This is a genomic window from Heyndrickxia shackletonii, from assembly GCF_001420715.1.
Taxonomy (GTDB): domain Bacteria; phylum Bacillota; class Bacilli; order Bacillales; family Bacillaceae_C; genus Margalitia; species Margalitia shackletonii.
This window is the reverse complement of record NZ_LJJC01000004.1, coordinates 1,266,268-1,323,938: the sequence shown is the minus strand read 5'-3', so window position 1 is coordinate 1,323,938 and position 57,671 is coordinate 1,266,268. Positions and strand designations below refer to the sequence as shown.

At 35.5% G+C, this 57,671-nt stretch carries 57 protein-coding genes, 1 tRNA gene, 1 other RNA gene, 3 pseudogenes and 1 riboswitch; of the genes and pseudogenes, 9 read left to right on the top strand and 53 right to left on the bottom strand.

The window, feature by feature from the left end; translation table 11 throughout:
- Positions 1-284: 284 nt before the first annotated feature.
- The 11 genes from AN964_RS06185 to AN964_RS06135 all read right to left on the bottom strand — a co-directional run bounded on the left by AN964_RS06185 (position 285) and on the right by AN964_RS06135 (position 11,456).
- Positions 285-1,451 (bottom strand): ABC transporter permease, encoded by a 1,167-nt coding sequence (locus tag AN964_RS06185; RefSeq protein WP_083489240.1) that lies wholly within the window; start codon positions 1,449-1,451, stop codon positions 285-287.
- The gene (locus AN964_RS06180; RefSeq protein WP_055738862.1) at positions 1,429-2,139 is read right to left on the bottom strand and encodes an ABC transporter ATP-binding protein; all 711 of its coding nucleotides are present in this window, start codon (positions 2,137-2,139) and stop codon (positions 1,429-1,431) included. Before AN964_RS06180 ends, AN964_RS06185 begins: the two co-directional genes overlap by 23 nt.
- A gap of 2 nt (positions 2,140-2,141) precedes the next feature.
- On the bottom strand, positions 2,142-3,113 hold the full coding sequence (locus AN964_RS06175) for an efflux RND transporter periplasmic adaptor subunit (RefSeq protein WP_055738861.1): 972 nt from the start codon (positions 3,111-3,113) through the stop codon (positions 2,142-2,144).
- Positions 3,114-3,365: 252 nt separating this feature from the next.
- On the bottom strand, positions 3,366-4,052 hold the full coding sequence (locus tag AN964_RS06170) for an ECF transporter S component (RefSeq protein ID WP_055738860.1): 687 nt from the start codon (positions 4,050-4,052) through the stop codon (positions 3,366-3,368).
- Positions 4,028-5,683 carry an ABC transporter ATP-binding protein gene (locus AN964_RS06165; RefSeq protein WP_055738859.1) on the bottom strand — a complete coding sequence of 552 codons (1,656 nt, stop codon included), beginning with the start codon at positions 5,681-5,683 and terminating at the stop codon, positions 4,028-4,030. Before AN964_RS06165 ends, AN964_RS06170 begins: the two co-directional genes overlap by 25 nt.
- Entirely contained in the window at positions 5,656-6,543 is an 888-nt protein-coding gene (locus AN964_RS06160) for an energy-coupling factor transporter transmembrane component T (protein WP_055738858.1), read from the bottom strand. Before AN964_RS06160 ends, AN964_RS06165 begins: the two co-directional genes overlap by 28 nt.
- The gene (locus AN964_RS06155) at positions 6,544-7,317 is read right to left on the bottom strand and encodes a DUF4430 domain-containing protein (RefSeq protein WP_055738857.1); all 774 of its coding nucleotides are present in this window, start codon (positions 7,315-7,317) and stop codon (positions 6,544-6,546) included.
- A 12-nt stretch (positions 7,318-7,329) separates the two neighbouring features.
- On the bottom strand, positions 7,330-7,905 hold the full coding sequence (srtD, locus tag AN964_RS06150; RefSeq protein WP_055738856.1) for a class D sortase, LPxTATN-specific: 576 nt from the start codon (positions 7,903-7,905) through the stop codon (positions 7,330-7,332).
- A 2-nt stretch (positions 7,906-7,907) separates the two neighbouring features.
- Positions 7,908-9,755 (bottom strand): DUF4430 domain-containing protein, encoded by a 1,848-nt coding sequence (locus AN964_RS06145; protein WP_055738855.1) that lies wholly within the window; start codon positions 9,753-9,755, stop codon positions 7,908-7,910.
- 116 nt (positions 9,756-9,871) lie between these two features.
- Positions 9,872-10,061, bottom strand: a riboswitch (cobalamin riboswitch).
- A 337-nt stretch (positions 10,062-10,398) separates the two neighbouring features.
- Positions 10,399-11,031: an NUDIX hydrolase gene (locus tag AN964_RS06140; RefSeq protein WP_055738854.1), complete on the bottom strand. Its 633-nt coding sequence runs from the start codon at positions 11,029-11,031 to the stop codon at positions 10,399-10,401.
- 38 nt (positions 11,032-11,069) lie between these two features.
- A complete protein-coding gene (locus tag AN964_RS06135) occupies positions 11,070-11,456 on the bottom strand; it encodes a VOC family protein (RefSeq protein ID WP_055738853.1) in 387 nt (128 codons plus the stop codon).
- 180 nt (positions 11,457-11,636) lie between these two features.
- On the opposite strand from AN964_RS06135, the gene AN964_RS06130 reads away from it, so the two are divergent.
- Positions 11,637-12,911 (top strand): DHH family phosphoesterase, encoded by a 1,275-nt coding sequence (locus AN964_RS06130; RefSeq protein WP_055738852.1) that lies wholly within the window; start codon positions 11,637-11,639, stop codon positions 12,909-12,911.
- On the opposite strand, the gene AN964_RS27470 is transcribed toward AN964_RS06130, so the two are convergent.
- From AN964_RS27470 to AN964_RS27460, 3 genes are all read right to left on the bottom strand, one after another.
- The gene (locus tag AN964_RS27470; RefSeq protein WP_340830573.1) at positions 12,836-13,039 is read right to left on the bottom strand and encodes a DUF3231 family protein; all 204 of its coding nucleotides are present in this window, start codon (positions 13,037-13,039) and stop codon (positions 12,836-12,838) included. The genes AN964_RS06130 and AN964_RS27470 overlap by 76 nt on opposite strands.
- Before the next feature lie 65 nt (positions 13,040-13,104).
- On the bottom strand, positions 13,105-13,266 hold the full coding sequence (locus tag AN964_RS27465; RefSeq protein ID WP_340833149.1) for a DUF3231 family protein: 162 nt from the start codon (positions 13,264-13,266) through the stop codon (positions 13,105-13,107).
- A 58-nt stretch (positions 13,267-13,324) separates the two neighbouring features.
- On the bottom strand, positions 13,325-13,828 hold the full coding sequence (locus AN964_RS27460; RefSeq protein WP_340830571.1) for a DUF3231 family protein: 504 nt from the start codon (positions 13,826-13,828) through the stop codon (positions 13,325-13,327).
- Positions 13,829-14,044: 216 nt separating this feature from the next.
- Between AN964_RS27460 and AN964_RS27035 the strand changes: the two genes are divergently transcribed.
- Complete coding sequence (locus AN964_RS27035) at positions 14,045-14,266, top strand: LAGLIDADG family homing endonuclease (protein ID WP_235950480.1); 222 nt, start codon at positions 14,045-14,047, stop codon at positions 14,264-14,266.
- 362 nt (positions 14,267-14,628) lie between these two features.
- On the opposite strand, the gene AN964_RS06115 is transcribed toward AN964_RS27035, so the two are convergent.
- A protein-coding gene (locus AN964_RS06115) for an IS3 family transposase (RefSeq protein WP_268888313.1) occupies positions 14,629-15,788 on the bottom strand; the annotation gives its coding sequence in 2 pieces (ribosomal slippage) (positions 14,629-15,527 and positions 15,527-15,788; 1,161 coding nt in all).
- Positions 15,789-16,066: 278 nt separating this feature from the next.
- On the opposite strand from AN964_RS06115, the pseudogene AN964_RS06105 reads away from it, so the two are divergent.
- From AN964_RS06105 to AN964_RS06090, 3 genes and pseudogenes are all read left to right on the top strand, one after another.
- Positions 16,067-16,588 (top strand): annotated as a pseudogene (locus AN964_RS06105) (GNAT family N-acetyltransferase).
- Between the two features lie 198 nt (positions 16,589-16,786).
- Complete coding sequence (locus tag AN964_RS06100) at positions 16,787-17,089, top strand: hypothetical protein (protein ID WP_055738849.1); 303 nt, start codon at positions 16,787-16,789, stop codon at positions 17,087-17,089.
- A gap of 860 nt (positions 17,090-17,949) precedes the next feature.
- Complete coding sequence (locus AN964_RS06090) at positions 17,950-18,399, top strand: hypothetical protein (RefSeq protein WP_055738847.1); 450 nt, start codon at positions 17,950-17,952, stop codon at positions 18,397-18,399.
- 146 nt (positions 18,400-18,545) lie between these two features.
- Here the strand turns inward: AN964_RS06090 and AN964_RS06085 are convergent, their stop codons facing one another.
- Together AN964_RS06085 and AN964_RS25350 are read right to left on the bottom strand one after the other, a co-directional pair.
- Positions 18,546-20,051 (bottom strand): phospholipase D-like domain-containing protein, encoded by a 1,506-nt coding sequence (locus tag AN964_RS06085; RefSeq protein WP_055738846.1) that lies wholly within the window; start codon positions 20,049-20,051, stop codon positions 18,546-18,548.
- A 180-nt stretch (positions 20,052-20,231) separates the two neighbouring features.
- Positions 20,232-20,389, bottom strand: a pseudogene (locus AN964_RS25350) (DUF1657 domain-containing protein).
- A gap of 1,133 nt (positions 20,390-21,522) precedes the next feature.
- On the opposite strand from AN964_RS25350, the gene AN964_RS06080 reads away from it, so the two are divergent.
- On the top strand, positions 21,523-21,867 hold the full coding sequence (locus tag AN964_RS06080) for an EAL domain-containing protein (RefSeq protein WP_083489238.1): 345 nt from the start codon (positions 21,523-21,525) through the stop codon (positions 21,865-21,867).
- Positions 21,868-23,234: 1,367 nt separating this feature from the next.
- Here AN964_RS06080 and ssrA read toward each other — a convergent pair.
- From ssrA to rpoN, 13 genes are all read right to left on the bottom strand, one after another.
- Positions 23,235-23,573: a transfer-messenger RNA gene (gene ssrA, locus AN964_RS25345) on the bottom strand.
- Positions 23,574-23,715: 142 nt separating this feature from the next.
- Positions 23,716-24,186, bottom strand: coding sequence for an SsrA-binding protein SmpB (smpB, locus tag AN964_RS06075; RefSeq protein WP_055738844.1), 471 nt, complete (start codon positions 24,184-24,186; stop codon positions 23,716-23,718).
- A gap of 66 nt (positions 24,187-24,252) precedes the next feature.
- Entirely contained in the window at positions 24,253-26,544 is a 2,292-nt protein-coding gene (rnr, locus tag AN964_RS06070; RefSeq protein WP_437177109.1) for a ribonuclease R, read from the bottom strand.
- Positions 26,545-26,628: 84 nt separating this feature from the next.
- On the bottom strand, positions 26,629-27,378 hold the full coding sequence (locus tag AN964_RS06065) for an alpha/beta hydrolase (RefSeq protein WP_280513078.1): 750 nt from the start codon (positions 27,376-27,378) through the stop codon (positions 26,629-26,631).
- 223 nt (positions 27,379-27,601) lie between these two features.
- Positions 27,602-27,835 carry a preprotein translocase subunit SecG gene (gene secG / locus AN964_RS06060; RefSeq protein WP_055738841.1) on the bottom strand — a complete coding sequence of 78 codons (234 nt, stop codon included), beginning with the start codon at positions 27,833-27,835 and terminating at the stop codon, positions 27,602-27,604.
- Between the two features lie 350 nt (positions 27,836-28,185).
- Positions 28,186-29,478 (bottom strand): phosphopyruvate hydratase, encoded by a 1,293-nt coding sequence (gene eno, locus AN964_RS06055; RefSeq protein WP_055738840.1) that lies wholly within the window; start codon positions 29,476-29,478, stop codon positions 28,186-28,188.
- Between the two features lie 27 nt (positions 29,479-29,505).
- Positions 29,506-31,041, bottom strand: coding sequence for a 2,3-bisphosphoglycerate-independent phosphoglycerate mutase (gene gpmI / locus AN964_RS06050; protein WP_055738839.1), 1,536 nt, complete (start codon positions 31,039-31,041; stop codon positions 29,506-29,508).
- On the bottom strand, positions 31,034-31,795 hold the full coding sequence (tpiA, locus tag AN964_RS06045) for a triose-phosphate isomerase (protein ID WP_055738838.1): 762 nt from the start codon (positions 31,793-31,795) through the stop codon (positions 31,034-31,036). Before tpiA ends, gpmI begins: the two co-directional genes overlap by 8 nt.
- Positions 31,796-31,822: 27 nt before the next feature.
- Positions 31,823-33,007: a phosphoglycerate kinase gene (locus AN964_RS06040; protein WP_055738837.1), complete on the bottom strand. Its 1,185-nt coding sequence runs from the start codon at positions 33,005-33,007 to the stop codon at positions 31,823-31,825.
- A gap of 214 nt (positions 33,008-33,221) precedes the next feature.
- Positions 33,222-34,229, bottom strand: a complete 1,008-nt coding sequence (gap, locus tag AN964_RS06035; RefSeq protein WP_055738836.1) for a type I glyceraldehyde-3-phosphate dehydrogenase — start codon at positions 34,227-34,229, stop codon at positions 33,222-33,224.
- Between the two features lie 65 nt (positions 34,230-34,294).
- Positions 34,295-35,317, bottom strand: a complete 1,023-nt coding sequence (locus AN964_RS06030; RefSeq protein ID WP_055738835.1) for a sugar-binding transcriptional regulator — start codon at positions 35,315-35,317, stop codon at positions 34,295-34,297.
- 139 nt (positions 35,318-35,456) lie between these two features.
- A complete protein-coding gene (locus AN964_RS06025; RefSeq protein WP_055738834.1) occupies positions 35,457-35,699 on the bottom strand; it encodes a glutaredoxin family protein in 243 nt (80 codons plus the stop codon).
- Between the two features lie 116 nt (positions 35,700-35,815).
- Positions 35,816-37,147, bottom strand: coding sequence for an RNA polymerase factor sigma-54 (rpoN, locus tag AN964_RS06020; RefSeq protein ID WP_055738833.1), 1,332 nt, complete (start codon positions 37,145-37,147; stop codon positions 35,816-35,818).
- 261 nt (positions 37,148-37,408) lie between these two features.
- Here rpoN and AN964_RS06015 point away from each other — a divergent pair, with 261 nt between their 5' ends.
- Together AN964_RS06015 and AN964_RS25340 are read left to right on the top strand one after the other, a co-directional pair.
- The gene (locus AN964_RS06015) at positions 37,409-38,446 is read left to right on the top strand and encodes a phosphodiester glycosidase family protein (RefSeq protein WP_055738832.1); all 1,038 of its coding nucleotides are present in this window, start codon (positions 37,409-37,411) and stop codon (positions 38,444-38,446) included.
- Between the two features lie 324 nt (positions 38,447-38,770).
- On the top strand, positions 38,771-38,866 hold the full coding sequence (locus tag AN964_RS25340; RefSeq protein WP_083489237.1) for a YjcZ family sporulation protein: 96 nt from the start codon (positions 38,771-38,773) through the stop codon (positions 38,864-38,866).
- Positions 38,867-39,208: 342 nt separating this feature from the next.
- On the opposite strand, the gene AN964_RS06010 is transcribed toward AN964_RS25340, so the two are convergent.
- From AN964_RS06010 to AN964_RS05910, 22 genes are all read right to left on the bottom strand, one after another.
- On the bottom strand, positions 39,209-39,580 hold the full coding sequence (locus tag AN964_RS06010; protein ID WP_055738831.1) for a hypothetical protein: 372 nt from the start codon (positions 39,578-39,580) through the stop codon (positions 39,209-39,211).
- Between the two features lie 924 nt (positions 39,581-40,504).
- A complete protein-coding gene (locus AN964_RS06000; protein WP_055738830.1) occupies positions 40,505-41,071 on the bottom strand; it encodes a hypothetical protein in 567 nt (188 codons plus the stop codon).
- Between the two features lie 132 nt (positions 41,072-41,203).
- The gene (locus tag AN964_RS05995; protein WP_055738829.1) at positions 41,204-41,548 is read right to left on the bottom strand and encodes a hypothetical protein; all 345 of its coding nucleotides are present in this window, start codon (positions 41,546-41,548) and stop codon (positions 41,204-41,206) included.
- Between the two features lie 61 nt (positions 41,549-41,609).
- Positions 41,610-42,425 (bottom strand): putative periplasmic lipoprotein, encoded by an 816-nt coding sequence (locus tag AN964_RS05990; RefSeq protein WP_055738828.1) that lies wholly within the window; start codon positions 42,423-42,425, stop codon positions 41,610-41,612.
- A gap of 476 nt (positions 42,426-42,901) precedes the next feature.
- Positions 42,902-44,239, bottom strand: a complete 1,338-nt coding sequence (locus AN964_RS05985; protein WP_055738827.1) for a phage portal protein — start codon at positions 44,237-44,239, stop codon at positions 42,902-42,904.
- 54 nt (positions 44,240-44,293) lie between these two features.
- The gene (locus tag AN964_RS05980) at positions 44,294-45,904 is read right to left on the bottom strand and encodes a terminase large subunit (protein WP_055738826.1); all 1,611 of its coding nucleotides are present in this window, start codon (positions 45,902-45,904) and stop codon (positions 44,294-44,296) included.
- A gap of 45 nt (positions 45,905-45,949) precedes the next feature.
- Positions 45,950-46,348 (bottom strand): hypothetical protein, encoded by a 399-nt coding sequence (locus tag AN964_RS05975; RefSeq protein WP_055738825.1) that lies wholly within the window; start codon positions 46,346-46,348, stop codon positions 45,950-45,952.
- A complete protein-coding gene (locus AN964_RS05970) occupies positions 46,348-46,539 on the bottom strand; it encodes a hypothetical protein (protein WP_055738824.1) in 192 nt (63 codons plus the stop codon). The genes AN964_RS05975 and AN964_RS05970 overlap by 1 nt, the downstream gene beginning before the upstream one ends.
- A 296-nt stretch (positions 46,540-46,835) precedes the next feature.
- Positions 46,836-47,798 carry a hypothetical protein gene (locus AN964_RS05965; protein ID WP_055738823.1) on the bottom strand — a complete coding sequence of 321 codons (963 nt, stop codon included), beginning with the start codon at positions 47,796-47,798 and terminating at the stop codon, positions 46,836-46,838.
- Between the two features lie 48 nt (positions 47,799-47,846).
- Positions 47,847-48,011 (bottom strand): hypothetical protein, encoded by a 165-nt coding sequence (locus AN964_RS26640; protein ID WP_163258622.1) that lies wholly within the window; start codon positions 48,009-48,011, stop codon positions 47,847-47,849.
- A gap of 146 nt (positions 48,012-48,157) precedes the next feature.
- Entirely contained in the window at positions 48,158-49,045 is an 888-nt protein-coding gene (locus tag AN964_RS05960; protein ID WP_055738822.1) for a hypothetical protein, read from the bottom strand.
- Between the two features lie 260 nt (positions 49,046-49,305).
- Entirely contained in the window at positions 49,306-49,485 is a 180-nt protein-coding gene (locus AN964_RS05955; RefSeq protein ID WP_055738821.1) for a helix-turn-helix domain-containing protein, read from the bottom strand.
- Positions 49,486-49,563: 78 nt separating this feature from the next.
- Positions 49,564-50,433 (bottom strand): SU10 major capsid protein, encoded by an 870-nt coding sequence (locus AN964_RS05950; protein WP_205603480.1) that lies wholly within the window; start codon positions 50,431-50,433, stop codon positions 49,564-49,566.
- Between the two features lie 74 nt (positions 50,434-50,507).
- Entirely contained in the window at positions 50,508-50,930 is a 423-nt protein-coding gene (locus AN964_RS05945; protein WP_055738820.1) for a hypothetical protein, read from the bottom strand.
- 11 nt (positions 50,931-50,941) lie between these two features.
- A complete protein-coding gene (locus tag AN964_RS05940) occupies positions 50,942-51,220 on the bottom strand; it encodes a hypothetical protein (protein WP_055738819.1) in 279 nt (92 codons plus the stop codon).
- On the bottom strand, positions 51,221-51,598 hold the full coding sequence (locus tag AN964_RS05935) for a hypothetical protein (protein WP_055738818.1): 378 nt from the start codon (positions 51,596-51,598) through the stop codon (positions 51,221-51,223).
- A gap of 9 nt (positions 51,599-51,607) precedes the next feature.
- Entirely contained in the window at positions 51,608-52,018 is a 411-nt protein-coding gene (locus tag AN964_RS05930) for a hypothetical protein (RefSeq protein WP_055738817.1), read from the bottom strand.
- Positions 52,018-52,275, bottom strand: coding sequence for a BhlA/UviB family holin-like peptide (locus AN964_RS05925; protein ID WP_055738816.1), 258 nt, complete (start codon positions 52,273-52,275; stop codon positions 52,018-52,020). Before AN964_RS05925 ends, AN964_RS05930 begins: the two co-directional genes overlap by 1 nt.
- 2,712 nt (positions 52,276-54,987) lie before the next feature.
- On the bottom strand, positions 54,988-55,236 hold the full coding sequence (locus AN964_RS05920; RefSeq protein WP_055738815.1) for a hypothetical protein: 249 nt from the start codon (positions 55,234-55,236) through the stop codon (positions 54,988-54,990).
- Complete coding sequence (locus AN964_RS25335) at positions 55,226-55,348, bottom strand: anti-repressor SinI family protein (RefSeq protein ID WP_083489236.1); 123 nt, start codon at positions 55,346-55,348, stop codon at positions 55,226-55,228. Before AN964_RS25335 ends, AN964_RS05920 begins: the two co-directional genes overlap by 11 nt.
- Before the next feature lie 20 nt (positions 55,349-55,368).
- Positions 55,369-56,382: a tyrosine-type recombinase/integrase gene (locus AN964_RS05915; protein ID WP_055738814.1), complete on the bottom strand. Its 1,014-nt coding sequence runs from the start codon at positions 56,380-56,382 to the stop codon at positions 55,369-55,371.
- A gap of 118 nt (positions 56,383-56,500) precedes the next feature.
- Positions 56,501-56,572 (bottom strand) — tRNA-Arg (locus tag AN964_RS05910).
- Between the two features lie 245 nt (positions 56,573-56,817).
- On the opposite strand from AN964_RS05910, the gene clpP reads away from it, so the two are divergent.
- Positions 56,818-57,417, top strand: coding sequence for an ATP-dependent Clp endopeptidase proteolytic subunit ClpP (clpP, locus tag AN964_RS05905; protein WP_055738813.1), 600 nt, complete (start codon positions 56,818-56,820; stop codon positions 57,415-57,417).
- A gap of 111 nt (positions 57,418-57,528) precedes the next feature.
- Here clpP and AN964_RS27030 read toward each other — a convergent pair.
- A pseudogene (locus AN964_RS27030) lies at positions 57,529-57,671 on the bottom strand (group II intron reverse transcriptase/maturase); the annotation flags it as partial.

The window sequence follows — 57,671 nt, the reverse complement described above, 5'->3', positions numbered from 1 at the left end:
GGATAAACGACCTCCATTTTTATTTATTCTACCAGATGCGACCATCTTCTAAAACTTTGATATATTTTTGACTGTTTGCTTTAAAATTTCAAAAGTGGAGCTGTTTGAATCAAGGATGAAATGTGCCAAAACGGAAAAAAACAGCCTGTTTTGTCACACATAACGGATCTGGTGTCCGCTTGTGGGTTTCTTAAAGAAATTAGTCATTCCATTTACAAATTAGCGGAGTTTAACAAAAACACCTACATTAAAAACGATTGCGCGAACTACGCAATCGTTTTTTGTTATTCGAACCTTAAGGCATGGATTGGATGTAGTTTGGATGCTTTGTTTGCTGGAAAAACACCAAAAATGACACCCACTAATAAAGAGAAGATAAAAGCGATTGCCGTTACCGGTAAAGAAAAGGCGATGGTCGAATTCGTAATAGAACCATAGACATTGGTTGCTATAAATCCAAGAACAATTCCTAAAATGCCTCCCATGGCACTGAGAACAATGGATTCTATTAAAAATTGTGTTAAAATGTCTTTTCGTTTCGCGCCAATTGCTTTTCGAATGCCGGTTTCCTTCGTCCGTTCTGTTACAGATACAAACATAATATTCATGATTCCGATTCCTCCAACTAATAAGGAGATACTTGCAATTCCTCCGAGCATCATGGTCATCGTTTTCGAAACAGAGCTCATTGTATCCATCAAGTCTTGTTGACTCACGACGCTGTAACTATCCTGACTATGGAAAATAGATAACAAGGAACGCTCCAGCATATTTTGTACAAAGGTTAATTGATTTTCATTTTGTGCTTGAACATATACCGTTTGAACATTTAGGGAAGCCAGCACACGTTCAGCTGTACTCAACGGTGTAATAATGACGCTGTCACCGCTTTCTCCAATAGAACTGCCTTTTGATGCTAATACCCCGACAATTTTAAAAGATGTTCCATTGATTTGAACGTATTTTCCGACTGGGTTTTCCGCTCCAAAAAGAGTCTGTGCCGTATCTGATCCTAATACCGCTACCTTCATGCGAAACTCATTATCAATATCGGCTAAGAATCGTCCATTTGAAACAGGCGTATTTCGAATAGTTTTATAGGAAGATGTTGTCCCAATCATGCTTACCTGTGTGGATGTTCGGCCATTCTTAGCGGTAATTCTGCCTTGAACAGCGGGTGCAACATCTTTTACTCCGGTGATTTTCTTTAAGCCTTCTGCATCTGCTTCTTTAAAATCACTTGAACTCGAATCTAAAACATTCACCGTTAATAGATTTGTCCCAAGATTATTAATTTGATCCGTAACGGTTTTCGTTGAGGATTGCCCTATTGAAACGAGTACAATAACCGAGGATACCCCGATGATGATGCCTAACATGGTTAAAAATGCTCGTAATTTACTACTCTTAATATTGCGTAATGCCATTTTAATAGACGGAAGAAGCTTCAAGAAGATCCCCTCCCTTTTCAAACAATTTCCCATCTTTCATTTGAACAATTCTCCTTGCCTGTTCTGCTACTTCTAAATCATGTGTAATCAAAATGACGGTATGACCGATTTTATTTAATTCCTTCATGACATCCATGATTTCCTTACTTGTTTTACTATCCAGTGCACCTGTTGGTTCATCGGCAAGTAAAATAGAAGGATTGCATACTAAGGCTCGAGCGATAGCGACACGCTGCTGCTGACCACCAGAAAGTTGTGTTGGAAGATGGGCAGCACGATCTAAAAGCCCCACTTTTTTCAAACACTCAAGTGCCATTTCTTTTCGTTCCTGAGTCGGAATGCCTTTATATAAAAGCGGAAGTTCCACATTCTCTAAAGCGGTTAATTTGGATAGAAGATTAAAGTTTTGAAAAATAAACCCGATTTTTTGATTTCTTATTGTAGCCAATTGATTATCACTCAAGCTACCAACCTTTTTATCCCCAAGGATATATTCACCAGAGTCAGGCTTATCAAGACATCCAATCATATTCATCAGCGTTGACTTTCCAGAACCAGAAGGACCAATGATCGCTAAAAACTCACCTTCATTAATCTCCAGAGATATCCGGTGGAGAGCGGTTACCGTTTCCCCACCGATTTTATAAGATTTCACCATGTTCTGTATGGAAATAAGAGGTTTAGTCATGATTAATTACCTCCTCCGCTTTTCATACCGCCACCATTATTGCCCCAATTTCCACGTTCCACTCGGTTAAATCCACCATTCATACCGCCGCCCATTCCTCCCATGCCGCCAAATCCGCGCATGTTGCTTGAGCTATTGGTAGTGCTCTTCGAAATTGCAGGAAGCTGCACTTGTTGTCCCTCTTGTAGGCCGCTTGTAATTTCTACATAACTATCATTATTAATGCCTGTTTTCACTTCTTGACTTGTAATTTGTCCGTCTGAGCTTTTCACCATAACAAATTTCTGTTTTCCATTCGTATGTACGGCTTCAACAGGTACATAGAGGACATTATCCTTGCTTGCGGTTAAAATCTTCGCTTCCGTAGTCATCCCTACTTTAAAATTTTTAGGACTTGTCAGATGGACAGTTACATTGAAAGTAGATACTCCATTCGATACATCGCCTTCTTCCGCAATATCCGTAACTTTGCCTGCAAACGTTGTATCTGGAAAAGCATTCGCCGTTACTTCAGCAGTTTGGCCTTTTTTAATTTTGGAAATATCTAACTCATCAATTTTAACCGTTGTTTGAAGATCTTTATAGTTTGTGATGTGTGCCACGACGGTACCGCTATTCAATCGGTCCCCGCTTTCTATAGACAATGAAGTAACCGTACCTTTGATAGGCGCTGTAATAGGGTCACTGCCATCCGTAAATGTCACCAGCTCTTGTCCTTTGGAGACTGTTTCATTTGCAGATACTAAGACTTCATCAACCACTCCATTAGCGCTTGCTTTTACATCTTCAGAGCTTGCAGACTCAACAGAACCTGATCCACTTATTTGAACCTGTAATTTTCCTTTTTGAACAGTTGCCACCGGATTGGACACTGCCATCACCTGGTTCTGATTTTGCTTTTTGCTGAAATAAAACCATGAACCACCGCCAATTACAAGAACAAGAACAACAATAGTAATAATCCACTTTTTCAATGTCTTTACTCCTTTCACATTGGAACACCGATTATCATTTGGAAATGTTTCTCTTTGTATGAGATAAGCCTATTATGGAGAGGATTTCTTAATTTTTGCTTAATCAGATTATGTAAAATGAAGCCTTTTCCTTACAATATTTTTCTAAGGAACATTTTCCTAGCTATTCTTTCATGGTTATCTTTAGCAAATTAAAAATATAATAAAAAGCACACAAGAATTCCTAATGAATCCCGTGTGCATTCATGTTTATTATAAATCCAATAATCCATACTTCTTCCGAAACCTTATCAGGATTTTCACCCAACTATTCGAAAAAATAGCTAAGAAAAAGACATTGGATAGGGCGTGGGCTAAATCAAAGTAAAAGCCTATTGCGTAATATGCAATAAATTGGGCAAGGGTGATGTTTTGAAATATGGTTACTACATAAGATAAATTCATCAGCCAATCAAATAAAAATCCTGCAATAAAGCCAAACAAACATCTAGAAATGGTTGTTCTCATGAACCATGTATTTCGCAAAAATCCGGCAATCATTCCAATCATTCCCCATGCGTACATTTGCCAGGGTGTCCAAGGTCCTTGACCGAGAAAAAGATTCGAAACTAAAGCTGCAAGTGCCCCAACCACAAATCCACTTTCGGCACCAAGCGCTGCTCCCGTTACAATGATGACAAATGTAGTAGGCTGCACATTAGGAATCGAAGAAAAAGGGATTCTGCTGACGGCTGCGATTGCTGCAAGAACTGCCAACATAACAAGTTCTCTGCCGGAAACTTTGCGCCGCTCAAAGCGGATGATAAAAGGGAGAAATGTACAAACCATGAACAATATACTTACTAAAATATAATGGTGCTGTGCGATTAATGTAAAGGCTACTAATAGTAACAGCAGAAGGATTACCAGAAATCCTAGGACATTCCGAGAACGTGCCATACTTTCCGTGCCTCCTCTACCGTTAAAACGTCCGGAACATGACTGCCTCTTGTAATCCGATTAATCACAGTTGTGTAAAATGCATTCCCCCGAAAAAACTTATCAGGAGATGCGGTTACCGTTATATTTCCTTGAAACATCATCCCACAGCGGGTTGCATATTGAGCAGCAAACTCGATGTCATGCGTGACCATTACAATCGTCAAGCCATTTTTTTGCAATGCCTTCAATAAGTTTCCCAGCCTCCTCTTCGTTTCCGGATCGAGTCCCTTTGTCGGTTCATCTATTAATAAAATGGAAGGGTTCGAAAGCATCACCCCCGCAAGTGCAGCCTTTTGTACTTCACCGCCACTAATATCATATGGATGGCGATTCTTTAATTCAGTTAGATTAAAGGTTTCAAGTAAATGATTGATTTTTGCTTCTCGATCCGCTAGATTTTGCTTCTTGGCAATCTCTGTTAATTCATCGAGGATTGTTTCCTGCAAAAAGAAGAGCTTTGGATTTTGCGGTAAATACCCCATCTCGATTGGTAACGGTCCTTTTACTTTTTTACCTTTATACACTATTTCCCCACGTTGTGGTTTTTGAAGGCCGTCCATTATTCTAAGCAAGGTAGATTTCCCAGTTCCGTTAGCTCCCACAATCGAAAACCATTCTCCTTCGTATATCTCCATTGATAGATTATCGAGAATTTTTTTTTGATTCCTTTCATATTGAAAATCAATTCCCTTCATTGTTACCAATGGCTTCGGAAACGAAGGGGTTTCTACATCCTGTTGTATAGTTTCTATCTTTAATTTTCCGACCCAACGCTTGCCTTCCTTAATGGTTAATGGTATCTCTTCTTCTTTAATCGCATGTGCTTGCTCCAAATATAGCAAGGCACTGCTTGGAAGATAGGAATACATATTATTAGATGGATTCATGCCTATTTCCCGAATAATTTTACGCGGCGACCCATCATGCTTTTTCTTTCCCTGTTCCAATACTAGCACCCGATCTGCAAGCGCAAACAATTCTTCCAATCGATGCTCTGCAATGATAACGGTAATCCCAAATTCTTCATTCATCCGATGGAGCATTCCGATAAAATCTTTTGCTGCAATTGGATCTAATTGTGCAGTTGGTTCATCCAGAAGCAGTACTTGCGGTTCCATTAATAAAACAGATGCCAAATTCAACAATTGCTTTTGACCGCCAGATAATTCATGTGTTCTTTTATGCAATAAATTTTCTAATCCGAAAAAATGAATCATCTCCGCTACTTTTTTACGCATCTCATCAGTAGGAGTTCCGATATTTTCCAATCCGAATACAAGCTCCTCCATTACTTGATCCATCACGATCTGATTTTCCGGATCCTGAAACACCATCCCAATACTCTGAGCCAATTGTTCACTTGAAAAATGAGAAATAGCCTGATTCTGAAAAAATAAATCTCCTGTCCATTTCCCATGTGGAGCAATCTCTCTTTTTAGAAGCCTCAGAAGAGTTGATTTCCCGCTTCCAGATGGGCCGCAAAGAACGATAAATTCACCTTGCTCTATTTGGAAGGAGATATTATCTATTGCTTTTCTTGGTTGATCTGGGTAATGAAATGTTATATTTTTCGCTTCCAATAGTGCCATTGCAATGCCTCTCTTTCTTCTATACCAAGCGGAAAACCTATAAATAGAATAAAAATAACGAGATAAAACCATTCTCTTCCTTCTAGATAAATCGGTTCTAAAACAGGGCTAATCGATAAAACACCATCACCAAGCCACCATCCGAAAATACTTACGCTTCCAATAGCCAGCATATAAATAAGCGCAAACCAATCCTTCCTTTTCATTTGAAAAGGGATGTAGCGACTTCTTTTTCGTAATCCATATCCTCTTGCCGCCATCGAATCGGCTGTTTGTAATGCCTCTTCTAGCGACCAGGTAAGTAATATTTGCACAAGTTGAATTCCGTTTTTGGATCGTTGTTTTATCGTTCCAGTCTTTATGGAATGACCTTTACTCCGCTGGACCGTTTCAATTTCCGCCAATCTTCTTCTAAGTAAAGGGACAAATCGCAGCGAAATCATCGTTAGTAATGCCCACTGCGGCAGCCATTTTGAAAATAAGTACAAAAATTTATCGGCGGTAATGACAAGATTATAGGATGTAAATAAAACCATTAAACAAAAAAGCGATAAAGCCAAAATAATCCCTTGAATGATTGCTTCAAGCGTAACAGGATTTTCTCTAAGATAGAACAATATATGTGACCCTCGATGATTAGTAAGTGGGGTTAATATAAGAAAAAAAACGGATAGAATCCATACCATCTTCCACCACTTTTTCAATGTCATACCGCGGTCGAGAGCAATATTATAAAAAATAAGAATCATAGTACCCATAAATAAAAACACCGGATGCTTATTAAGCATAACCAGTGCTGCCGCTCCTACGTAATATAGGAAACAAACGATAGGGTGAAATGAACGAAAGCCTCTATTCATTTATTTCGTGTCCTTTGTATAATCTGTCGTATAAATCCAGCGAACCTGGTCACCGCTTTTGACCGCTTTAACTCCGGCACTGCGGTCAAGTTTCACACCGTTCTTTTCGGCAATCCAGCCGCTTAAAGGCCCATGGTCAAATTCATATAAATCGCCAATCCCTTCTACATATGCCGATGCACCGCTGCCTCGTACACTAATCGGAATTCCTTTTTGTTTAAGGATTGTTCTTGTAGCAGAAAGAAATGTATCACCATTTTGAATGGTTACTTGCGTCGGAGAAAGAATGGTTTTATTCAAATCTTTACTTACAATCGAAATGGTTACGGTTAGCTTGGGCTTGGGTGCTGTTGGTGTCGTTTTTGGTTTTGATTTATTTGTATTGTTATTCTGATTTGTATTTGGTTTTGAAGTTGCCGTTGAAGTTGAGTTTGTGTTAGGTTTAGTTGCTGTCTTTGTTTTTGCACTTGTTGGCGCTTGTTTTTTTACAGAAGTTGATGTTGATTGGGTACTATTCGATCTCTCGCCTTTACCAGCCGATTTTTGCGAAGCTGTTTCAGACTTATTTTCAGAAGTTGATGTTTTCGTATTATTAGTTTCGGTTTTAGATTGTTGTTTTGAAGTATTTTCTTTTACATTTTGGTTAGCGGAAGCAGATTCGGTATATGTTCCTTCCTGCTGTTTTGGACTTACAGAGTCTTTTTGACAGCCGGAAACCATGAAAATAACAAGTAGTGCAATTAGCATTATGAAAGGTGTTTTAAATATTTTCATATTTCCTGCCTCCTAAGTTGTTTTTGGATATGCATAGATGATATAGCGTTTTGGTGCGTTACCGACATAATGAAATGGATAACATGTTGTTAATACAAGCTCTTCCCTTGGTTTTGTGGAATGAATAATGCTTCGATCATCCGCGTCAACGATTTTCATATGATCAATCACATATTGATAGGAGCCGCTTTTTAATTTTACCGTCACCGTATCACCCTTTTTTAACTCACCAAAACGTAGAAAAACAGTATCGCGATGACCTGATAAAACAATTTGATCCTTGCCCCCTGGTAATGAAGAGGTTTTATAATGGCCAACCCCTTTTGCCAAATCATCAAGCGTTGTTCCTTCAACGATTGGCAGCTCTTTTTCCAATTTAGGAATTTCCAGCAATCCAATGATATTTTTATTTGTTTTGTTTAGGACCTGTTTTTCTTGTACTTTCAATGGACTGTCTATTTCTTTTGTCATGGCTTTAGCTTGATGAAGAGCCGACACTTGGAGCTGTCGGCCCTTCATCAATTCTGTACCACTATAGATTAAACAGATGAGACCAGCTGTCATGATCACAAATGCAATTTTCTTCATGTTTAAGCCGCTTTCTGTTTACGATTATAGAAGTAAATAGCTGCACCAATGATGAAAAGGATTACACCTAATAATAATACGTTATAATAATTGGTTGCTGTATTTGGCAATGGCTGACCGTTATCAGAAGGATGCTTTTCTGTGTTTGTTGCATCATTACCTGGCTGAACAGTCACATCATTTCCTGTAAATTGATAAATGGAGCCCTCTCCATTTAGATATTGCTGATACGCAGTTAATCCTAATAAGCCTTGCGTTGTTGCAATTAAATTTGATTCATGATCTGCTGCGATGTGAGCAAATCCGCCATCCTTTTGATGGAATGACATTAAATGTTGCACAAGGTTTCCGCCTGTTTTTGTAAATGCTTTATCAGTTGGGTCAACACCGATAGACGATAAACCAATGATTACTTGAGCAGTCGTTTCACTTGCATCTCCGCCATTAATATCGCTGCTAAATCCGCCATTTTTATCCTGAACGGATGAAAGCCAGTTTACTGCATTATCGATAGCATTTTTTACATTTTCTTTGCTCTTATATGGAGCAAGTGCAGCTAATGCCATGGAAGTGATGTCAACACTCGCATTATCGCCAACAAGTGCCCATCCACCAGACTTAAGCTGATTATCCAATAAGTAGTTTACAAGTTTTTCTCTAGACCATTTTGCATTAGCAGGAACTTTATATTTCTTGCTATCTAATGCAAGCAATGCATATATAACCCCATTTGTTCCTTGATTTGTCATGCGGTCATTGGAGTAAATTTTTTCAATCAAATTATAACCATCAATATTAGCAGCATTTCCTCCAGCTGCAGTAACACCGATTGCTAATCTTTCATAATCGGTAACATTGCGGAATGTACCATCATTTTCTTTCAATGTCTTTTTAATATTATTTAAATAAACGGCAGGAATCTTTTGACCGGATCTTTGCAGTCCGATGATTTCAAACTCATCATTACCACCATTTTTCAATACATAAGAAGCAGAAGATTTCATTGCAGCTGCAACCTGTTGCTTCGTTACATTTGGTTGTTTTGTTCCATCTGGAGTTCCTGAATTATTGCCCCCGTTTCCATTATCACCATTGGAATCCGGCGGTGTTATATAATTATCAATGGTTAATTCAACACTATCTCCATTTTTTAAAATGTTTGTTGACAGGGATGATTGTAGAGGATTTCCATTCAAAGCGGTCTTCCAATAATCCCCTTCATTCAGTTTCGCATTTCCGATATTTTGAACAAATTCAAAGTAACTTGAATCTACCGAAACCTTTAGTGCAAGATTTTTCTGTGAAGCAGCTTGTATTAATGCATCGTACGCATTGGCACCTTCCACGACCTTTACATCTGTTTCTGGTATCAGTGCATTACCTTTTACATCTTTTGCAGAAACTTTTGCGGAAATAGTTTTCTCCGGGTAACTTACTACCTTAAATAGCAAATCATCCCCATTTTTCACTTTGTATCCGGATACTCCTACTTGAGCCATGCTGCCGTTAATAATAAAGCCCCAATATGTACTGTCCTTTGCATAGTCAGGCTTTGCATCCCCAATTTGTACAATATTTGCGCCATACTTAGGATCAGTAGTATAGTCAAATGCAATATTTTTCTTTGTAGTTGCTTCCTTTAATACATCGAAAGCTGTTTCTCCATCCTTTATTTCCAACACAGAATGTGGAAGGACGGTTTTACCATTTTCATCGACAACCGAAATCATTGCTGCATTTTTTAAAGCAGCAGCAGATACCGGATTTGTAAAAAATCCCGTTAGTTGAAGCATCACAAGTAGGATAGCCGTCAACACGACAGAACTTCTTTTGAAAAGCATTCCTTTCATTTCTCTTCCCCCTTGAAAAAAATAAAAAAACATCTCCTAATGTGAAGATGTTGTGCGTCGCAGGAGGTGAAAATGTTCGATTTTCCTCGAGCTCAGCACCACCTATCCACGTAGGTTTATGGTGCAAAAAATAGGCAGGTCTCCTGGCTCATGATCAACACTCTTTAACTCCTTCCCATCTTGTAAGACAGTGGATAATCTTTGTAAAGAGCTCCCATTTACAGTGGCGGGACCGCGTCGGTTTTTCACCGAACTTCCCTTTTAATGATTGAAATAATTCAATCAACCTAGTTTTCCCACTATTAAATTAATACCGATATTATCATAGTTTAATAAGTAAGAATATGTCAAGTTGTGGTTATTACCGATATTTGACCTGATAGTGAAATTTATTTTATTCCATTAATTTTATTTTAAATCTTCCCTCCTATAATCAAAATCAACCGAGTCAGATATTATTTCATATGGAGTGAGGATAATGGCGAAAAATAAAGGATTAAAATGGATTGTCGGTTTATCAAGCGTGGCGGTTTTTACCGGGTTTGTCGGATTATCACAAAAATATTCCTATTTTCCGGATGATCATTCAGGTTGAATTCTCCAAATCAAACAACTGTAAATTAAAAAAAGGGTACTATCAGTTTCATGTTGATAGTACCTTATTTATTTTAGAAAGCTTATCAAAAATCACCTTATAATAATTCGAAGGATGAGGTACAAAATCTTTTAGCTCTACATCTGTGCGAAGGCTAGTTAATTGGTTATTTTTATATTCAAAACCAGAGATGTTAATAGATTTAAGTGAACCATTATATAAACCTTCCATTTGGTGAAAAGGAATTCGATAAATTCCAGCAACTTCTACAGGGTCAGGTATTATTTTTTCCATATGCTCTTTATAATGGTAAAAGTAAGTGTAGCAGAATTCATTATCGATAAATGTATCACCAGTATAGCTTGCCGAGATAACCCCAATCGATTCCAGTTCATCCATTTGTACTTGTATTCCGAGCTCCTCTTCTACCTCTCTTATGCCCTCGTGAGGACGTTCTCCTGCAGTCAAATGTCCTGCTGCAGTTATATCGAGTAAATTAGGATGGGTATCCTTGTCATGCTGTCTTTTTTGAAAAAGAACATTCAGCACCCCATTTTCGATTTGATAGAACCAGCAATGAAATGCCTTATGCCAATATCCCTTTTGGTGAACTTCATTTCGTTCCGCAACACCCATGTGATTCATATCTGCATCAAAAATATCAAAGAATTCTTTTGTCATTTGTCATACTCCTATCTAGTTGCCTTTTGTGCAAAAACTTATTCTTTATTTCCTGTCCCTACCGCCAAAACATACCCATCCGGATCCTCAATCGCAAATTCCCTCCATGCTCCCCAATCAAACTCTGTTACTACGGGTTCTTGAACAATTTTCGCCCCTTTTTGTTTCCACTCATTATGTAATTGATCTAAGGCTGCAAAATCATACGCGTAAGCATAGGCATCCCATATAACCTCATTATTGCTGCTATTAGGGGATATTATTTGATTTTCTTTTGCTTGTAAAAGTTTAAACCCGAGTTTCAATGAATCATTCCGAAGAGCCCACCAATCGTTCACTTCACATCCTAAAACATCTTGATAGAAAGCCATTGATTTTTCTATGTCTGAAACTAGTAAAACGGTTAAGGATTGTATTCTATCCATTTTCATTCTCCTTTTAAAAAATTATATACATAAAGATTTTACCCGAAAAGACAGCTATTTGTTTAGAATTTTTGAAATATTTTTGACGTTTTACAAATATTTTTTAGGTGCGAGTATAAGATATGCACCTCGGTTAAAATAATCCTTATGGTAGAAAAAAATGAAGGAGACCTGCATTCGATGAAGCTTTTTACAGATATTGATTTAGACGGATTAGGCTGCGGAATTGTCGCCAAGCTAGCATTTGGTGAAGATGCAAATGTTTCTTATTGTTCCTATCGAAATTTAAATCAACGTGTGGAGCATTTTATCGATAACCCCGATCATAATAACACCGAAACATATATTACGGACCTGGCAGTCAATGAACATGTGGAAAAAAAGCTTGAAAAGCGGTTTTCTAATGGACATCCGATTCAAATGATTGACCACCATGTAACGGCCATGCATTTTAATGAATACAAATGGGCAATGGTCGATCCCGAATATAAGACTGGTAAGAAAACCTGTGCGACATCACTGTTTTATGATTTTCTCGTGGAGCATCAAAAAATTCAAAAGACCCCTGCATTGGACGAATTTGTTGATCTAGTTCGTCAATATGATACTTGGGAATGGGATGAAAATAATAATGTCGCTGCTAAACGTTTAAATGACTTATTTTATATGATGGATAGGGAGCATTTTGAGGAAGATCTGCTCAAAAGATTAAAGGACCATCCTAATTCCTTCACCTTAACAGATACGGAAAACCTACTATTGGACGTAGAAGACAAAAAGATCCATAGGTATATTCATTCCAAAAACAGACAACTTGTCCAAACCTTCGTGGAGGAATATTGTGTGGGAATCGTCCATGCGGAGCAGTATTTATCTGAACTCGGCAATGCATTGCATAAGCTGAATCCGCATCTGGATATGATTATTTTAATAAATGCCGGAAATAAAAAGGTGGGTTTTCGCACGATATACGATCATATTGATGTATCAGAATTCGCCTCCCGCTTCGGTGGCGGTGGCCATCCAAAAGCTTCAGGATGTGATTTGTCACAGGAAACATTTGAAAAATTTGTAGTGGATGTGTTCCCTATATCTCCACACAAACCGGATCCTGAGCGAAACGAAATCAATGTCAAATGTGCCCATTATGGTACATGTTACGAAAACCGAAAAGGAGACATCTCCTTTATTCGTCCCTTAAACGAACATGATTTTGAAGTCATACATAACGGGAAAAGAATAGATGAATCGTTTGATGCCTATGAGAGCGCTGAGTATTTTATTAAACGGAACTATAACTCCTGGCTTCGTTTTGACAACGACTATCTTCGTCATTTAACTACTGCTTTGCCAGTTACGACGGAAGAGATTAGAGCAAATTATGAAATGATAATTTCCACTTGCGGAGGTTCTTCCATCCAGCCATTCTTAATCATAATCTTTCCACCGTCTTGAGAGAAAGTAAAAATATCTTTTGCAAGAATAGCCATTTTAACCGGTATATCATTTCTTAGACTAAATGCCCCACCCAATGCATTACTGCCTAGGCTAAATGAAGTTAACAGATTGGTATTGAACATCATCAATTTATCAGAAAATGGTGCAATCTTTGAATCAGTTGCTTTTCCAGCATGGGTTGCGGGTGGCTCTAAAAACTTTCGCGTAAAAATCCACCTAAATCAATTTCGATTTTTTTGGACAATTCCATGCCCTCAACAAAGTATTTTTGCACCTCTTTATTTTGTGCAACCTGGGCAAAGCCAATAATTAATTGCAGTCCAACTAGGTTCATTTCAATGGCATGATGGATAAGCGAAACTTCAATCGTATTTAGCGACCTTTTATCACTAAACAGATTAAAACCACTTCTATAATGCAGTATTTTCTATAAAATGTACCTCTTTTGGCATGGAAACAAAAGGTGGACGTGATAAAACCCCTTTTTCTAAAAGGAATTGGGTGCATTGCTTATTTATTTCTTGTGACTGTGCTGTTAACTCTATAAATAATTCTAAAATATCTTTTCGATAAGACATACCAGCAAACAGTGAATAGAGACTCATTTCCACTTTCGTCATCATATGCAGATACATGATGTTAAACATATAATCATATAACTTGGAAACTCCTTTATGTATATCACTTTCTGTAAAACCGATTGGAATGACTGCACCTTCTTGTTGAAAAATACTTTTAATCACTTCTACTGTTTTAGCCGCACTATTATAATGCATTAGCAAAAGTTGCTTTTCTTCCTCATCGGCATGCTCTATAAAATGCTCTAACATTCTCATCATCATGGACTTCTCTTGATAAGAGTTCCATATGTTAGCTAATTCTGATGATGTAATTGGAATATGAGTAGAAGTCATAATCGTATCCTCTCTTAGTTGCATTTTTTTTAATTTAACCAAAAGAAATTATGATTATAACTATTTTGAGGGGTGTAACTATTTTAAAGTTTAAATTGAAATGCAGTGGGTTTTAAATTTCTAATGTTTCTGAAAGTATAAGTAATTTTAGATTTGAAAATTTCCCTAAACTCTGATAACTTATAATCGGAACGTATGTTTCATAGGAGGGAGACTATGGAAAATTGGGAGGCAGCCTACGTTGCGGGAATCATAGATGTAGAAGGAACCATTACCTTAACACGAATGCATGAAAATGAACATCGACGTCCTTGTATAACCATCTCTTCTACAGATAAAGAACTATTAGTTTATTTACAAACATTGACCGGAGGAACAATTAATAATAAAAAAATTACAAACCTGAAATACATAAAAATTCTTTTACTTTATCTATAAAAAAGAAAAAAGATGTTTTTGACACCTTAAAACAAACAGCACCGTATTTAAGGGTTAATCAAAAAAGAAAACGTGCTTTTTGGATACTAGAAAAATATGATCAAGTTACAAGTAGAAACGGTAAATATTCTTCCAATTTATTAAAAAAGAAAAATATGTTTGAGACCCAATTTTTTCAAATCGAATAAAAATTTTATGCTTCGCTTTTGATTATGCATCAACTATAATATTGTGATTAAACTCCTGAAGAATGTTACTACGTCAAGAAAATAGACACAGATTTTTCTACCGCGCTTTCGCTTGGTGGCCTTCATCAAAAAGTTTAAATAAAGTACGATTTAAACTTTTTGATGAAGGTAAAATCAAGCTGCAGAATTACTATACATTCGCTCAAATTCATTTGGTGTACAGTAGCCCAATGTTGAATGAATCCGCTTAGAATTGTAGAAGAACTCGATGTATTCAAATAATGATTTCTTCGCTTCTTCTCTTGTTCTATACTTGGTTTGATAAACTAACTCACGTTTAAGAATCCCGTGAAACGATTCAATGCAAGCATTGTCATAACAGTTTCCTTTACGGCTCATACTACCAATCATATGATACTTTTTTAATAGTTTCTGATACTCAGAGGAAGCATATTGAACACCTCTGTCTGAGTGATGAATGACGCCTTTTCCCGGCTTTTGACGCTTGTAAGCCATTTTTAATGCAGAGATAACCAATTCCTTTGTCATAGTTTTGCCCATAGCCCAACCTACTATTTTACGAGAATATAAGTCCATTACGGTCGCCAAATACAACCAGCCCTCATTGGTCGGTATATAAGTGATATCCGTTACCCAAAATTGGTTTGGTTTGCTTGCTTTAAACTGTCGATCTAGGACGTTTTCACTTACTGGATGTTTATGTTTTGAATTGGTCGTAGCCTTGTATTTCTTGACTGTACAAGACTTCCATTGGTTCTTCGTCATAATACGGGAAACCGTACGCTCACTTACCTTCATGCCACGTTTATTAAGGGTTTTAGTAATTTTCACGCTGCCGTAACGTTGTTTAAATTCTAAATGGGTCTTCAGAATTTTTTGTGCTAATTTCTCGTGCTTTTTCTGCCGGTTACTTTTTGGTCGGTTTAACCATTTGAAGTAACCACTCTTGGATACTCCCAGGACTTTGCACATCTTCTCCACTCGGAATTGGGAGCGATTCTTATGAATAAATTCATATTTTACCGAGGGCTTTTCGCGAAGTAGTGCATCGCCTTTTTTAAGATTTCATTTTCCTCCTTTAAATCGCGCATTTCTTTCTGAAGAGCTTTTAAAGCAGCACCTTCCGAGGAGAAAGATTGTACAGCCTTGATTTCCGGTTGTTGACCATACTTTTTCATCCAACCATGTAATGTATTTTCGTTTACACCAACTTCTCTCGCCACTTGAGCTACAGATTTATGGTTTTCGCTAATATACTTTACAGTTTCAATTTTAAAAGACTCTTCGTATCGTTTACCATTACCTTTTGCCATACGGACACACCTCATTATAATTGATATATTTATTATAACAATCTGTGTCCACTTTTTAGTCTAGCATCANTTTGCCATACGGACACACCTCATTATAATTGATATATTTATTATAACAATCTGTGTCCACTTTTTAGTCTAGCATCATCCAGCTGCCAATTTGGTGGCTTTTTCTTATTCGACTAAAGGGGCAGTTTTGTTGAACAAGTTTTTAAAGGAATTTATGCTTTGAAATTACCTTATTAAGGAAGCGTTAAATTGCATATTGGGGTGTGGAAATGAAAATTAGAAGAGCAAAATTAGATGATGCACAAGGTATTGCAAAAGTTCACGTTAATAGTTGGCGAACGACTTATAAGGACATTATCCCAAATGACTTTTTAGATAATTTATCTGTTGAACAACGAACAGAATTGTGAAAGAAAAACTTGGAAAGAGAAGATAATTACGTTGCTATTGCAGAGAATAATGAAGGTCAAATTATAGGTTTTGCAGATGCCTGGAAAAGAGAAACTAATGTAGTGGAAAATTCAGGTGATTTGACCTCGATTTACTTGCTTGAAGAGTATCAAGGAAAAGGAATCGGAAAAAAACTGCTTAAAGAACTATTTTGGCATTTTAATTAATTGGGTTATGAAAAAGTATTTGTGGAAGTCCTTGAGGATAATAAAACTCGTTATTTTTATGAATATTATGGTGCAAAATTAGTTAATAAAGTTCAAATTAAAATAGGAGGAAAAGTATTAAATGAACTAATATATGAATGGAATAATGTTGACAAAGTTATTGAAAAAATATGATTCCACCTTTCAAATCAATTAGAAGAGGTAAATTCCAATTAGCGAAGACGTTCTGTTACAAATGAGGGCTTTCCTAAAATATAGTATGATCTTTTCTTATGTAACAAAAGCAGCAGGTTAGTAAAAAAGGATTTTGTAGATACAAAGTCGAATTATATAAATAGTATATTAGCACTAAATTATAAGGAGAGGTTTAGCGTGAAATTTTTATTCAACAGTAAGGGACATCATATTGCTAATTTTGTAAATGGTCACCTTCATTCGCCTACAGGGGAGAATATAGGTCATTATCGTGAACAGGAAAATATATTTATCGATATGAGAGGACATTATCTGGGTGAAATTATTCATGAAAATCGATTAATGTATAATAATTATTCTCCTTACAAAAATGTTAATTTCGGTATTTATGGTAACTATGGAAATGTAGGGAATTATGGCAACCCAGGAAATTATGGTTCTATCGGGTTAGTTTCGGGTTTTAAAGATATTGTTTTTTAAAAAGACTTATTTGAACTAACAGATGTGTTGTTCAAAGATTAACCGCCTTTTTGAAGTTATCCTACTAAAGGAGATAATAACAATGAGATTAACGAAAGATGTCGTACAAAAACTCTTAGATAAGAATGAAGGATTTGCGAAAACAACAAGCTGGAGCAAATTTCAAGGAAACGAATCACTATTTAATTAAGGGTAGAAAATTACTCATACGTTCTGTGGGCAAGACATCATGGTCTGATAGCCACTTTGATAACACCAATATTGCGGAACTAGTTCAAACTAGGAGATTTTTGAAAAAAGTCATTGATGTGCTAAAAACTGAAGGAATTAAGTAGGCAAATTCCATTTAACGTTAGTTGATTCGTAGTTTTCTTATATTATGATATAGTATCTCATTTAACTTCAAAAACTAGTTTGTGAAACAATGCACTTAAACTCCCTCAATAAGAAAAGGAGATGCAGACACAACTCTTTGTTCCACTAAAGCCCCCTCTACTTTCCTAGCTGCCGTTGCATTTTATTGCTGATCAGTCTGTCCTTGAACCATTTCTCATTAGTAAATTTCCAATTTCTAATGGTAAATAGTCTTGCTAATACTTCATCGTTCTTTACAATTAACTATTCATAAAATACCACTGCATTTTCGTTATTCCTTAGACGAATAGATCTATCTTCAAACTTCTTTTTAGCACCTAGAAAATGCTTAACAGACTGAATCATGCCAGTTATAGCGTCTTCTTTGTTAAAAATAATTGCTTTTTCATCTATACCCAATTTGATATTCGATGCATATGATTGTAAATGAACATAAAAATAATTTGTGAATTTCTCATTTAATCGCATTAAGGGAGAGAGTATCTTTGAATACAGGACAGGAAATTCCGTTAAGTATCCCATTCCCATCAAGGTGGGGTATCCATGCTGCTATTGGTGGTAGACCAATCATTTGGGGGATACTTATCATTAACTCTATTACTAATAACAGGGTAAGTGGAACAATTAATTTTCGTGGAACCGCTATTCCAATTAGGGGGTATTGGAATGAAAATACCAATCAAATAAGATTTGATTCACCCTATGCCACATTTACTGGTCATTTATATATATTTGATGATGTCACTATTAAAATTCGTCATTTGATTTTAAGTGGGCAGCTTATCATGAATCCCCCCTCTTTACAGACTGGCGAACATGGAAGTTGGATAGCTACAACAGAAACAAACCTTATTGGATCCCCCATTAAAAGTGAATCCCTGCCACCCGCCGGAGTCTTTTTAACATCTGATTTATTATACGGCAGCCGATATTGAATTAAAGGGGAATATTGTTGGTGAATGGAGGAATATTCGTACGGACTTTCAGCTAACATATTTGTTTAAAGAAGCCCTCAGTTTTAGATTACATGAGGGCTTTTAGAATATGTTTTATAGTAGAAAACTTCTTCAAATGTTGATGGCTACAGCAACGGAAAAAGGAGACGAGCGCCTTGCTGCATTAAACGCTGGGAAGGAGAGCGCTGCAATATATCCTCTACTTTCAAAGATACAGAATCTTGTAAATCCTGCTCAAATTGTTGTGTAAGTTCTATCGCCACGTCATTACTGTAAAAAAATTCACTCACTTCGTAATTCAAGCGAAAGCTTCTCATATCATAGTTTGCTGCCCCTACTTCCGCTACTTCCCCATCGATAACCATCGTCTTCGCGTGCAACATTCCTTTGTTATATAGAAAGATTTGAACCCCTGCTTCGAGCAACTCTCCGTAATAAGTAAAGCTTGCCCGTTCCACGATTTTTTGATCGACTTCCCGGGGAACCAGTAATCTTACACGTACTCCACGTTTCACTGCTGTCTTAAGTCCCATAATAATATCTTGATCTGGCACGAAATAGGGTGTGGTGATGTCAATGGTTTTGGTGGCTTGTGTTATCCCTATAAAGTAGGCTTCCCTAATAAAAGGCGTAGGAATCCCAGGATTCCCTTCAACTGTATGTACATAGGCTTGGTTCATTTTCTCACTGCCCGGATCTTTATTCGCGTTTGTTTCTTGAATAGTTGCCAACTCGGCGCTCCATTCTGTCATCATGGTAAATGGTTTTGGTAAGCTGATTGTAGTGTTGAGTGGAGAACCATCTTTTCCTGTCCTAGTTTTCATTCTGGTTTTTGACTTTATTTGTTCTGGCGAAGCAATATTCCAATGGTCTTCGAAAATATGGTTCAAATCAGATGATGCTTTACCTGCTATTCTTACATGAGTATCACGCCAGAACCCTATATTTGGGTTTAATCCAGCATAATCATCCCCAATATTAATCCCGCCGGTAAAAGCTTCCCCACCGTCGATTAGGACAATCTTACAATGATCTCTGTTATTCAGGGTTGAAAATACCCAAGGGGGACGTAAAGGAAAAATTGTCCTGCACTCTATCCCTGCATCCATCATCCGGGAAATCTGCGTTTTGGATAATTTTCTGCTACCCCAGCCGTCCCTAATAAAGCGGATATGCACACCGTCCAATGATCGTGCGATAAGCAGATCCGTGATACGCCTCCCAATTTGGTCATCTTTATATATGTAATATTCCAGGTCAATCGTTTTTTTGGCGTTCTGTATAGATTTCATAAGTCTTTCATAAGTTTTCATCCCATTTATAAGCACTTGTACTTGACCAGACCTTAATCCCCCCACGCTCATGTGTTTCAATGTTTGTGCGATTACTTTTGCTGAGTTGCTAAAAGAATCCGGTAACGTGTCTGATTCGTTAGAAGTAGAAGTCGGCTTTTTACGGCGATTCATACGTACGGGATTAGATGTAATCAGATAGAGAACAAAACCAATCGCAGGGAATATAAAACTAATGGCTATCCAATTTAATGCCACTGCTGGTCGCCGTACCTCACGAATCATCATAATGATCATAAAACCAGTATTTAATAAATAAAGCCCGAAAATCCAACTCAAAATAAGCACCTTCTATCTTGACGATTTAAATGATCGAAAGAGTATATGATTATTTCAATAAACACAATTGCAATGATTTTTGTATTAATAAAATGTTTTATTCCCAATTTGGGTCTCCATAAAGCCAAGCAAAAACATTGGACATTATTGCTTATATTGAAGCTCTTCTTGTTGTATTTGTTAATCACGGGGCTCGATACTGTCAATTATAGCTTGAGTTTTTCGATATAGTTGCTTTGCATTCTTGTTTTCGGTTTGTAATGCAAATTGTTCAAAGCTTGCCCAGGAACTTTTTAATCCCGCTACTGTGTTTGGTATACTTGAGTTTCAACAGTCATTTTGTTATTCCTCCTAAAAATGCTGAACTTACAAGTATTGTCTGTTTATAAAGTCGGGAATATACGTGGAAAAGATTAGAGAATAGAAATGATATACTGTTTAGAAGTGTCCAGGGAGAATGTCAAAAACAGTGTAAATGAGGCCAGTATATACATAATTTCCTATTGCCTAATCAACATATATACTCATTTATAAGGACAAACTTTGATAAGAATCTAGGCTTTACACTTACCGAATGTTGCCCGTTTCAGGCTTAAAATTAAGCTATGGAAAAATGGGGCCTTCCAATTAATAAAATCGTAAATCCAAAATATCCAGCTAACAATTAGAGGGCCTAACAATTAATGAAACAAACATCCCAATTAAAAATAGAATGCTTTAAATCCTAATGTATTAAAACCTACCGTAATGATAAAACCATCCAACGCAAAATAACTAATCCAATAATTAATTTCGATTTATTTTGAGGAAAAGAGCGAATAAATTGCTCTTTTCTCCTGTCCTTTAGTTTATTTTGTTTTTCCATTTTTACTCTCGAAAAGTTACCTTTTGTTTTCATACCAAAAAGCCTAAAACACCAACATTTCATTTAGGCTTTTTGGAGCTTCAAGAGTTTTTAGTTGAAAGGCTTTGGATTCGGCAAAAATAAGGAGGTGATTATCCTGCCACAATCATTGTATTCGTTTTAAATATATGGGGTGATTGACCATTATTAAAAATACATTACAGGCACAAAAAACAAAAATGCCTCTGAAAGCAAATACAAGCGTTTCAAACGTATTTTTAAATTAAAAAAATGCTTAGGGACACGTTCTCCCCCTGGGTGTAAGGTAGGATAAATTCAAAATCAAAGACCCTTTCACTGCCAAAAAGCGCTCGATGAAAGGGTCTAAGCTTTGTAAAGGAGGATTAGTCCTACCGAAATAATCCTTTGTTTCCTTTTCCAATTATAAATGTTTTGGCTGACACCCCCTTCTTAGAAAACCATTCAAGGATCTAGAGAATGGGTATTTTTTGCCACATTTGCCTAGTAGTATATGAATCTTTGTTCTGAGATGTGTGTTGAGGCTAATGTATAAAAAAACTTAAATAAGATATCTTATAAAAAGAATTAGACTGAGATAAATTAAAAATTGATCAGTCTTTTGTACGCGATCTTTATAACAATCCAAGTGTTGAGGAGATTGTTAAAACTATTATATCAATGGGACATAGTTTAAATATGAACGTGATTGCTGAAGGTATAGAAACAAAGGAACAACTTTTATTTCTTCAGGAGCATTTGTGTGACCAGGGGCAAGGGTATTTCTTAAGTAAACCTTTGGTGGCAAGCAAATTAAAAGAAAAACTTGATGAAATTCAATTTGCAAAAGGTGCTAACTATTTTCATCTATTGATTGGATATATAATTTGTGGTTTATTTTCTAAATGGGTGGTTAATTTTTTCTTCTATTTACATATAAAACTGCAATCCTAGTTTTAACCCGCTTGATCCTGTTTTCAATGTCTAAGTTTTAATAAGTTAAAACAGTAAACAGTACCACCGATTTATGAAATAACTTGTGCCTCAGTTTACTTCTCATTAAAATGGCCAATTCTTAAAGAAGAGCACACTTTTGCTACAGAAATGCGCACGATTTATTAAAAACGATTCAACTTTCAATTATGTGATTTAATTGTTCTTTCTAATACGAAGTAAAGACTGAATATCTTCTTCGGGCATTTTATCTAATGCGAACAGCATAGCCATATAAGATACCGAATTTTCACTAGATTTATTTGAAACTTTTTACCTTAAATAGTTATTTTAATTTCACTTCTCTTCGGCCTTCCTTAGAAAATTTTCTTTCCACTAACTCCATTTTAACTAATGTCAAAAGTGGTACATTTCAATGGCTGTAACAATATTTTGATAAAACTTTATTCCAAAGCAACATATGTACTAATCTATCAACAGCTACTGAATATGAAAGCTTATGGAATCATTGTCTATAATAAGCGTAATGAAGGCCTTATGAGGGCGCAATGATTGGGTTTGATGAACAATTTGCACTAACATGTGTGAGTGAACATTCTTATCGATACGAAAGCTTTGACGATAAAATATCACTGTTTAAAACACATAAGACCAAGCTAGTTCCCTGACAATCCTTACATTCAAACAATATGGTTTTCGTCTCTTAATGCGGAATAAACAGAAAATCTTCCTCGAAATAATTTGGAATTTTTTACCATAACCCTCATCTTGCTCATAAAAATTGAGGGACCTTAAAGTTTTTTATTCCTGTAATATTTCACAAATTTAAATCTTATTTAGTTCTAAAATTATGCTATTTCTTAAAATTTTCGACTCTTATATCTTTTGTAGGATAAAAAACAAAAAGCTGTAGACATGTCTACAGCTTTTCAAAAATAAACAAGAACCAGCATAAAATTCAAATGATTCTTTAAAGCATAAAATTGTCACTTAAATTTTAAAGAATAAAATTGTAAGTGTGACATTTTTATGGTTCAAGTCACAAAATGAAAAATCCACCAACTATGTATTTGGTGGAGACGGTGGGACGTGCTCTTCCATGCTTTCGTCATGGCACTGACTATATCTTGAACCTGTAATATGAACAGGTCCCCCGGCGTATTATGCGAAAGAAAAATTTATCAATGGTGATATCATTTTCGCATCCTAGTACTACCACTAGAAACGGTGGCAGCCTATAAGTCGATACACGGCTGTTGGATTACTCCACATACCGCTCGGTATTGCCTTACTACAATAGTAGCTTAGGTTTCACCGATAAAGCCGGATTTTCACTTGTATGTTACCATACAAGGCGACTAATTTACTAATCGAACCCACGTCCAGAAATATTGCCACTTAAGCTTCTACGAGCGTAGTCGATATATTTTGGTTTCGCATCAACATATGCCTACCGACAGGCGTCCGTGATGCTAGCCTGATTGTTCTCTTCCATAGTCCCCAGGCGGAGGACGTCCGGCGTATCCCACTTAAGTTGAGACCCTGACCCTACCACATGGGCGATGGAGGGAGGATCAGCTCAGTGCTTATTAGGCAGCTAAAGCTAGGTTTTGTTTAGATTTGCCAGTTATATTTAGGCTTGCGTTTTTACGAGGTCGACCCCTCGGCTCGCAACTCAAGCTCAAACTACCCCTGTCGAATCCGTAACGTCCCCATATATAATATATTGGGATTTAGGATCAATCCTTATGAGCTATGCGCTACAAAATTAATAACTTATTAACTGGCTACATGTACTATTATAACATGTTTATCGTATATTTCAATTGTAAATTTCTGTATCTCTCATCAGTATTGCTGCTGCTTTGCTTTAAATGCCTTTTCGATCTCGCGCTTTGCTTCTTTTTTCTTTAAATCTTCTCGTTTATCGTAGTTCTTCTTCCCTTTTCCTAATCCAATTAATACTTTTGCGAATCCATCTTTTAAGTACATCTTTAGCGGTACAAGCGCATATCCTTGCTCTTTCGTTTCACCAATCAATTTATTGATTTGTTTACGATGAAGCAAAAGCTTTCTTGTTCTTAATGGATCATGATTATAGCGATTTCCCTGTTCATAAGGGCTAATATGCATATTATAAAGAAATACTTCGCCTTTATGAATACGTGCAAAAGAATCTTTTAGATTTACTCTTCCGGCCCGAATCGACTTTATCTCCGTTCCTTGCAGCACAATTCCAGCTTCATATGTTTCTTCAATAAAATAATCATGGCCAGCCTTTTTGTTTTGGGCAACAACCTTGCCTTCCCCTTTTGGCATTCTGACTCCCCCATTCTAAAAACTGTTTCGAAAGCCAGGCACTTATCGGTGCCTGGCACTATCTTTTTATTTTCTTTTCTTGTTCCGATTATTTTTTGGTTTATTAGAGAATGACTTTTTCTTCTTCTTTTTCGCTTGAGGTGGACGATTAGACCATTCTCCCTCATTTTCTTCATTACCTGGACCTTTTCGCTTCGAATCTTTTTTATGACCGCGAACCTTAACAATACGCGGTTTATCATCGCTGCGACGTGGTCTGTTATTTTTCATGCCGACAATTTCAAAGTCAATATCATGTTCATCTTTATTTACTTTGATGACACGAACGGTAATTTCATCGCCGATTCGGAAGACATTTGCTGTCCTTTCCCCTATCATAGCATATTGGCGCTCATCATAGCGATAATAATCATCTGTCATATAGCTCACATGGACAAGACCTTCAATCGTGTTCGGCAATTCCACAAACATCCCGAAATTAGTGACAGAACTGATGATTCCATCAAATTCTTCGCCAATTTTATCTTCCATGAATTCTGCCTTTTTCAATTCATCTGTTTCTCGTTCCGCATCAACCGCTCTTCTTTCCATCTTTGATGTATGATCAGCAATTTCACGTAAAACCGCATCCCATTTTGCACGAGTTGCCTCATCTAATTTTCCTTCAATTAAATAAGTGCGGATCAAGCGATGCACAATTAAATCAGGATAACGGCGAATCGGTGATGTGAAGTGAGTATAAAACTGTGTTGATAGCCCAAAATGTCCAAGACTTTCAGGATCATATTTTGCCTGCTGCATGGACCTTAACATGACAGTGGAAACAACCATTTCCTCTGGTTTTCCTTGCACCGCTTCAATAATTTCCTGCAATGCTCTTGGATGAACGGCATTTGCCGTCCCTCTGACGATAAGTCCAAAGTTCGTGATAAATTCAAAAAAGCGTTGAAGCTTTTCAGCTTTTGGATCCTCATGAATACGGTACATAAAAGGTACCTCAAGCCAGTGAAAATGTTCCGCAACCGTTTCATTAGCTGCAAGCATAAACTCTTCAATTAATCTTTCTGCAACAGAGCGCTCTCTAGTTACGACATCGGTAGGTTTGCCATCTTCATCCACAATAACCTTTGCTTCTTTAAAATCAAAGTCAATAGCACCGCGATGCATTCTTTTATTTCGAAGGAGCCCGGCAAGCTCTTCCATTGTTTCAAACATTGGAACCAATTCTTTATAATGATTTCTCAGTTCTTCATCTTTTTCTACTAAAATCTTATTAACATCGGAGTACGTCATTCTTTCCGTTGTTTTAATGACACTTTCGAAAATTTCGTGACTGACCACTTCCCCCTGATCATTAATCTCCATTTCACAAGATAAGGTAAAACGGTTCACTTTCGGATTAAGCGAGCAAATACCGTTCGATAAACGATGCGGTATCATTGGAATGACACGGTCCACTAAGTAAACACTAGTTCCTCTTTCAAATGCTTCTTTATCGATTGGAGAACCTTCTGTTACATAATGGCTGACATCTGCAATATGAACACCTAGCTTATAGTTTCCATTATCTAATTTTGTTACGGTTACAGCATCATCTAAATCCTTCGCATCTGCCCCATCAATTGTCACAATCATTTCACCGCGCAGATCACGGCGGTTGCCGATTTCACTCTCCTCAATAGTGTCAGGGACGCTATTCGCCTGATCTAATACTTCTTCCGGAAAGCCTTGTGGAAGTCCGTATTTATGAATTACTGAGAGAATATCTACTCCAGGATCATTTTTATGACCAAGGACTTTAATTACTTCTCCCTCCGCATTTTTTCTTCCTTCAGGATAGGATGTTAACCGAACGACAACTTTGTGCCCTTCCACTGCGCCTGCATTTGCATTTTTCGGTATAAAAACATCACTATCAAGCTTCTTATCATCCGGAATGACAAATCCAAAGTATTTACTTTCCGTATAAGTTCCGACGATTTCTTTAATACCGCGCTCTAAGATTCGTACAACGGTACCTTCTCGTCTTGCACCCGAACTTTCTGCTGAAACACGAACAAGAACAATATCCCCATGCATCGCATTATTCGTTTCATGCGGAGGGATAAAAATGTCGTCATACCCTGGCTCTTCGGGTGTAACAAAGGCAAAGCCCTTTGCATGTCCTGTTAGTTTTCCTCTTACCAAATTCATTTTTTCAGGGAGTCCATAGCGATTGCTTCTTGTTCTAACCACCAGTCCCTTTTCTTCCATATATACAAGTGTTTTTACAAAATCTTTAAAATCCGTTGAATCCTCAATCCCAAATGCGGCTTCAAGTTCTTGAACCGTTAAAGGTTTATAAGTTTCATCTCTCATATAATGTAAAATACGGTCAACCCGTGAAAGTATATTTTCTTCCAAATTTTATCCCTCCGTCATTGGGAACATTGTTCATGTTTTTTAGACAGTCCAATTCAATGTTTCTAAAAACTCGTACACATCCTCATGCAGCTGTTCCTTTTCTTTTCCTAGTGTAATCACATGAGTAGATTCCTCGTACCATTTTATCTGTTTTTTGTCCGATTCTACTTCATTATAAATAATATTCGCGCTGTCTGTATTGATCATTTCATCATGTCTTGCTTGAACAACAAAAGTAGGGGCATAGATCATGTCAACATTTTTGCGAACATCAGCTATTAAATCTTGCAGTTCTTTCAACGTTCCCATTGGTGTTTTTTTAAATTCTTCAATTTCTGTTTCAATTTGTTCTGGACTTTTTCCTTCGAATTTTTTATATTGACGAGCGTAATCCACCACTCCGTTATACATGGTTTCTTCACTTTTTATATACATAGGTGCACACATTGGGATAATTCCCTTTATTGCTACAGTGTAACCCAATTTTAGGGAAAATACTCCACCTAGCGAAAGACCTGCAACTGCAATTTCCTCATAGCCTTTTTCTTTAAGATGCTCATAGCCTTTCATGACATCTTGCCACCAGTCATTAGGTCCCGTGTGAACCAACTCTTCTGGAGGTACACCGTGTCCTTTATAAATTGGGGCATGGCATGTGTAGCCTTTTGACTCTAAAAATCTCCCTAGCATTCGGACATCCGCCGAGCTGCCGGTGAAACCGTGGAGCAGTAATACAGCTCTTTTTCCTCCTTCGAATGTAAATGGCTTAGGTGCTACTATTTTCATGATGTACAAACTCCTTTAATTTCGATTCGTTCCATATTATTTTTAACAGAGTATATGTAAACATTCCACAAATACGCTTTGATATGAGTTTATTGCATTAATTATGTAAAGCAGATTCCTCGAGATAAGCTGCTTCCAACCCTATTAAAACAGAATATCATAACAACACAGCTTATGAATAAAAAACAAACCTGACCATCCAGCGGCCAGGTTGAGTACTCTTTTCTTATTCTCCAAAAACAGTAACTGCTAATGCAAATATGAAAAATAATACAGCAAGGACAATCGTGATTCTGTGAAGCACTAAATCCATACCACGAGCTTTTTGTTTCCCGAAAAGTTGCTCCGCTCCACCGGAAATAGCTCCTGAAAGACCAGCACTTTTACTAGATTGTAATATGACGACAGCAATTAAAGCAACCGCATCAATAATTAATAAGGTCAAAAATAACGTATGCATGAAGACCCACCTCCTGAAAAAACAATCACAGAATGCTGATTTTAGACGGTTGTCCAATCTAATTTAGCAATCCGGAACACTATAGATATATTTAATGTATCATAACAGCCAATTAGATACAATCAAATTTTAACGGACGAGATATTGAATATGGTAAGTTCGCGGAATTATTACCCAATTTGGCGGAATAATGCTTAAATTTCGCGGGATTATCCGTTATATTGGCGGGATTCTTTATTTTTCGCTAAAAAAGGTTCTGCAAAGCAAGCATCAAAAATAAGTTTGAGCAAATAAAACGTCATTTTCACATAAAAAACTGCCAGATCCACAGACCTGACAGTTTAAGTAAATTATTTAGATAAGTTATAGAATGAGTTTTTACCAAGGTATTGTGCAGTTTCGCCAAGTTGATCTTCGATGCGAAGTAATTGGTTGTATTTCGCAACTCGGTCTGTACGAGATGGTGCACCTGTTTTGATTTGGCCTGCGTTTGTCGCAACTGCGATATCAGCAATAGTTGTATCTTCTGTTTCACCAGAACGGTGAGATACAACTGCTGTATAACCAGCGCGTTTTGCCATTTCAATTGCATCAAATGTTTCTGTCAAAGTACCAATTTGGTTCACTTTGATAAGGATAGAGTTACCTACACCGTTTTTAATACCTTCAGAAAGTTTTTTCGTATTTGTTACGAATAAATCGTCACCAACTAGTTGAACTTTTTTGCCAAGACGTTCTGTTAGAAGCTTATGGCCTTCCCAGTCATTTTCATCTAAACCATCTTCAATGGAGATGATTGGATATTTAGAAGCAAGTTCTTCATACCAGTCAACCATTTCTGCAGATGTTTTTACAACACCTTCACCTGATAAATGGTATTTTCCGTCTTCTTTGTTATAGAACTCTGAAGATGCCGCATCCATTGCAAGCATAACGTCTTCGCCTGGTTTGTAGCCAGCTTTTTCGATTGCTTCAATGATTGTTTGAAGAGCTTCTTCATTAGATCCAAGGTTTGGAGCAAATCCACCTTCATCACCAACAGCTGTGTTTAAGCCTTTTGCTTTTAGAACTGATTTTAAGTTATGGAATACTTCTGCACCCATACGAAGTGCTTCTTTAAATGTAGGAGCACCAACAGGCATGATCATAAATTCTTGAATATCCACGTTGTTATCCGCATGCTCTCCACCGTTTACAATGTTCATCATTGGTGTTGGCAATTGTTTTGCATTGAAACCGCCAAGATATTGATATAATTCTACTCCTAGGAAATCTGCAGCTGCGCGAGCTACTGCCATGGAAACACCTAGAATTGCGTTAGCACCTAATTTACCTTTGTTTTCAGTGCCATCTAATTCAATAAGTACTTTATCAATAAGAACTTGTTCTGTTACGTCATATCCGATAATCGCTTCAGCAATTACTTCGTTTACGTGTTGAACTGCTTTTTGAACGCCTTTTCCAAGGTAACGGTCTTTATCTCCATCGCGAAGTTCTACTGCTTCGTATTCTCCAGTGGAAGCACCGCTTGGCACTAATGCGCGGCCAAATGCTCCTGATTGTGTATAAACTTCTACTTCTACTGTTGGATTACCGCGAGAATCTAATACTTCACGTGCGTATACTTCTGTAATATGTGGCATTGTAACTATCTCCTTTTCATAAAAAAATTAATGTTTAATTAAAGATGAACCTGTCATTTCTTTTGGTTTTTCAACATTTAATAAGTCTAGCATTGTTGGTGCCAAATCACCTAGAATTCCGCCATCACGCAATTCAATGCCTTGTTTTGTGACAATAACAGGAACTGGATTCGTGGTATGGGCAGTCATTGGCTGTCCTTCTAGCGTTACTACTTCATCGGCGTTTCCATGATCCGCAGTAATAATCGCTGTACCGCCTTTTTCAACAATTAAATCAACGATTTTACCTAAGCATTCGTCGACTGCTTCAATTGCTTTAACAGTTGGCTCTAGCATACCTGAGTGTCCAACCATATCAGGATTAGCGAAGTTTAGGATAATTGCATCTTGCTTATCATTTTGAATTTGATCGAGAAGCGCCTCTGTTACCTCATATGCGCTCATCTCTGGCTTCAAATCATACGTTGCGACTTTAGGTGAATTAATCAGAATTCTTGTCTCACCAGGGAACTCTGCTTCACGACCACCGCTCATAAAGAATGTAACATGAGGATACTTTTCTGTCTCCGCAATGCGAAGTTGTTTTAAACCGTTTTGTGATAAAACCTCACCAAGTGTATTATCAAGATTGACTGGTTTAAAAGCAACATATCCATCCACTGATTCAGAGAATAGGGTCATACATACAAAAAATAAGTTTTTAGGATGTTTTGGCCCACGATCAAATGAACGGAAATCCTCATTCGTAAACGTGTTTGAGATTTGAATTGCACGGTCCGGACGGAAGTTATAGAAAATAACAGCATCATTATCCTGAATCGTAGCAACCGGCTCGCCATTTTCCTTTGTGATAACAGAAGGAATGACGAACTCGTCTAAAATACCATGCTCATAAGAATCCTCTACAAGCTGTAATGGATCAGTATAAGTAGGACCTTCCCCGTATACCATGGCGCGATAAGATTTTTCTACACGTTCCCAACGCTTATCACGGTCCATTGAGTAATAACGGCCTGAAATAGTAGCAAACTCTCCAACGCCATATTCCTTAAACTTTTCTTGGGTTTCCTTAATATATTTAGCAGCTGTTTTCGGACCTACATCACGTCCGTCCAGAAAAGCATGAACGTAAACCTTATCAAGACCTTGATCTGCTGCTAATTTTAATAAAGCAAACATGTGATTAATATGGCTGTGAACTCCGCCATCAGATAAAAGTCCAAATAGGTGAAGTGCTGTTCCGTTCTTTTTCGCATGCTCTACCGCTTCAACAAGAGTCGGGTTCTTCTCAAACTCACCTTCACGGATCGCTACATTCACTCTTGTTAAACTTTGGTAGACAATACGTCCAGCACCTATATTAAGATGCCCAACTTCAGAGTTTCCCATTTGACCTTCTGGTAACCCCACAGCCTCACCGCTCGCTGTAAGTGTATTGTGAGGAAATTCATTCCAATAGCGGTCAAAATTCGGTTTCTTAGCATGTGAAACAGCATTACCTTTTGTTTCACTGCGAAGTCCAAACCCATCCAAAATGATGAGTGCGACTGGAGATTTACTCATGGCTTACCGCCTCCAAAAGTTGTAAAAATGATTGTGGCTCTAGGCTGGCACCGCCAACTAATGCCCCATCAATATCCGGTTGTGACATATATTCTTTAATATTTGCAGGCTTCACACTGCCGCCATATTGGATGCGAATCGCATCAGCAGCATCCTGAGAAAAGCTTTCTGAAACAACGCTGCGGATATGGGCACAAACTTCATTTGCATCTTCAGCTGTAGAAGATTTTCCTGTGCCGATTGCCCAGATTGGTTCATAAGCAATAACTGTTTGTTTAACTTGATCTTCTGTGAGACCTGTTAAAGCTTTTTTCACTTGTGAACCAACAAGTTCTTTTGTTTCATTATTTTCACGTTGTGCAAGAGTTTCACCGACACATACGATTGGTGTTAAATGATATTTAAAAGCAGATAAAACTTTTTTATTGACAGCTTCATCTGTTTCATTGAACATCTCGCGGCGCTCAGAATGACCTAGAATGACATAATCAACACCTAAATCTTCTAATGCTTTAGGACTGATTTCCCCTGTGAAAGCACCGCTTTCTTCAAAGTGCATGTTTTGTGCACCAATTTTTACATCTGAATCTTTTGTAGCTTCCACTAAACGCTCTAGGAACAACGCTGGTGAGCAAATAACGGAATCTACTACATTATTACTTGGAACAAGACCTTTTACTTCCTGAGCAAAAGAAGTTGCTTCCGGTAATGTTTTAAACATTTTCCAGTTTCCTGCGATAATTGGCTTACGCATCTTCCATCTTCCTTTCTACCATGAGAATTACTTATCATTCAATGCCGCTACACCCGGTAAAACTTTACCTTCCATAAATTCAAGGGATGCACCGCCACCTGTAGAAATATGGTCCATTTTATCTGCTAAGTTGAACTTCTCAACTGCAGCAGCAGAATCTCCACCGCCAATAACGGAATATGTATCATTTGCATCAGCCAGTGCTTGGGCCACACCCTTAGTTCCATTTGCAAAGGAATCTAATTCAAATACACCCATCGGTCCATTCCAGATGACAAGCTTTGATTTTTGAATGACATCTTTATATAATTCAACCGTTTTCGGACCAATATCCAAAGCTTCCCAGTCTGCTGGAATTTCTTCAATCGATACAACCTTTTTATTCGCAGAATCAGAGAAATCATCTGCTACAATAACATCAACAGGCATATAGAAATTCACATTTTTCTGTTTTGCTTTCTCCATAAACGATTTAGCTAATTCGATTTTATCCTCTTCTAATAAGGATTTACCGATTTCATATCCTTTAGCTTTTACAAATGTGTAAGCTAAACCGCCACCGATAATTAAGTTGTCGACTTTTTCAAGAAGATTTTCGATTACACCGATCTTGTCTTTTACTTTCGCTCCGCCAATAATGGCTGTAAAAGGACGCTCAGGATTTGATAATGCTTTTCCAAGTACTTCTAATTCTTTTTCCATTAAGAATCCTGCAACTGCTGGCAAGAACTTAGCGATACCTTCAGTGGAAGCATGCGCACGATGTGCTGCACCAAATGCATCGTTTACATAAACATCAGCTAATTCGGCAAATGCCTTTGCAAGCTCAGGATCATTTTTTTCTTCGCCTGGATAGAAGCGAACATTTTCAAGAAGAAGAACATCACCATTTTCTAGTTTGTCAACATCGCTCTTGGCAATTTCTCCATAAGCTTCATTTGATTTACGAATATCTTTTTGTAGTAACTCGCTAAGGCGTTTTGCAACAGGAGTTAATCTTAACTCTTCCACTACTTTTCCTTTTGGACGTCCTAAGTGGCTGGCAAGAATTACTTTTGCGCCTTGGTCGATTAAATATTGAATCGTCGGCAATGCAGCACGAATTCGTGTATCATCCGTAACATTTCCATTTTCTAACGGAACGTTGAAATCAACACGGCAAAATACACGTTTTCCTTTTAAATCGATATCCTTGATTGATTTTTTATTCAACTTACTTTGCCTCCTTTATTAAGGAAATATTAATGATTATTGTTAGCATTAAGCCAACAATTTTCAAAGCATTTTAATAAAAAAAGGAGTGGGGAATGTTCCCCTCTCCCCTAATGCTCCCTTTTTTATTATAGATGTAGGGATTCTAAATATCCATTCATTTTTTCAAAAAGTATAACACATATATTGAATTAATGTGTCATATTAATGGATATTATAGTCCTTTTTGAGCAATATAATCAGCTAAGTCTACTACACGGTTAGAATAACCTGTTTCGTTATCATACCAAGAAAGAACTTTAACCATATTGTTATCTAATACCATTGTAGATAATCCATCAACAGTTGAAGAAGCAGGAACACCATTGTAGTCTTTAGACACTAATGGAAGGTCGTTGTATGCTAAGATACCTTTTAATTCGCCTTCAGCAGCTTCTTTCAATGCAGCATTAACTTCTTCTGCAGTAACTGTTTTATCAAGTTCAGCAACTAAATCAACTACAGAAACGTTTGAAGTTGGAACACGCATTGCCATACCGTTTAATTTTCCTTTAAGTTCAGGTAATACAAGTGCAACTGCTTTAGCAGCACCAGTTGTTGTTGGAATAATGTTTTCAGCTGCTGCACGTGCACGACGGTAATCTTTATGCGGTAAATCAAGAATTTGTTGATCATTTGTGTATGAGTGAACTGTAGTCATCATACCGCGTTTGATACCGAATTTTTCATGAAGTACCTTTGCAAATGGTGCAAGGCAGTTTGTTGTACAAGATGCATTTGAGATAACATTATGATTAGCAGCATCATATTTATCTTCATTAACACCCATTACGATTGTGATATCTTCATCAGTTGCAGGTGCAGAGATGATAACTTTTTTAGCGCCTGCTTCTAAATGTTTAGCTGCATCTGCACGTTTTGTGAAACGACCAGTTGATTCAACAACGATTTCCACTCCAAGATCGCCCCAGCCAAGTTGTGCTGGTTCACGCTCAGCAAGAACTTTCACTTTGTGGCCGCCAACTACTAGGCTGTCTCCGTCTACTGTAACTTTTTCTTCAAGTGTTCCGTGAACACTGTCATATTGTAAAAGATGTGCAAGCATATTTGCATCTGTTAAATCGTTTACTGCAACAACTTCTACATTAGGATTTTTTAATGCTGCGCGAAAAACATTACGACCGATACGACCAAAACCGTTAATACCAATTTTTACTGCCATTTATATTTCCTCCTTTGGATAATAAACAAATAATGTATTTTCAAAAGGGTAATCCCTTTTAAAAGCTATAAGTTAAGTATTTCTTTTGCCGCACCTTCATCCGTTATCAATACGGTTGATTTGGTGGTAGCATTCATAAATGCTTTAATTGCCTTTGCTTTGGATGCTCCGCCCGCAACGGCAAATACATTTTGCACATTCGGCAAATCTTTCAATTGAAGACCAATCGTCGGCACTTTATGTACGATTTCGCCGGCTTCATTAAAATAATATCCGAATGCTTCCCCAACAGCGTGACCACCGGTAATTTTCTCCATGTCCTCTTCTTTTGTTTTGCGCCTTTTCGCCATTGTATAAGCCTCACCAATACCGTGAAGAACCATATTGGCATTTTTTATAAGACTTAGAACCTCTTTTATCATTGGCTCCTTTACTATAGACTCATATACTTCCTTACTGACTTGATCCGGCACATAAAGAACACGATGCTGCGAACCAGTATTTTCAGCCATCTTGGCACATATTGTATTAGCTTGATTTTTTACATCCTCACCAATACCGCCGCGTGCGGGTACGAATACAATTTCCTTCTCGGCAAAATCGGTTGTCAGCATATCAGCAACCGTCGCCATGGTTGTGCCACCTGTTACAGCTATGATATTTTTCCCATCAAGATGTTCTTTCATTCTTATGGCACAAGCTCTTCCGAGTTCACCTTTTACCCATGGGGTCTCATCACTGTCTCCAGCGACGATAACAACTTCCTGAAGGTTCAATATCTTTTTCAATTGTTCTTCCATTTCATTAATCCCCGAAATCTCTCTCATCATACTTTCCATATCCTGTAAAAGCTTTAATCCTAACTTTGTCACACTCATTCCGGAAGATTGAATGGTAATCAGCTTTTGATCTTTCAAAAATTCCACTTCACTGCGAAGAACTCGTTCAGAATGGCCAAGCTCACCTGCGAGCGTTCTTCTGCCGACCGGCTCCATGAAATAAATAGACCTAAGGATTTGATATCTTTTTTGCATAATAGAAAGTAAATCGGGTAATAATTTTTTTTGAACCTCAATTAATGAGTACATCTAGTATGGCCCCTTCTGTTATTCTCTGGGTCAAAAAGTGTCCCGTATAGACATATTGTGTCCCATCTATCCGAAAAAAAATACCCTTGCTACATTTTTTATTTTAGCAGGGGTATTTTTATAATTCAACTATGATGCATCAACTTTTTTGTTGCAAACGTTTACTTACTGTAAAAGGATCGATTTGCCCATATTGAACAATTTCTCCATCGATTTCAATTACCGGTATCATTAGTCCGTATTTTTCCGTCCATTCATCACTGCTTTCAATATCCTTCTCTACAACCTCAAATAAATAATCATCCTGAAGAAGGTTCAGAATTTGCTTAGCATCTTCACAAAGCTGGCATTTCTCTCTTGTATAGAACACAACTTGCTGCAACGAATAAGTCTCCTTCCATTAATGGATAAGAAAGAATACATTTTTAACAAATAGTTTTTTACTAGTATGGTTTGTGTTTGGCTCCAATGTCTATTGGCTAGCCACTGGAGCATTTCTTATATAAACCGTCTTCTTTTAGATGAGGGCAATATATTCAATTGATCCCGGTATTTCGCTACTGTTCTTCTCGAAACAGTGATGCCTTCTTGTTGCAGGGCTTCGACGATCGTTTGATCGGAAAGGGGCTTGATTTTGTCTTCTTGCTGAATTAATTGGACTATTTTATCCTTTACTTGAACAGCTGATGCATTCGTTTCATCTGCACTATGTAAAGCCGCAGAGAAAAAATGCTTAAGCTCAAAAGTTCCAAAGGGGGTTTGGATATATTTTTCTCGAACCGCCCTGCTGACCGTGGATTCATGCGTTCCTATGTCATCCGCTACTTCTCTCATGGTCATCGGCTTTAAATATCCCTTTCCCTTATGAAAGAAATCCATTTGTTTCTGTAAAATCGAGCGGCCGACTTTTAAGAGCGTTTCTTTTCGCTGTTCCAATCCTTTCATTAGCCATTGAAAATCATAGTTCTTATCCTTTAAAAATTGCTGCACCTGAACATCCTTATAGGCTGACATCATTGTATAATATTCCTTTTGAAATTGCACATTTGGTAGATGCTTTTCAAATAAATAAACATCTAGTTTATTTTGATTACCCATTACAATTAAATCAGGCAAAACATACTGTGGTTTTTCCGTAATAAAATGTGATCCAGGACGCGGATCAAGAGTTTGTATAAAATCAGCTGCTTCCTGAATCTTTTGAATTTCAACATTCAGTTTCTTCGATATTATTTTCCACTTTTTTTCTGCAAATTCCATAAAGTAATTTTGAAGAATATCAAAAACAAGCTTCGGACATTTCTCTTCTTTTTTTGCCTGCAGCAATAAACACTCTTGCAAGCTTTGCGCACCGACCCCTGCAGGTTCAAGTGATTGAAGAAAAAGAATTCCTTTTGATATCGCTTCTTCATCCACACCGAGTGTCTCTATTAGTTCCTCTTTTTCAATGCTCAAATACCCGTTTGCATCAAGACTATTAATAAGGCAATATATCACTTTTTTTTCGGTCTTTGTTAGCGCTTTCAAATGTGCCTGAAATAGTAAGTATTCCTGTAATGAACCTGACTTTTTGGCAATTTGCTGCACCCAATCCCTGTCATCTTTTTCGATCTTTCTAAATTTACTTTTCTTTGTATAATCAAAATGAGGATCCATTAATTTTATATTGGAATGTTCCAACTGTATAAGGGGGTTCTCCAGCGCTTTTGTTTCTAAAAAAGAAGACAATTCTTGAGCTGAATATTGTAAAATTTCAATGGCTTGTTTCAATTCCTGTGTCATGGTCAGCTTTAATGTTTGCTGCTGCCATAAACCTGCTTGTAAATCCATCCATACATCCCCTTTCTAGATTTTATTTTACACTAGAATAGTGGATTCGTATATTTCTTTTTTGTTAAGGATATACTTATTGGCTATTGTTACCGTATAATTCTTATTATATTTTAATGAAATTATAAGAGAAAGTTCCTATAATAATATATAGTACTTTTTTATTACCAATTCCAAAAAGTAGATTGGCAGTTTGGATGTTTTGTAGGTACAATATACTGGTACATTGACTTATTTTCATTCTTAATAAGGAGAATCATCATGGATGAATTAAAAAATAAGGTTAATACAAGCTCTCGTATTCAACGAAAGCGAAAAAAAGCAAGGAAACGCTTTTGGAGAGTTTTTACAATTGTTTTTGTTTCTGTCTTCATCATAGGAGGCGGTTTTTTATATGGTACAAATCAAGGTTTACAATTTAGAAAAATGCTAGTCGGGTCAGTATTATCAACGCAGCATGCCCGATATGTGAAATATATGGGATTTCTACTCCCACAATCAGAGATCGATAAGTTGAAAAAAGCATTTTATCATCCTCCAACTGTCCAGACAGCAGTTGACAGCATTAATAACATTGGAAGTAAACAATTGAATATTCACGAGGATACCATTGATACAGCAAACTATACGGCAAAAATTTTGGTCATTTCAGATCCAACAACGGTTCATTTAGTGCAATCAAGACTGCCTGATAAAGGTCAAGCACTTTCCGAATTGATATCTGAAAATCAAGGAATTGCTGGTATTAATGGAGGAGGATTTGTGGATCGCGGAGGAACTGGCTCGGGGGGAAAAGCGACTGGAATTGTTATTAGTCAGGGAAATGTCCTAGCTTCACCAAAGGGAGATCGAAATATCCCACAGCTTGTAGGAGGTTTTCTAAAAGACGGTCAATTCATAACCGGTAAATATTCTGTCAATCAATTACTGAACTTAGGCGTAAGTGATGCGGTAAGCTTTGGCCCACAATTGATTGTGAATGGAGTTAATCGAGTAACTCCTGCAATTGATGGAGCGTGGGGCTGGGCGCCGCGCACTGCCATTGGCCAAGCGAAAAACGGAGATGTTATCATGATTATCACGGATGGCCGATTTTATTGGAATAAGACACATCGCGGCGCGTCCATGTCTGACATGGCCCAGATGTTTGAGAAATATCAAGTAACTAATGCCATTGCAATGGATGGCGGAGGATCCACAACGATGATCCATAATGGACAATTGCTGTTAAAGCCCGCTACGGATACAGCTGTCGGTATGCGATATTTACCTAATGCTTGGGTAGTTATTCCGCACTAGCCTTTTCTAATCATTTTGTTAAGATATTCAAAAAGCTAATGTAAAAAATTACAAAGTATGGTAAACTAACATTTGTGGAATAATTTCCTATTTTTCCGCAAACTTTCTACATGGCGACTATATAGTCGCCTTTTTAATTTTCATCAATCATTCACTAAATTCCCCAAATAAATCGAAAAATTTTATTGCCACTACTAACTTCTGTTACACATAATCCTTTAAAGTAAAACCTGTATGAATTCTTCATTTTTGTCCTTAAGTACAAGCAATTTTGCGTAAAAAACATAAACTAAATATATCTATAACCAAGGGGGTGTTCTAAAGATGAGCAAAGAACATCATCACCACAGAGCTGGATTTGCTCTAATAGTAGTGTTATTTATACTGCTCATAATCGTTGGAACTTCCTATGTTTATTAATTTTCACTGCTATAGAAGCATCTTTTAGATGCTTCTACCTTTTTGCAATTGCTACTAAAGTTGAAGCCAATTTACAAAAGGGTATTATTCCACATAAAAAAAGAACCCTTTGATGATTAGTTCATGGGTTCGATAAAAGTATATAAAACTATTATTAGTGATGTTACTCTAAAAAGGTATCACGATAAACTTCCACGATTATTACTTCTTTGAGGTAAACACCTATTCAAGCTATTCCTTCAAATAGGAAAGAGTTGCTTCTTGTGTTTGTTCCATACTATTCGGTATCTCTTTTCACAATTAGCCATAAATATATACGAAAATTAAAATATTTTTAAAACTTTAATCTTCAGTGTGTATTATCATTGTGTAAGGTATATTATCATAATCCACATTTTTAAGACAATCATGCTCTTTATAAAGATTTTCGACGTCTCTAAGGATTGGTAGAATTGGAAAAGTTCTTTCTGCTACCTTTTCTTTTTGAAGAAGCTCTTCCAAGACTACACATGAATCATTTTCAGTGTAATCTTCTAATACAATCCCAATTACAACATATGATGGTTCTTGACCGTTTCTTCCAGCCCATCTTGCTTCAACTCCATCATATTTATCTGCTATTGAGCTTATAATATTTGCAGCGTCGTAACTCAAATCTCCGTTCTCATTAACAACGTTAATTCCATATATTATACATGATTTTAATTCTGACATTTAAATCACCCCTATTTTCTTATTTTAATAATATCTTCAATACTATAATTATATTGCCAGCATTTCTTTCCTTGGTATTCAAATACCCAACCAAACTCTTAAGTATATTCAGCTTTTACAACTGTATCTTTTGGAATGATTATCTCCCTTAAAATATCTCTATTTTGGTTTGGTACGGTTTCTAAAGTTCTAAATATCAAAATTTAGATAGACAGATTGAGGAACTAGAGAAATATGGATGCAATAGAATCTTTTGCGATAAAGATTCTGTAAAGACCTGAATATCAAAAAATGAAATCTATAATAGGTCTTGGTAATATCTTAGTAATCCATTCATTGAGCCGCTTCATTTTTATAGGAGAATATCAACTATTTTTGAACGAATACGGAAAGAATCATATAAAGGAATCGTTACGAAACTAAAATACTTATAATAGAGCTCGCGTTTGAATTGCAATTGAGGAAGGAATTATAAGAATACGCAAGCACTTGAAGAAAAACATCTAAATTATTGCAGGTAAAAGAAGAATAATGATGGAATTGTATTGTAGTTTAGACGGAACTCTAAGTTATTATTACTCGTGTTAACATTAGGGATGCGCTTCGCTGAAATGTTTGTCTTACATTTCTTTTCTTAACGTTAACGTTTTCTCATCATCATTATAATAAAAAAAAACACTTATAAAAATTTACAAGTGTTTTTCACCTTTATTAGCGCCCTCGGAGGGAATCGAACCCCCATTTTAAGAACCGGAATCTTACGTGCTATCCGTTGCACCACTAATTTTTGAAATATCCGATAGACGTTGATATATAAATGTTTATTTTCAATTACAGTGTTTCTACTGCATAATATTTAGTACAAAAACGAACCTTATCTATACCCTAATAGTAAATGAAGGGGAAAATCTTGTCAATTATTTATTAGGTAGTCTTTTCACACTTTACAATAATTAATCCTATTTCAGTATTATCAAATCCAATGACTTTATAATATTGATCTGAAACTGAGAATTTATCATTCAATTTGATTTTCTTCGTATTCTCATTGTCTTGGAACATTAAATCAATATTTCCATTTGGTAATCTAATAGAACCGTTTTCAACTGACGCTGTTTGATTAGCAACTATACATTCTTCATTTACATTAACAGGTGTAATTTTATAAACGGGTTCACCAAAATCATTAGTTCCAACGTATTCTTTTTCTTCACCTACTTTAATAGGAATAATAAAGTTAGTTCTCCTCATTAATCCCTTATATTTTCCGTATCTATCCCCATTAATTTCTGAAATAATTAAATACACTCCATCTTCATAGGTAACCTTATCACCACGTTTAATTACATCAAGTGTATTGATCTTCTTATCATCATAATTAGCATTAACAGGTGTATTAGTTATTACTGCCTTTGTAGATACTGCATTAATCTGAACATCTATACCTAAACTATCTAATATATATTGGAAGTCATCAACTAGATTAAACATTTATATACCTCCTTTTGTACTATTTTGTTTACAAACAATTTCCACTATTGTAAAATTACATTAAATTGTTGTCGATTTTGACAATTTTTTATAACTATCCTTTTAGGTATTGCAAATTTGCAATGCCCTTTTTTAATCCGCAAACAACATGAAAAAGTTAGACTCCCCTTGTAGCTGGTCGTCCGTTTTCATTTGCCTTATTTTCCGTTCTAAATTGTCAATCTGATTCAATACTTTTGCGTGAAAATCTCTTATTGTAATATCATCCATCTTATATGACTTCATGGTGTCGGGAGATGAAGCGATACTTTCTAATACGCTCAATGCTGAACGGTAAATATTCCGTTTATTTGTTGCTGATTGTGGGTTATATTCTTCAAATGGCTGCAAGTCGTTTTCTTGTAGGTAGATGGTTAATTCAGATTGATCTAGTTTTACCCCTTTTGTTTCTAATTGGACACGTTGAAGGTTATTCATCTATATCATTCCTTTCTGTAAAATTAAAAACACTCCATAACTTTATGGAGTGAGAATTTGATTATTTAAACTGGATATGTTTTACTCTTGCCATGTTACCTTGACCACTTTGATATGCTCTACTCGGAATAATAGCAGTAACCATAACTTCAGAAGTCCCACCATTAATCAATTTCTGATAAAGTGGATCAAAAGATTCTCTATGAAAATATAAATACCATGAATCAGAATAGTTCCCATTGGTTGGAGTTAATTGACCACAAAACAAGTCTTTTTCATTAGTAAATCCATAATTGTAATAATTACATAATTTTACTTCACCCTCAATGAAGAATGGTTTATCTAAGTTATTTGGCATATTGTATGAAACTTCATTTGCAGTCAATGATAAATTTTGCTCAGACATATATGCTTCTTTAATACCTTCATCATTTGCAGTTTTTTTGGTAACTTGAGTGACGAGGGATTTTTTAATAAAATCTTCATCTAAATTACTTGCAACTAAATTCGATTTTCCATATATTTTTTCCATCTTGTCATAATACTTATTATATTCTTTAAGGCTTTCTTTTGTATCTCCACCTGATAATTGAGCAATTCTTACTTTAAGAAAATTAAGATTTAAAAATCTTAAATTATTCACAATTTCTCTTTCCTTACTAGACATTTCTGATTCACTTTTGCTAGAGAGAAAGGATAGTAACGTATCATTAAAGTTATCATCTGCTTCCCCTTTTTCTTCCACAATCTTATTTATGTAAATAGTGTACTGTTTTCCACCATTCCATATTTCATCACTCACATTACTTGGTTTACCAGAAGCAGAACAACCTACTAATAATAATGAAAATAAAAAAACTACCCAAAATTTCCTCATTTCATCTTCCCCCTTATATCTTTGTACCTATTACATTCGATATAAAATATGGGAATCCTTTGAAATTTATGAATATTTTTATTGGGTGTGTAAAATGGTATGCTAGGGGGCTGATTTTTCGACTTTGGGGTATCGGCTATCCTATTAAATACTCTAATAAAAGCAAAATTTTATAAGAATTTCTTCCAAAAAATAGGTATCTTATCCTGTATCTAAGATTTATTATGATAAGGATTAGCCAAGTTAACATAATCATTGTTATAGGTAGCAATCTTTCATACCCCCAAAAGTGTTGGTACTACTCAACTTTGCCTATTTTTCAGAAAATTTTCTAGTTGACAATAATTCTAACCCATTATTTTAAAAAAATCAACAAAAAATATAATAACAGGGGCGTGAAGTTTAATATAGTATGTAAAGTATCTAACCTTGACACTACAACATTTCTATTAAACTTCGCACCCATTCATGTCAATTTAACTGACCTGTTTATCATTATGATTATTTCCCTCGTTATTTCCCTTTTTATTATCCACATTGGACAACCTTTTTAATTCTGTAGCCACATCATTTACATAAGGATTCTTAGCCAATATCGTTTCTAAACTAATAGCCCCCATACCATTTAACTTCTCTAGGTTTTCAATCGTTTCTTTATCATTAGAAGGTTGGTTATAATGAAACACGAAGTCCAAAGTATCAAATGATTCTTCATCAAATGTCACTCCCTGTAATGCTAACAACTTTCTAATCTTCTCATTCCTCTGTTCAATACCTTCACGCATGAATTGTTCATTTAACCCTGCCTTTTCATCCGCTAATGAGAACAGTAGTTTTAAACTTACTTCCGACAAATTGCTTATGTCTGTCTTATTCATACTTACAGCAGGTGTACTACTTGTATCTAATAACGATTGCAATAACGTCTTATAGATCGTTTCAAAGGATTTATAATCCAACTTATTCCCTTCAAACTTAAAGTCAGCACCATCATCTAATGTAATGCCACCACCTACAATATTGCTAGGTAGTCCATCACCTTTTAATTGCTGTCCTATTGCTACTGGAATTGGATTCATGAACTTATAGAATGAATCAGTATACTTACTTATTAAATCCTCCATACTGTCCAATATCTCTATCCAATCATCTAATTCACTTCTACCCTCTACATCTGATAACTCATTGTCATTATGATAAACAATAGGCAATCCACTTAATGATACCTTTCTATCTACCAATCTAAGAGTTCCACCATCATTATTATATTTCTCCACATACTTATCAGTGAATACAGTATAATAACTGATTCCGTCACTAACATACGCTTCAATGAACGCTATTAGACTATTCTCATTATCATAAACAGGATAACCCTCACTAGCATCAATCAACTTGGATTTAATAACCTTACCATCCAAATAAACGTACTCTGCAACTGAACCATATTTCAGCACCTTATCAAGTATCTTCTGATTTAATCTATTATATTTTCCTTGCTTATTAACTCTAAGAAATTCCTTCACAACATCTTCATTCCCTGTAAATGTAATGGGATTTCCAAGCAGATAATTTTGCTGAAATGATAGTAAAGTTTTTGCATACTGCAATACAATTCGTCTTGGATTAAACTCTTTCCCATTATATTTATAACTGGGTGTCTGCTTAATCTTATGTTCACCGTTTAGATAATTCTTTTTAGCTATTACATCTAATACACGTTGCTGATTAGAAATGGATTGTACTTCTTCAATAAACCAATCCGATTTATTTTCATACTTGGCTTTTATGTACTGATCTAATTTATCACTCAATTCTTATTCCTCCTTTACAAAATAAAAAGGCTAAGTTCTTGGCTGAACCTAACCTCAAATATCCACATAATATTTAGTTTGTTTCATGGCTTGGCACATCATAGCAGTAGCAATAACCAAGTCATCATGCAAATTAGCACCCTTTTTATTACCCATTTTTCCTTTAACCTCTTGATAAATCTTCATTTCTTCCAGTGTCTCGACACATTCTATGTTAATCATGCCTAGTTCAAAGTTTTCCTTTAAATCATTAATGATAATTGGCTTTGTAGTTGTAGTGGTCATGAATCCTAGTTGGAGTTTCTTTTTCCCTTTTTGGTCAAATATCTTCTGTTTCAATAGATTCAAATAACCGTATTCTTTCCGTAACTTCTCTAACAATGGCAATCCATAACTATTTCTTTCCACACAAATAAACGCATAATTAAAAAACCTGCCTAAACTGTTCACGATTTCCGCAAACTTATAGACAGGAACATCATTTGCAAAGAATGAAGCCATTTGTTGACCATCTGCATTATATATAGCCATTGTAGAATTATCATTCTCTCCACCTGTACCCGAAGCAACGTCAACACCCGAGTACATTTTTGTACCCTTCTTAGGTAGATGGTAGATGAATAGATTCTTATTGATATAAGGTTTTAATACTTCCGGCAATTCCTCATATATTTCCTTAGTTTCAAGTGGAGGAATAACATTTTGTAAACGCTCAAGTATCTTTTTAGTATCAAATACAGCGTTATTACTTTCTGCAAATGCTTCATCAGGAGTAGTGGGAAACTCACGCATAAACTTTTCTAAACTATTAGTTTCTATGTAATACCTTCTAAACATCAACTGTCTAAAAGTTGCCTTGTATTTATCTCTAAGTATTCGTTCATCATGTTCAAGGTCATCATAGGATAATCTTTTACCCTTATTATGTAATTTATAGTAAGTTTCTGCTTCATCAAATGAATTTTTGAATTGTTTATGATAACCTTCTGCAAGCCATGAAAAAAAGAATGGTGTGAATGTAGAATTTCCTCTCCATGCTTTCATAAATATATCGGTATAAAATGAATAACCTAATGCGGTACTTTCTATCAAAATTTTAGCGTCTTTTGATTTCCTTAATCCTGGGATTGAAGTTGAAAGTATTTCTTCCATAACTTCGCTATTAGGATACTTTGCCATCTCACTAAGTTGGATAATATCCCATGTAGCACCCGATATTACATCTTCACCATTTGCAGTACCAATAACAATTTTTGATCCATTTGATAATATAAATTCCTCTCTATTATCCATTTCAACTTTGGGGAATAAGTCGGGGTATTTATCATGTGGTAGATTCTTATAACTAAATTTTAAACGTTTGAATAAATCCTTACTAATCTTATTATGATGGGTTAATATCAAATAGTTAGTGTTAGGTCTAGTTACTGCATTAAATATCATCAAATTTAAACATAGACTTGACAGCCCAATCTGTCTTCCTTTAAGTACAACATTGTACTTTCCCATTTCATTAATAAATTGTTCCTGTTCAGGATTAAGAATAAACGGTACTGTTTCACCATCATTATCTACAATCTTGATAAAGTTTTTACTGAACAAACGGAAGTCCTTCATGACCTTATCTAATTTTTTATTTGTTACTGATTTACTTTTAACCGCCATCTACTCACCTCCAATAAAAAAAGGAGGACTAAATATAGTCCCCCATCAACTTAAATCTAAATCATCATCTTCTGTTTCTTCTTCATCATCAACACTTGTAAATGTTTGTGCTGCGAGTTTCGCATTGGATTGAATATCCTTCTGCATAGACAAAAAGAGACGAATAGATTTCTCGTCTCCCTCTTTTGCCTTATCCGTTACAACTCTATATATTTCATCAAAATCATTAGCTACTTTAGATTCTAATAGTAGCAATAATAAATTCTTATACTCTTGAGTCCGTTCCCACCTGTGGAAGGTATTTAATGATTTCAAATCAACAACTTTTAAAAATTCTTCTTCTGACTTTCTAGGGATTGATTGATTGAAACGAATATCATGTTTCCATTTGAAATACTCCTGCTTTTTATAGGATACATTTTGCAATGCTTCATAAATATTCATTACTTTTCACCATCCATTTTGTCCATCATGGATAATGCTTCATCATACAATTTGAACCGTTCGTCAATAAGTTCCTGTAGGTGATTAATTCCCTTTTGCAACTCATAAGCATGATAACTCATATTATCAATATTAACCTTCATGTCACTTACAATTTCCTTTACTGATTGCTTTTTGCTGAATAATTTCATAATAAATTCCTCCATTGATTAAATATTTGAATAGAAAAAAGGACAGGTAATAATTCACCTATCCTCTGTAATTACATCTTCCAATTAATCCCATATACTAATAAATTTTTGAATAAGTTATGTTTTCGTCCTATACTTAATATAGATTAAAGATTGTATGAATATTTATATAATTTTTAATTTATAGTTGATTAGTTATAATTGAAACTGACAACTAACATATTCATAAGTCGTATACTCTTATATTATATGTAGGACGGATTTATAACTTATTCAAAATTTTAATTAAAAATGGGTTAAAATGGTAACTGGTCTAGTGAAATATCTATCCTACCCTCTTGAATCTTCATTCTACTTCTCTCGGCTTCTTCCTTCATCAGATCAATATACTCCCTTGATTCTACAACTTTTATTTTCTCATAATCTTGTGGACTATCATTAAAAGTTATATATTCATTTGTTTTGTATGTATTGGCTTTCCTTTTACCATCATCAAGTAATAGGCAGAAGTATTCTTGATTATGAATAACACCTACCATATTGTATTGTCTTAATGTTTTGAGATGGTCAACCATTGTCATTTTGGGTAGTCCTATATCAATGGCTAATTGGTGCATTGCAACATCATAACCATTTACAAATTTTTGATTCTGCATTTTCAAGTAACTCCATAAATAGAATCCTGTACAACCAATTTCCTTTTTGCTCATACAGAACATAAAAACTTCAAATGGTACTAAGTGGGTATTATCAACCTCGAAGAATGTACCATCTTCATAACTATCTTCCTCTGATTCCTTACTTCTGTGAAATGCTTTAACTGGATATTTAATTGTATATTTTCTACTTTGTAATTCTTTTAATGTCTTTTGTATTTCTTCGGGGAACTCACTTAACATTTCAAACTCTAAACCATAGCCATCATACTTGTCATATCTCCAAGAAAGAGGATAATCCTTTTGTGTAATAGTGTATTCCATTAGATCGAGTACACCACCCTTTTTCATTATATAGTCGATACCTTTTGAATCTTGGTGATACCCTAATATCTCTTTAATCTTCTTATTGTCAATGTTAAAACTTCCATACTTAGCATATCTGTATAGCCAACAAATGAGATAATAATAGGAATACGCTACAGGAATGTGATTAGTTTTCTTGAAGTTATTCTGTAAATCTTTAAATATTTCATTAGGGATATAAATATTTGTTTCCTGCTCATTAAAACGTAAGTATTTTTCAATTTCTTCAAATTTCATTTTAATTCCTCCGATTATATTAAGATTTTATTATTTGGATTGGATTAATTATCTTTGATATTCAGAAAGTGCTTTTTGTAATTGTTCATCTATGTAATAAAGTGAGAATATCTTTTTACTCTTTGGGTCTTGTGCTACGGTTATGTATTCAAATCCTTGTGAATTAAGATAATCAGATACTTTCTTTGTGTAACAGAAAAAGTAGTTTTTCATGATTTTATCCTCCTATATGCGAATAATTTATATTTTATTTGATTTAACGTTCGTGTTTTAGCATAATTTTATTATAATTTATTATGTAATGTTCGTAAATAGTTTGGAAAGGGGGCGATATTTCATCCTCCCCTTATCCTTTTGTATTAGTCTTTAAATCTTGTAACTTTAACTTCATTTCTATTAGTTACAGCCATAGAAAAAACACGACCAGTTAGATCGTGTTTAGAATCTCCAGTATAAAATTGTTCCTTTGTTGGATTATCAAATTCACAATATCTATCAAATGTAGCTAGTGAAAAGTCCAACATTGGGAATTGCTCTTGTAAATATCCTATGTCTAATCCTGTTCCTAATTCGTATGTATCATTATTCCCTTTAGCAAATATACTTCCTTTGAGTCTATGTTCACGCTGAAAGTTCATAATTTCTGACTTAGTATATTTATTAAATAAGTCATTGAACATTTCTAACCCTAATGCTTTTTGCCAAATGTAAAAATATTTATGTGCTTCATAATGCTTAGGATGATATGCACCCCAAAAGTATGAATCAATTGATACTAATATTAATTTTTGTTCCTCTGTTAATTCAGTATGATTAGGAAGTATTAACTTATCAAATACACCGTACAATGATAAAACCATTAATAAAGTAGAACCATTGTATTTGCGGAAATAAGTTGTAGATTGAATAGAACCTCCACCATATACACCTTTAGCGAAGTTGTTTAGATTGGCTGACATTGGATTGACTTTATCATCCTTCCACATTCTTGTTACATGATTACAGAATGTGCGAGTTTCTTCATCCTCAATAGCTAAATCACAACCTATTATTTTTGATTTATCAAATTTTTCTAGGTTACTATATAGTCTATGAAAATCATAAAACATTCCAACATCACAACCGAATAATAAGCGTAATATTGCAACTGTAAATAATGAATCTAAATCATTTGTTAAAATCAAACTGTATGTATTATCAATCTCATTTGTCCATTCTTGGAATTTCTCTTTTAATTCTTGTTTCATTTAATAAGCGAAAGATTGGAAAATCTCCCACTGCCTTTTAACTGTAAACATCCTATGACAACATTATTTGTCGTCAATAACCTCTGACAGCCAATAGTTTGACTATCAGATTCCTCCTTTTATTCCTCGACCATATTTGTTTGAAGTGTATTCCTCAATTTTTCTTCAAACGGTCATCTATGAAATAAAAGGAGTGGTTAAGACGAATTTCTAAATCTATTCACTGTGTCACCTTACCTTTCTGATTATATTTTTGGGAATTATTTTTCGTATGTATCTATAAATTTTTTGTACATTTCAATCTTGTAATCTGACATTTGACAGTTCCCTGTCTCATAACGTGATATTAGACTTTGTGAACAGCCAATGTAACTTGCTATTTTCTGCATACTGATTTTCTTATGTCTGCGTTTTAGAAAATACTCATCCTTTTCATTCATCCTCTTTTCTCCTTTTGATTAAATAAAAGAACGCTCCCCCAAATAATGAAGGAACGTTCCTAGTAATGTATAGAATAATTATTTGCTTGCTACAATTTCAAAACTTGCTGCTGCTTTATCATTCAATAGGTTTACACCTGCTTGAGTTTCTAAGAATACAGATTGTTTAGAGCCACTAACTGCTTCTACTTGTCCATGGAAAGGAATAAGTACAGGCATTTCTAAGTAGTCAGGGTTTACTGCAAACATCTTGTTATTTCCTAATTCTTCACACAAAGCGAACCTTACCGTACCAAATACAGTTACATACTCGTCAATGTCAAAACCTAGAAACTTATCTTTTGCAAAGTGTTCAACTACTTTTGATTCAGTTAATGCTTTCTTAATACGAGCAGGAAGGAATACAATAAGGTTATCTGATACTCCTGCGTCATAAAGTTTACCAATCATTTCTTCAAATGCGTCACCAGTCAAAGCACCTTTAATTTGATGATCTGCGTTAATTTGAGTTAGGATACCATCTGTTGTATAAGTTTGAGTTGCGGAATCATACCCTTTAACACCATGTAAAAACTTTCGTTCCATTAGACGTTTGATTGCCTTTGATTTCTTATCAACTTCATGTGCTAATAAGTCACTGATACCTTTAGCAGTAGAATATTGAGCCGTATTTGTTACAACTGCGGTATTAGCAAAAATTTCAAGATAATTGTCTTTTGGTGCTAATGTATCCTTTTTGAAATCCGGTGCATTTCCACCTTCACCAAGTGTTACTGCTGAATCTGCAATTTCTTCAGTAATCCAATGTACTTGTGGTGCTGTCGCCTTTACACTTTTAGATAGTAAGAAAGTAGTAAATGGATTCTGTTTCTTATTTACCTCAATTAATACATCTTTCATGTCATAGTTTTGTCCTACTACAAAATCTTTACTTGTAAAAATAGTCATATTAAATATTCTCCTCTGACGTAGGTCGTCGCCCAATATTTTTAATTAATATAAAAAAGTCACCAATCAGATTATTAATTCAATCCGAATAGTGACTTAATCATCCCTTTTGTATTTCCATTTTGTTTTGCTTGGTCATAGGCGGTAACTTGCTTGTGATTATCGGGAATATACCCTAGTGACACCTTAATGTCATTGACAATAGTATTAAGTGATTCAATCACTGTTTTTAATTCGTCAGTATTCGTCACTTTGACAACACCTGCAAATTGTTCAAGTCCTGCTGATTTCAATTCGAGTTGAATCTCTTTATCAATCAATTCTTGTTGCTTAGTTTGAATGGCTTTTTCTTCATCTGATAAGTCTTTAGGTTTGAATTGAAGCAAATTATCCCTTTCTGCAACTATTGGATTAAGTTCCTTTTCAACCCATTCATTCTTTGCGTTGGTTATTGCTTCATCTAGTTGTTCCTGTGTAAAACTGATTTCTTCTGCCATTTTGTGACCTCCTATTGATTAAATTTAATTTCTACCTTTCCTCTACTAAGGATAGGTTTGTCTTGCACACTGCCAGCAAACTCGAAAATAAATTCGTTCAATTCACTGGCAGGACTGTAATCGTAATAAAAAATACCCACATTCTCTTTGTGAGTATCATCTAATGGTATTTGTTCAATTTGTTCCTTTTTACTATTATAAATAGTCAATTTAAGGTCGATTGGATCGACTGACTTTCCGTCAAATGTCTTAAAATGACACTGCAATCTTACTGTGTCCCCTTGTAACATCTAAATCACCTCCACAAATGAAGGATTTTCTATGTAATAGCAACTAGATTGCCCCTCTATGGTGCTTAATTCGCAAACTGTTACATTAGGTATTATTTTAATTCTAACGTCAATTTCGCCATTTATAGGGCTTACAAATGATGACAAGGAAATAGTAACGTTTTGTATTTCATTACCACTTTTGACTATTGCACCATTAATTGTTGATACATATGATTCAATTACTATCGTTTGTTTTTTCGGCACTTCTACTTCTGAAACAAGATGATTAATAGAGGATATTAATTCAACTGTTTCATTTTTCAAATTTAATACTTCTTTATCATGACTTGATGAGGAATAAATCGAGGAAATATAAGAAACTAAATCAATTTGCATATTAATCACCTACGCAATCGCAGGTACTTGTATTTTGTGCTTAATAGTTAATTGATCTCCTGCATTTTCAAAAGTAAAAGGTTGAAAACTTTCTACGCTGATTTCCTTATTATTACTGTCAAGGATGACTGATTTACTAATTGTTGAAGGTAAAGAAAAATCAGCACCAGTAAGAGTAATTGTTAATTCTAATGTTTGATTGCTTTCGACTTCTACATAGTCATATATCGGTTCGTCAAAGTCGTTGACACCTGTTTGTACTTGTTCTGTAGTTTTAGTATGTGTCCATTTAACCTTTGAGCTATCGTATGTAAGTCGTTTAATTTCTCTATTTGTATCATCCTTTAGTGATACAGTTTTCCAATTAGATGTGATATACGTTCTTAGTGCAACATAAGCGTCTTGTGTGACTTCAGCCATTATTTACCCTCCTTTAAATTACTAACTTGTTGTTCAAATTCGTTTAGCCTTGTGTCAATATGGTCTACTTTACTAGATACATTTTCCATACGTTGACTTAGTACATCTAATGTTTCTGTTGTTTTTTCAACGTGATTCATTAGTCTTTCTTCTCGATTATTTGATTCCTTCTTTTGTGTGATAAGCAACCAAATAAATAAAAGGCAAAATATGCCCTCTTTGATGAAAGATTCTAATGGAATACCTCCTAAATCCACATTCCCCTACCTCCTATCATTCTTTAATTTCTTGAAGTCATGATGTACCACTGCAAAAAAGATTGCAAAACCAATAAGTTCAATTAACACTAACATTCTACATTCCTCCAATTGATTAATATTTATGAGATTAAATATATATAAAAATGGCTAGACAAAATACCTAGCCATCTTCATTCAAAATTATGAGTAAAAAATTATATAAAAATGACTAAGCGATATTTTCCGCCAAGTCATCCCTATGCAAAATTATGAGTAAAAAAATAGAGGTAGTCACAAATGACTACCCAAAAGAAAGGTGAGGTCAAACAATGAATAAATCTGGTAGAAGGTGTAGACCTTCATTCAATGTCATAGGTTATGGCACTCAATGAAAATTACACTTTGTATTCTATTTTGATAAATACCATTCTAAACTTGGACATTTTCTATACTGATAATACCAAAAAACTACTTCACTAATTTTCTAAATGATACCTATACTGATAAATACCATTCTACTTTTCTTCCTTTTTTTGTTTTCTCTATCATAGTAACAGAAAAACCAAAAGTGGAGTAAACCTTAGAGTCACAAGGGGTTCAAGCGTTTTCGCTTTTTCTACTATTAGTATTTTTCCATATTCTCTTGCTTTCTTTACCTTAGTAACAGAAAATATATAAATGGGTGTAGCCTTACAGTCGCAAGGGATTGCTGAATTTTTCGCTTAGGTAGTGTGATATTTTTATATCTTATCATAGTAACAGAAAAACTAAAAAACGCTATATCCGTTGATATACAAGGGATTGAGGAATGTCTAAACTTCAAAAGATTTATTTTTTTCTGTATTCTTCTCATGTTAAGTTTGACTTGTTCTTTCCTTTAACGACAATTCATTGAAAAACGCTGAAACCGTTGGTACTATAGGATTCTAGGAAATTTAGAATCTGAAAGTTTATTAAGAAACGCATTAGATCAAAGAAAATAGCACTTAATTTTTATAACGCTTTTTCTTTTCTCTATATTTTCTCATGTTAAGTTTGACTTGTTCTTTCCTTTAACGACAATTCATTGAAAAACGCTTAAACCGTTGGCGCTGTAAGAGTTGAGTCACTTTTCAAATAATACTTTTTTAGAAGATACTGTCTTATTCCATATATATATCAATGATTCTAGCGATTTTCTAAACTTCTAGTACTATTATTATTCCTTTAACGACGATCCATGAAAAATGGCTGTATCCTTACTCTCCCAAGAGATTCAGCGTTTTGACTTTCTCAAAGTTTAGGAAGAATGTTGATATATCAAGGGTTAGAGCGATTTCTAAACCGTTACAATTTATAACGCTATTTTCTTTCCTTTAGGGTGAATTAAGAAAAATCCATTAGAAACGTTGATAACAAAGGGTTTTATCCACCTATGGTTATTCCTTATATTTGAACAATGTTGATATATCAAGGGTTGACGGAGTTTCTATTGTCGGACATTTTCTTCCTTTATAGACTATTAAGGAAAATATACCCCTATACCTAGCCAAAACCATTGAAAAGCAAGGAAATAATAAGCATTAAAATTCTATCTTTCACATTCAAATATTGATACGTTGTTGATGTACCAATGGTTCAAGCGATTTCTATTTGTCTACTTTTTATATATACCCATACAGGGTATTTTCAATTTATTATATCTATACTGATAAATAACATCAACTGTTCTTAATTTCTATTCTGATAAATAACCAAAAACTACTTCACATATCTATTCTGATATATACCAAGTTTTTCGCTACCGTTCCCCCTATTCTGATATATAACAAGACAAACGCTAACATCCATTCTTTCTCCGTATTCCTTATAATTAATCATGATCTACAAATTGTAATTCCTCCCCTACCAACCATACTACCCTAACATTCCATTTCATTTTTTCATGATAATTTATTAGGAATTTTGGCAAATAAACTTGACTTAGGTTTTAGGGGTTGATACTTTTGGTTGAGGTGTATGGAAAACGGCTTGGGCATAGTTGTTGCCTACTGTCAGATGATAAAAAATAATCAAGTGACAATAGACAAGCGACTGTTCCTTTTGTATATCGGGTTATGGTATCCGTATTTGTAACACCCTATTCGTCGAGGATTATTCATCCTAACATCCTACTGCAACAGATAGCCCTAGCAGGTTCATTGGTTGTCCAAAATTTGGACTAGCAATTACTTGTGAATGTCTTGCGAGTATATATACTCCTATCCTTCCTTCGATCAGCACTTAATGGTAGCCCTCACCATTCAGACACAAGCATAAATAGGGAAGTGCTTATTGTGTCCTATCCCCTTTTTATGCGTTGGCAGGGTCATTACCTTACGAAATTTATTATAGTGTGTTTATCGGCAACTCACACTGAAACACCCTAAAAAAGACAATAGGAAACTAGACCCCTTGCAATATATTTTTTTAAATTTTATAATATAGGGGAATAGGATGTTTCTTATTCAGTTTTAGTTGAATGAAAACTTATTGGCTTAGAGGTACTGCGAATACTTCTAAGTCATTTTTCTGTTTATTCCATTGTATAAAAATAGACTAATAGGTTGATAAACCTAGTAATATCAATGGATTTAGCGATTTTCAATTTGTTTACATATTTTTTTCATTCTTCCATATATAAAAATAGACTACCCCACTCTCAATCCCTTGTAGTAGTAAGAGTACAGCGATTTGTTGCTTTCTCGCTTTTCAAGGCTTATATCTTTCCCTTACTTCTGATAACTTGTCCCGTAAGTAACACTTCATTAATAATAGTCCTATGATTTTCCCATGTGTTTCATCTGATAGGAAGTTACAACCCTCTAATTGGTATTTGGCTTGCTTTTGTTCATAATCAGATATTTTTTCATCTATTTCCTCGAACAATTCCTCGATAACCATTTCAATATCTCTGACACTGGAATAGTGAATGATGGAACGTTTAAATTTAGTTGTCATCTTCGATTTTCTCCTTTTGATTTTCTTGTAAATATTCTCGTATATCCTCAACTGTTAGACCTTGATGTTTTGCTTCAAGTATTAGTAGCAACCATTCTTGATCTAGGGGCATTTGATTTCTCCTTTGATTTTTTATAGTCCGTCAAAACCATCCTCAATGGCTTTTTCTAAATCCGTTCCATATATCTCGACATATCGCCTTAATATCTCTAAGGAGTGATGACCAGTTAAACGTTGCAGAACGAAAATATTTGTACCTGCTTCAACTTTCAATCGGCAAAACGTTCTACGGAAGGCATGAGGACTTACTTTTACTTGTTTAATAACTCCTGTTTGTTGTCCATAATGTTTTAATCTACATTGAATCGATCTTCCTGTAATTGGCTGATTCTCTACCGTTATAAATAATGAATCAGTATCTAATGCTCCACGTTCTTCGATATAAGCCCGTAAAACTGCCTTTAAACGTTTTGTAAGAGGGATTCTTCGAGCATAACGATTCTTAGCGTGCTGAACATTAATAGCACCCTTTCCATCAAAAGAAACGTCTTGTACACGTAAGGAGGTCAATTCCGTTAAGCGTATTCCTGTATGAGCAAAGGTAAGCATTACAGCTAGATCACGCAGACCAACGAATGTTGTTACATCTGGTGCTTCAAGTAAAAGTTTTAATTGTCTCTTTGTAAAAGTCGCCCCTACTTCATGACGTTTTTTCAGTTGTGGAACACCCTCATAAGGATTGGAATTGATATATCCTTTTCTCAAGCAAAAGTTAAAGAATGTTCTTCCTGCCCTAAGCCGTGAATTAATGGTATTAATGGCACGACCTAAACTTTGTTGATATTCAATAAAATTTTCAACGTGGGGAGTTTTAATTTTGCGTATATCCCCTATTGGCACATTAATTTCTGCAAAACTTCTCATAGTTTGTTTTAATTCTTTTTGATAAAACTTTACGGTATCAATAGATAAACCTTTTATGCGACAATGTTTTAAAAATTCTTGGGAAGCATTTTGAAAATTAGATGTAGGAATTTCTTTTTTAGAAACATTTTCAACTACTTTTTTTACTTCAATTTTGGTAACTTCTTTTCTACGTCTAATGGGGATACCTCCTTTACTATTTTTAGTAAGGAGTTTTTGCACTACGTGGTACTTTTCGTGGTATTTTTGAATAAAAAAAATCGGCTAAAATTGAACACAAAAAAAGTGTTCCCACGAATTAAATATCGCAGAAACACTGTAAAATAAACACCTTTATTAGCGCCCTCGGAGGGAATCGAACCCCCATTTTAAGAACCGGAATCTTACGTGCTATCCGTTGCACCACGAGGGCAAAATTGAACTGTACGGTTTTTAATTATAGTCTAGAAATCGGTTTATTGCAAGCTATTTTATGGTTTAAAATGAATACTTTTTGTTAATGATGAATAAAGAATAAATTTTTGAGAAATATAAGCGAATCGTTTGACCTTTATTGACCATTAGTGTATGATGTTAATTACATAAGGATGAATTTTCCTTAAAAACCATTCGGGTTCTTATAGTCCTGAATTATTAAAAATGTGAGGAGGAGAAAGTATGAACTTAATCCCTACAGTTATTGAACAAACTAATCGCGGTGAACGTGCCTATGATATTTATTCCCGATTGTTAAAAGATCGTATCATCATGCTCGGCAGTGCCATCGATGATCAAGTGGCAAACTCCATCGTTGCCCAATTATTGTTTTTAGATGCCGAGAATCCTGAAAAAGATATATCCCTTTATATCAACAGCCCAGGTGGAAGCATCACAGCAGGTATGGCAATTTATGATACAATGCAATATATTAAGTCAGATGTACAAACAATTTGTATTGGTATGGCTGCATCGATGGGAGCTTTCCTACTTGCTGCTGGTGAAAAAGGAAAAAGGATTGCATTACCGAATAGTGAGGTTATGATTCATCAACCACTTGGCGGTGCCCAAGGTCAAGCAACGGAAATCGAAATTGCTGCGAAACGTATTCTGTTTTTACGTGAAAAACTAAATACAATTCTTTCAGAACGCACTGGTCAGCCGTTAGACGTAATCAGCAGAGATACAGATCGCGATAACTTTATGACTGCTGAAAAGGCTTTGGAATATGGATTAGTGGATAAAATTATTACTCGTAATGAATTAGATTCTAAAAAATAAAAAGCTGAAACGAGTTTGTTTCTTAGTACAAAAACAATCGAGTAGGAGGAGGTGACTAACCCCCGACCTCTCACACCACCGTACGTACGGTTCCGTATACGGCGGTTCCATTTATGTCTGACGTAGTTGAGAATATCTCACATAAAGACTCTTCAGCCCTCGCATCTCCCAATAGGAGTTTGTGAGGGTTTTCTGTAGGATTGGGCTTCTGGCTATTCTCCAATATTTCTTTCTAGAGTTTCCCCATTCGTATG

Coding starts and splice junctions, on each gene's coding strand:
- AN964_RS06180 (WP_055738862.1), bottom strand. CDS start 2,139: ATGACTAAACCTCTTATTTCCATACAGAACATGGTGAAATCTTATAAA.
- AN964_RS06170 (WP_055738860.1), bottom strand. CDS start 4,052: ATGGCACGTTCTCGGAATGTCCTAGGATTTCTGGTAATCCTTCTGCTG.
- AN964_RS06165 (WP_055738859.1), bottom strand. CDS start 5,683: ATGGCACTATTGGAAGCGAAAAATATAACATTTCATTACCCAGATCAA.
- AN964_RS06160 (WP_055738858.1), bottom strand. CDS start 6,543: ATGAATAGAGGCTTTCGTTCATTTCACCCTATCGTTTGTTTCCTATAT.
- AN964_RS06155 (WP_055738857.1), bottom strand. CDS start 7,317: ATGAAAATATTTAAAACACCTTTCATAATGCTAATTGCACTACTTGTT.
- srtD (WP_055738856.1), bottom strand. CDS start 7,905: ATGAAGAAAATTGCATTTGTGATCATGACAGCTGGTCTCATCTGTTTA.
- AN964_RS06145 (WP_055738855.1), bottom strand. CDS start 9,755: ATGAAAGGAATGCTTTTCAAAAGAAGTTCTGTCGTGTTGACGGCTATC.
- AN964_RS06140 (WP_055738854.1), bottom strand. CDS start 11,031: ATGACAAAAGAATTCTTTGATATTTTTGATGCAGATATGAATCACATG.
- AN964_RS06135 (WP_055738853.1), bottom strand. CDS start 11,456: ATGGATAGAATACAATCCTTAACCGTTTTACTAGTTTCAGACATAGAA.
- AN964_RS06130 (WP_055738852.1), top strand. CDS start 11,637: ATGAAGCTTTTTACAGATATTGATTTAGACGGATTAGGCTGCGGAATT.
- AN964_RS27470 (WP_340830573.1), bottom strand. CDS start 13,039: ATGATGTTCAATACCAATCTGTTAACTTCATTTAGCCTAGGCAGTAAT.
- AN964_RS27460 (WP_340830571.1), bottom strand. CDS start 13,828: ATGACTTCTACTCATATTCCAATTACATCATCAGAATTAGCTAACATA.
- AN964_RS27035 (WP_235950480.1), top strand. CDS start 14,045: ATGGAAAATTGGGAGGCAGCCTACGTTGCGGGAATCATAGATGTAGAA.
- smpB (WP_055738844.1), bottom strand. CDS start 24,186: ATGCCAAAAGGGGAAGGCAAGGTTGTTGCCCAAAACAAAAAGGCTGGC.
- rnr (WP_437177109.1), bottom strand. CDS start 26,544: ATGAGAGATGAAACTTATAAACCTTTAACGGTTCAAGAACTTGAAGCC.
- secG (WP_055738841.1), bottom strand. CDS start 27,835: ATGCATACGTTATTTTTGACCTTATTAATTATTGATGCGGTTGCTTTA.
- eno (WP_055738840.1), bottom strand. CDS start 29,478: ATGCCACATATTACAGAAGTATACGCACGTGAAGTATTAGATTCTCGC.
- gpmI (WP_055738839.1), bottom strand. CDS start 31,041: ATGAGTAAATCTCCAGTCGCACTCATCATTTTGGATGGGTTTGGACTT.
- tpiA (WP_055738838.1), bottom strand. CDS start 31,795: ATGCGTAAGCCAATTATCGCAGGAAACTGGAAAATGTTTAAAACATTA.
- gap (WP_055738836.1), bottom strand. CDS start 34,229: ATGGCAGTAAAAATTGGTATTAACGGTTTTGGTCGTATCGGTCGTAAT.
- AN964_RS06030 (WP_055738835.1), bottom strand. CDS start 35,317: ATGTACTCATTAATTGAGGTTCAAAAAAAATTATTACCCGATTTACTT.
- rpoN (WP_055738833.1), bottom strand. CDS start 37,147: ATGGATTTACAAGCAGGTTTATGGCAGCAGCAAACATTAAAGCTGACC.
- AN964_RS06015 (WP_055738832.1), top strand. CDS start 37,409: ATGGATGAATTAAAAAATAAGGTTAATACAAGCTCTCGTATTCAACGA.
- AN964_RS25340 (WP_083489237.1), top strand. CDS start 38,771: ATGAGCAAAGAACATCATCACCACAGAGCTGGATTTGCTCTAATAGTA.
- AN964_RS06010 (WP_055738831.1), bottom strand. CDS start 39,580: ATGTCAGAATTAAAATCATGTATAATATATGGAATTAACGTTGTTAAT.
- AN964_RS06000 (WP_055738830.1), bottom strand. CDS start 41,071: ATGTTTAATCTAGTTGATGACTTCCAATATATATTAGATAGTTTAGGT.
- AN964_RS05995 (WP_055738829.1), bottom strand. CDS start 41,548: ATGAATAACCTTCAACGTGTCCAATTAGAAACAAAAGGGGTAAAACTA.
- AN964_RS05990 (WP_055738828.1), bottom strand. CDS start 42,425: ATGAGGAAATTTTGGGTAGTTTTTTTATTTTCATTATTATTAGTAGGT.
- AN964_RS05980 (WP_055738826.1), bottom strand. CDS start 45,904: ATGGCGGTTAAAAGTAAATCAGTAACAAATAAAAAATTAGATAAGGTC.
- AN964_RS05975 (WP_055738825.1), bottom strand. CDS start 46,348: ATGAATATTTATGAAGCATTGCAAAATGTATCCTATAAAAAGCAGGAG.
- AN964_RS05970 (WP_055738824.1), bottom strand. CDS start 46,539: ATGAAATTATTCAGCAAAAAGCAATCAGTAAAGGAAATTGTAAGTGAC.
- AN964_RS05965 (WP_055738823.1), bottom strand. CDS start 47,798: ATGAAATTTGAAGAAATTGAAAAATACTTACGTTTTAATGAGCAGGAA.
- AN964_RS26640 (WP_163258622.1), bottom strand. CDS start 48,011: ATGAAAAACTACTTTTTCTGTTACACAAAGAAAGTATCTGATTATCTT.
- AN964_RS05960 (WP_055738822.1), bottom strand. CDS start 49,045: ATGAAACAAGAATTAAAAGAGAAATTCCAAGAATGGACAAATGAGATT.
- AN964_RS05955 (WP_055738821.1), bottom strand. CDS start 49,485: ATGAATGAAAAGGATGAGTATTTTCTAAAACGCAGACATAAGAAAATC.
- AN964_RS05950 (WP_205603480.1), bottom strand. CDS start 50,433: ATGACTATTTTTACAAGTAAAGATTTTGTAGTAGGACAAAACTATGAC.
- AN964_RS05945 (WP_055738820.1), bottom strand. CDS start 50,930: ATGGCAGAAGAAATCAGTTTTACACAGGAACAACTAGATGAAGCAATA.
- AN964_RS05940 (WP_055738819.1), bottom strand. CDS start 51,220: ATGTTACAAGGGGACACAGTAAGATTGCAGTGTCATTTTAAGACATTT.
- AN964_RS05935 (WP_055738818.1), bottom strand. CDS start 51,598: ATGCAAATTGATTTAGTTTCTTATATTTCCTCGATTTATTCCTCATCA.
- AN964_RS05930 (WP_055738817.1), bottom strand. CDS start 52,018: ATGGCTGAAGTCACACAAGACGCTTATGTTGCACTAAGAACGTATATC.
- AN964_RS05920 (WP_055738815.1), bottom strand. CDS start 55,236: ATGACAACTAAATTTAAACGTTCCATCATTCACTATTCCAGTGTCAGA.
- AN964_RS25335 (WP_083489236.1), bottom strand. CDS start 55,348: ATGCCCCTAGATCAAGAATGGTTGCTACTAATACTTGAAGCAAAACAT.
- clpP (WP_055738813.1), top strand. CDS start 56,818: ATGAACTTAATCCCTACAGTTATTGAACAAACTAATCGCGGTGAACGT.